We start from the raw sequence: 41053 nt of genomic DNA on the forward strand, positions 1-41053 counted from the left end.
GTCGGCTGCGTAAGATTTTTATACTAGACACACATCCCCCGCGTCGCCCTTCCCCACACCCCCCACTGTAAGTTATCTACACTTACAAAACCACACTGAGGTTTTCGGTTGCCCGCAAAGCCAAACCGAAACGCTTACACACTCCTGCCCAGGGTGCTTGCTGCCTTGTTCAGCGATGCTCGGGCTCCACCGAGAGCCACAGTTCGGCGTCGGCCTCAGTATTGTCCGGCGACAGGCGAATGCGCAGGATCTCAGGACCGGTGCGGCTGCGGTACGGGTTCGACGGGAACCACTCGGTGAAGACGTCCCGCCACAGCTCCTGGATGGCCCGCGGCGCCGGCCCGGAGGTGGTGAAGACCGCCCAGGTGCCGGCCGGGACGACCAACGTGGTCATGCCCTCGGGCGCGGCCGCGAAGGTGATCACGCCGTGGTGGTAGTCGAGTTCGGTGCCCTCGGCGCGGCTGGGGTCCAGGTCGTCGCAGACCGCGACGATGCCGTTCGGCTCCTGGTCCGACAGCTTCTCCAGGCGCTCCAGGGTCTCCCGGTCGATCCCGCGGACAAAGTCCATGATCGCCTGGTTCGGCCCCGCATGCACCAGCGGTACCCGGGTCTTGAGCCCGACGATGGTGAACTCCGCCTTGTCCACAACGCGGTATCGCATACTGCTGCTCCCTTCGATGGTGAGGCGGAAGGCCATCCGGGACTGGGAGCTGAGCTCGGCGCCGGTACGCCGGGCGTCCCTCGGTCCGATGCCGTGCATGGCACGGAACGCCCGCGCGAACGCCTCGCCGGAGCTGTATCCATAGCGCACCGCGATCTCCAGCAGCCTCTCACGCCCCGCGAGTACTTCGGCGCCTGCGAGGGTGAGCCGACGACGCCGGATGTACTCCGAGAGCGGTACGCCCGCGAGCGCGGAGAACATCCGGCGCAGGTGGTACTCCGAGGTGGCCGCGATACGTGCCAGCTCCTCCACCTCGATGTCCTGGTCGAGATGGCGCTCGATGTGCTCCATAGCCTGGTTCAGCCGCTCCAGCATGCCGGTCTCCTTCCTCTTGACGACCACCACGTTAGACAGCGTCCACCATGCCGGACCCGACATCTTGTGCCCGATCAAGTCGGGTGCACGAGGCAGCCCGGAAGGTCGAGGAGCAATGCTCATGACTTGTGGATCGGTTCCGGAAGGGCACGCGGAGGGCGTACCTTCCCGAATGATCCTTAAGGTCTCCGAGTAGGCCCGCGTTGCAGCGCGGGTCGGCTCCCTGATCGACGAGATCGTGCGGGAAGGCGCCCGCCGGATGCTGGCCGCCGCGCTGGAAGCCGAAGTCAACCAGTACATAGCCGAGTTGTCGGCCGAGACCGACGAGTACGGCCGACGTCTCGTTGTCCGCAACGGCCACCACAAGGCGAGGACCGTCGTCACTGCCGCCGGACCGGTCGAGGTCAAGGCCCCGCGGGTCAACGACCGCCCCATCGACAATGAGACCGGCGAGCGCAAGCGGTTCTCCTCGAAGATCCTCCCGCCGTGGTGCCGCAAATCCCCGAAGATCTCCGAAGTGCTGCCGCTGCTCTACCTGCACGGCCTGTCTTCCGGAGACTTCGTCCCGGCACTGGAGCAGTTCCTCGGCGGCACCGCCGGCCTGTCGGCCGCGACCGTGACACGGCTGACCAAGCAGTGGAGTGACGACCATGCCGCCTTCCAGGATCGCGACCTGTCGGATCGTGACTTCGTCTACGTGTGGGCTGACGGCGTCCACCCGAAGGTCCGGCTCGGCCAGGCCCACTCGTGCGTCCTGGTCCTGCTCGGGGTCCGGCTGGACGGCACGAAGGAGCTGATCGCCCTGGCCGAGGGCCTGCGCGAGTCCACCGAGTCGTGGGCCGACCTGCTGCGCGATTGCCGCCGCCGCGGCATGCGTGACCCCGAGTTGGTGGTCGGCTACGGTGCCATGGGCCTTTGGCGGGCGCTCGCCGAGGTGTTCCCGGCAGCCAGGCCGCAAAGGTGCTGGGTCCACAAAGCCCGCAACGTTGCGAACTGCCTGCCCAAGTCCGCGCAGCCCGGCGCGACGAAGGCGATGCAGGAGATCTACAACGCCGAGGACCGCACCCACGCCGAGAAGGCGATCGCGGAATTCGCGAAGGCCTACGGGGCAAAGTTCCCGAAGGCCGTCGCGAAGATCGCCGAGGACCGGGACGAACTGCTCGCCTTCTACGATTTCCCGGCCGAGCACTGGATTCATTTGCGGACCACCAACCCCATCGAGTCGACGTTCTCCACGGTCAAGCTCCGCACCGAGGTCACGCGAGGCGCGGGCAGCCCGGCGGCCGCGCTCGCGATGGTGTTCAAGCTGGTCGAGTCCGCTCAGGTGCGATGGCGCGCGATCACCGGAGCCCACCTGGTGCCCCTGGTCCGCGCCGGTGCACGATTCGAGAACGGCGTCCTGGTCGAGCGCGTGGAGCAGGCCGCATGAACGTCCAGGACATCCTGCAGAACCCGGACGAGCACGTCCGCTTCGCGGCCTACCTCGACAAGCTGGAGCACGTTGCCGATCCGGACGAGGTCGACCTGGTCAGCAGCGTGCTCACTGATCCGGACCAGACGATGGCCCAGTCCGCCGTTCTGCGGCACCTGGACCGTCGAGCCGCCGGCCTCTACCCCGGTCCCGCCTACGAGGAGTGGGCGCAGACCATGACCCAGGCCACGATCGACCACCCCTTCCCGGCTCAGCGCCTGCGGGAGTGGTCACTCTTCCGCGCCATCACGCTCAAGCTGCCCTGGCACCCGGACGACCTGCTCGCGTCATCCAACTGGCTCCAGCTCAAGACCGCCGACGGAACGAACACCGAGGCCATGGAGATCCTCGCCGAAGCCGGCCACACCAAGCGGATCCGCAACACCGCCAGGACCGGCCTCACCCACCGCAGCAAGGGCTAAAACCAGCTCATCCACAACTCTTGACTATTGCTCGACGACCCTCGCGGACGCCGTCGCCGGCCGTGGGCCGCGAGAGCGTACCGCACCGGGAGATGACGCTGGGGGCTGATGTGCCCTTCGGGCCGCGCCGGCGCGAGCGGCTGTTTGACATTGACAACCCGGCTGGCTGGGTTGGGTTCAATGACCCAAATGTGACAGCCTCGACTGATGACATGACGGATGATCAAGACCGCAGACTCCCGCCCGAGATCAGCATGAGTATCCCGAGCGAGCGCCACGCCAGAGCCTCCGACCTGCATGTTCGAAGATGGCGAAGACTCAATGTGTGATGTCGGTCAGCCATGTGTGATCAGGGAGCGTCCTGGTCCCAGCTGCGACTCGGTCCATGACTACACCGTCTACGTCGTGTCCAACGTCTGGGCCCCACTACCTCTGACGGGTCAGCATCCTCGGTCGTAGATCGCCCGCAACCACGGTTCCCTGACGGCGGGCATCCGCGCGAGCGTGTACCGGAACGCCTCCCTGGACGGCTGGAACGGGTACCACGGGTGCGGCGGCAGCGGGTCGTCCCGCTCCACGCCTGCCGGCAGCCCGCCGACCACCGGCAGCCGGGTCCGGTGTGGCGGAGAGGCGAGCTCGGCCCAGAGCGCGGCATCCATGGGTACCGGCACCGACCCGGCACGCGGCTGCCACATCTCTCCGGTCTGCGGATGGACCGGCACCAGCACCAGGTCAGTGGCCGGCTCGCCGAACCCCGGGCCCGCCAGGTCCAGCCGCTTCGCACCTTCCCCGGCAGGCAGCAGCGCGCCGAGTGCCCGGCCGAGGAGCTCCGCGACCGGCCCGGGAGCCACCTCGACCGCCGCGCCCCCGGCGGCCACCACCACCTGGGCGAGGGCCACGCCCGCCGGGATGTCCCGGTACTCGCTCAGCCGGTGCCGCAGGGCGCCGGTGGCGAGCAGCTCCGCCCAATCCATGATCGGCCGCTCCGGCGGGCCGGGCAGCCGCACTACCGCCTGCGGGACGAGCCGGACGACCTGCCAGCACCCGCAGTCGTCCATCCTCGTTCCAACCGGCAGATCGCAGCCCAGGCAGGCAAGGTTCGGCCCGTCCCTCCCGTCGATCCCCATGCAGTAGCCCCCGGCCCGCTCGAGGATCAGCCCGGTGCCACGCATGTCGCCGGGCGCGAGGAGGACGGTGTCCGACGGTCCGTCGGACAACGCGCCGAACGGCGCGAAGCGCCCCCGCTCCGCCGCCTCGCGCGCCCGACCTTGTCTCTGGGCCGCCGAGGGTGCGGGCGGTGGCGGACTGGGCGATCAACAGGCGGCCGACGACTCGGCGTGCACCCTCTACGTCAAGCGCCACAGGCCCACTCCTGAAGCTGGAGGAGCATCGCCCAGGTCAACCACTGTCGGACAGAGCCGGACGACCGTATTTCCGTGGTCCGCGGCACTGTTAGGGCTGTGCGGGGTGAAGGCGGATTGGTTTGGATGCGGTGCGGATCAGCGCACTGCTGCCGCCGCCGGATGTCCGGCGGCGGCAGCGGCGTTGCGCTCCGGGGAGCGTCCGGCCCGTTGTGGGCCGGGACATGCGTTGGGCGCGCGGGCGGTGTCCCGACGGGTGCGAGGCGACCGTCAGACGCGGACGAGTGCCTCGTACCGCATCCATCCCACGCCGTCGGCCGCCGCATCGGTGCTGACGCGCGCGTAAGTTATGTTGTTCCACGTGTCGATCCACCCGGCGTATTCGCAGCCGGGGCCGGGTGCGCCGACGATGTCACCGGCCTGCTTGGTCTTCACGATCACGCTGTCGGGGTTCGGATTCTCGTACACGCCGGCCGTCGGCCACACGACCTTGTAGTCGCAGCTGGACTGCGGCGCCGCGACGGCGCTCTGCGCAGTCACGAGCCCGCCGGCGGCGGAGAGTGCGGTGGCAAGAGCCGCGGCGGTGAGAAGTCTTGAGCGCATCGGTGTTTGTTCTCCCGAGTTGATGGTGAGTCAGGGTGCATAGAATGACAGGGCGCTCGGCAATCTCGCTCACCGGCCTCCCCTCCACCGGTTCGGCGAGGTGATCCCGCAGGAGCAGGAGAGGACCGCCCCTCACCCGAAGCACACCAACAGACCTGCAACCTGACGAAGCATTACCTGACCTGTGGCAGCGATGAGTTCGCGCACGCAAGCAGTGCGCGTATTTCCGGGCGGACGATGGGTGGACATTGCGGACGGCGCCCATCAAAGATCACCCGGGTGGTGAATGACCGTGCCGCGCGGAGTCGGTCCCGCGATACGCGAACCGTCAACGCATTCATGACTGTCCGTCAATTCCATACCATCACAAGGAATCCGCGGTGCGGAACGTCAACCCCTGTCTCGACGAGACCTGGTGAGAAGGTGCAGGCAACAGGTCGCGGCTCGGCCAGCGGGGTGAGGAGAGTGGTGCAGTCGGGGCCGGGCATCCCGGGCGACAGGTGGACCGTGGGACGTGCCGGATCGGCGGACCCGTTGGCCATCACGAGCCGGGAACCGCTGCTGGTCTCGGCCTACTGGGCAATGAGATGGGGTCCGCCGAGCACCAGCGGCCAGGCCGCCGAACCGCCCGCTATGTACCGCAGCACCGCGTGCAGGACTGCCTGGGCCTGGTCGCTGAGCGGCAGGGAACGCGGGTTCGCCGGCCGCGAGCAACGCCACGCTGCCGCCCAGGCCGTTACGGGCGAGGGTCAGTCCGTCTCCCCAGTGTTCCTGACGCGCACCCAGGATCCGGCTCCACACCCCCGTACCGGATGCGGCGGACAGTCGCGCGACACGGGGGCTGGTTGTTCACGGAGCCCAGAGTGCCCGGAAGCACACCGGCGGCCTCCGCCCCCGCTGTGGCCAACTGCTCAAACGCGTGCGGGGCCCCCTGTGATGGCCTCGTGCCAGGCATCTTCCTCGACGCGGCCCAGATGGCCGGAGAAGAACTCCTCGGCGACGAACAGCACGACCTCCTCGACGCCGCGCCGGCCACAGAAGCGCGCGAGCTCGGCTGATTCCTCCTGGACGTTCGGCCCGGGCAGAACCTGGAAACGCAGGGCGCAGCGAGGGCGGATGGTCACTGTGGCGTCCTCTCGTCGTGTGTGGCCAGGACGGCCCGCCCCACGCCTTGTCGACCGCGCTTCTCGCGGCGTGCTTCTCCACAACATCACGCCCCGGTCGCGAAAGACTCTCCATAGTGACACGGCGCTTGCATTCGCACGTTATATGCGTTCTTCCATCATCTTCAAGCAGAATCTTGCGGAAGTTTGATTGATTGGGCGCCCCTGCGCGCACTCCCCTCTCCCGCATGCCGGTGATGCCGTCCGAGGGGATCAGCACGCAAGTCCCGGTCACATGAAGGCGAGTTCGCCAGTCCCGGAAAATACCCGGAGGGATGCGCGGGCTGGAGCGGGTCGACCAGCACAGCCCGATGGAGGCCGAGGAAGCCGCGACGGCGACGGGCGTCTCAGGCGCGGCCATCCGCTGCGGCCTCGACGATCTCGCCAAGCAGCAGCCACCGCTCCCCCGGCCCCGTGGCGGCGCAGTCGCACACGAAGTCTTGCACAAATCGGCGCTGCGCCTCAGGACAGGACGTCGCACCCCTGGACAAGCGGGTCATCCGCCACGCCGTGTCCGAACTCGCTGCTGTGGGAAAGGCGGTGGGGCTGACTGGTGACACCACCCTCACCGAGCTCGTCCACTCGCCGGCCGCGCGTGCCGACCTTGCGGTAGACAGTGGATCCGGGTTCGGTAGCCGGCCCGCGTCGGCGGCGGCCAGTGCCCACCGGGCGCGATGGAGTGCCATGCGCCCCAACCGAGCGCACCGGCGGTGGGGTTGAGGTTCTGGCCGAGTTCTTGCGATACGCCTTTCATGCCCGTTTTCGGATCTTGCGAGGCGTTCGGTCAGCCGTCACCCGGTGTCCATAAATGCTCTTTAGATCAAAGAAACAAACAACTCTTGCCATCGAGGTGCACTCTCGTGAACTATGTGCCTGTCGCCGCCCGGAGCAGCGGCCGCACCCTGCACGTGCGGCCGCCTCCTGCATACGGGACGACCCGTCGCTCCATCAGCCCTGGAGGTGTCTGTGACGAAGGCAGATGCGCCGATCTCATCCGTGCGGTCGCCGATGCCACGGCCCGGTGACCCCGACGACGGAGACCCACCCGCCGGGCAACGTGGTCGTCCGCCGCTTCTTCCGGAGCGTTCCCGAGAAGCTGTACGAGGCGGCACGGATCGAGGGCGCGGGTGAGGTCACCATCCTCTTCCGGATCGTCCTCCCGCTCTCCAAGGCAGTACTCGCCGTGGCCGGACTCTCCCCCAAGTCGGCTGATGGAACAGCTTCTTCAACGCGGTGCTCCACCTCAACGACTCGGGCACGTTCCCCATCCAGGTGTTCCTGCGCTCGTACGTCCTCAAGGGTCGGAGCATCAACGCGCAGGCCATAGGGGTCCACGCGATCCCGCTCGCGACCTCGCTGCAGATGGCCGTACTGATCATCGCGATCGTGCCTGTCACCGACGTCCACACCGGGGCGGTCCAGGACTGTTCCGTCCTCGCGAACATCCCCCCGCACTTCAAGGAGCACCATGTCCACCAACTTGTCCAGGCGCGGTTTCATGGGCGCGGCGGGGATAGCCGGCCTCACTGTGGCAGGCCTGTCGTCCCTGACCGCGTGCGGCAGTGGCGCGACCGTCAGCAAGGGCGGCGCCAAGGCGTCCGCCAAGCTGAGGCTCCCGACGTATGTCGCCGCGCAGACCGCCCCCGCGGACCTGGCCGGCAACGCCTCGGGGCTGGACGCCACCTACCTGCGCTATCCGAAGGAACTCACCAAGTCGGTGGCGAAGGCGCCCGGTGACGGCAGCCGCATCACGGCGCTGACCGAGACCTTCACGACGCCCGCCCCGGCGCAGGGCAGGAACGCCTACTGGCAGGAGCTGAACAAGCGCCTCGGTTCGCAGCTCGACATGACGATCGTGGTCGACCAGGGCGTCGACGCCTACCTCACCAAGTTCAACGCCATGATCGCCAGTGGTGACATCCCCGACCTGGTCTGGTTCCCACCGAACCAGGGCCTCCAGCACGTTCCCGAGCTGCTGGACGCCAAGTTCCACGACCTCACCCCGCAGCTGTCCGGTGACGCGGTCAAGAAGTACCCGAACCTGGCGAACCTGCCCACGACCGCGTGGAAGACCGCCGTTGTCAACGGCAAGATCCGTGGTGTGGCCGTCGCGTACGGTTCCATGGGCCAGGTCTACGTCGTCAACCAGGACGTCTGGAAGCCGGTCGGCGGCGCCGAGTTCACCAGCGCCGAGGACTTCCTCGCCAAGGGCAAGGAACTGCTCGACGCCAAGCGCAACAAGTACGTCCTGGAACCGGCGTACGTCAACCACGTCGGCCAGTTCGCCCAGTGGTTCGGTGCGCCCAACGGCTGGCGGCTGGAGGGCGGCAAGCTCACCCACCTCTACGAGACCGACGAGTACCTGGAGGCCGTCGCCTTCGCGGTCAAGGTCCGCAAGGCCGGCCTGTTCTGGCCCGACCCGAACCTCAGCACCACCATGGAGAAGATGGCGCAGGGATCGCTCGGCGCCTACGTACAGTCCTTCCAGGGACTCCTCAGCGACAGCAAGGCATACGACTTCCCGTTCGGCGTCATCGTGCCGTTCGCCGGCAAGGCCGGTGCCACCCCCTCGTACTCGCTCGGCTACGGCTCGGTCGGCTACACCGCCATCTCCAAGAAGGCGGACAGCAAGCGCGCCGAGATGCTGCTGCGCGTCCTCGACTACCTCGCCGCCCCGTTCGGCACCGAGGAACGGCTCTTCCTCGACAACGGCATCGAGGGCACCCACTACACCCGTACCTCCAGCGGCGACATCAAACTCACCGCCAAGGGCAACGCCGAGGCCCTCACCACCGCACAGCCGTTGAGCCTGCTCGCCAACACACCCGAGTGCATCTACCTCCCCGGCAAGTCCGTTGCCTCCCGGCGCATCCACGGCTGGCAGGAAGAGCTGCTGAAGCTCGGCAAGGCCAACCCCACGACCGGCCACTTCTCGGACGCTTCCACCAACAAGGGGGCTTCGCTCACCACTGCGATGAACGACACCGTTCTGGACATCGTTGCGGGCCGCAAGCCGGTCTCCGCCTTCCAGGTCCAGCTGAAGAAGTGGCGCTCGGGTGGCGGCGACGAGATCCGCGCCGAGTTCGAGGCCTCGGTCGCCGGTAAGTAGTCTCCGCCCGCACAGACAGGTATCCGCCGTCGGCGATCGCGATCGCATGGGCCGACGGCGGCTTCGGCCACGGGCCGGCCGGCACCTGTGCCGTGACGCGGACAGCGGGTGGGAACCTTCGCGCTGACCTCAGCCCGTCTTCGGTTTGGTCGAAGGCGCGTGACCACAATCCGAACAGCCTCGCCGACCTGTAGGGGTGGGGGCCCGTGACTCCTGCCGGGCGGTTCCGCTCGGGCGCCGACTACGCTTCCGGCCATGTGGAGAGAGGCAGCCAGCCAGGTCTTCGGTGAGACCAAGTTTCAAGATCCAGTTCAAGAGGCTGAGCTGGCTGCAGCAGAAGAGCTGTTGGGGGGACGGCTACCCACGGAGCTGAGGAAGTTGCTCTTGGAGACCAACGGCGTGATCGGCCACAGCGGCGTAGACACCGTGTGGTCCATTGGCCAGATCATCGAGCAGAACCTCTTCTTCCGGACCGACGCGTCCTTCGCCGGGTTGTACATGCCCTTTGACCCCCTGCTGTTCTTCGGGGACAACGGCGGCGGCGACCACTTCAGTGGCAAACAGTCAGGGTTCAGTGGCACCAGCGTCGGCCACGCGAGCGGTGCATGACAGCTGGGTTGCCTGGAGGCCTCTTCGTCGGCCAGGGTCCAAGAAGGCGTCACGCTCCAGCACTCGAACAAACCCGGCAGACTTCGTGAAGCCCCGCCGGAGCCGCTACCAAGGAATTAGGGCCTCCTGACGCTCGGATGGGTTCGACACCCACGAGCTACTCAGGAGGCCCTACCGCTATGCCCTCACTACCGGAAGATCACCCAACCGGGAACCCCCGTTCGGCCCACAGGCCAACTTCCCGTACGTCATAACGGTTTCTGACAACCACACGGTCCTTTCTGACTCGTGACGGCGGTCTCAAGCGCAACCGTCTGCCGCCCGGCGGGTCCTCGGTCAGCGGACAGCTACGTTGAGGGTCACGGATGGGTAAGGAATGCGTCCACGATCATGTAGCTGCCGCTGTTCATGGTGCCGGTGATGGTGTGCACGCCGGGCTGAAGACCGGAGATGGAGACGACGGTCTTCTGATACACCCGCGACGGGCTGGCGAAACTAACCGTCTTGTAGGCCGCGCCGTCGATCGCCAGACCGACATCTCCCTCGTCTGTGTTGACCTCGGAGATGATGTCGAGGCCGGTGCCGTTGAAGGTGAGGCTCCAGGAGTCGCCGATATTCTGCGTGGCCCAGATGTCGTTGAGGGAGGACTGGCTTCCACCGGCGGCGCTACCGCGCCAGATCCAGCCGCTGTTGGGGGCACCGGTGTTGGTGTAGACCACGCCGGAGGTGTCGTTCAGCTGCTCGGGCTGGTTTGTCTTGGTCAGTTCGACGGTGACGTTGCTCTGCCCGCGTCGCACTGTCAGGGTGATCGGATCGCCCGACGCCAGCTTGTTGTAGGGCTGCCAGAACGTGTTGCGGTCATCGGTGACGGCGGCGCCGTTTATGGCTGTGATGTCGTCGCCGGTCAGCAGGCCGCTTTGGGCGGCGTAGGAGCCGGCGGGAATGGTTGCCAGGTACAGCCCGAAGTCGTTCGTGAGCCCGAGTGAGGACTGCACGGCGAGTGAGGGGATGTTGGTGGCTGTGGCTCCCATCAACATCTCCGGCTGCGTGATCAAGCTGGCCGGGGACGTCCCGCCGCCGGAACCAGCTCCGTACGATATGACAGCTTTGGGCGGTAGCGGTGCACCCGATGCGCCGAAGCCAGTCATCGGGATGTTCGTGTAGCCGAGGCCGAGCGCGGGCGAGTCGTCGGCCACGGTGAAGTCGTAGGTGGCCGTCGGGTCGGCGGCCTTGAACTTCGGATCGGCCACCAGGGAATGCACGTCCATGCCAGCCTGCACCCAGGACGACTGGGCGTTGATGGTCGTGCCGTCCGACGACAGCTTCTGATTGCCGCGGCCGTCCGGGTTGACGTTGATCGGGCTCTTGCCGTTCCAGAACAAGTTGTCGTCGACCGTGTACTTGGCGGTCACGGGGTTGTTCTGAACGTTGTTGTAGGGCTGGCTGCCGAGCGTGATGTTGTGCTGAATGACATCACCGTCGTCGCTGTGACTGACCTGTTCGAAGATGCTCCCGTTGACGAGCAGGTTGTTCTGCACGGTTCGGTCGTAGCCGTCGCGGAGCTTGATTCCGCCCTTGAGGATCAGGTTGTCCTGCACCTTGAAGTTCGAGGAACCGTCGTCCAGGTCGATGGCCCAGTCGCCGTCGTGCCAGAACCGGTTGTGCTCGATCGTGATCGGCTCGACGACGTCGAGTTTCATCAGGTCCTTGGCCTGGCTGTCGGTCAGTTTGGTGCCGGTGGTGCCTTCGAACTCGGTTCCTGGTGCGAGGGCGCTGTTGCCAGAACTTGCCCAGAATCGAGAACGGCCCCAGACGTTGATCGATCCGTTGTCACCGGTGTTTTGGACGCAGTTGAAGAGGTCGTTGTTCTTGATGGCATGACCGCCCCAGGTGCCGTCCTCGATGTTGAGGCAGGCGCGTGGGCTCCCGTCGATGGTGTTTCCGTCGACGGTGACGTCCTTGCTCATGGAGATGTTCACTCCGGACGACTGTTGCTCGAAGCGACCCATGTTCTCCATGAGGTTGTTCTTCACGTCGATGTCACGCGGGTAGTTCTCGGTCTTCGGCCCGGTGCCGGTGTCATCGACGGGGACCGTGTCGTAGTAGTTGCTCGAGTAGTCCCGCACCGCGTCCGGAGAGCCGACGATCTGTACGTCCGTGGACCCGTCAGATTCGAACTTGTTGTTACTGATCAGATTGGCGTTGTTGTAACCGTCCATGAACACGCCGTTGCCGCCGAGCTGGTCGAAGAACGAGTTGGTCACCGTGATGTCGGCGGCGTTCTTCATGTACACGGCGCCCTTACGCACGATCCCCCAGTCACCCTTAGCGTCCTGCTGGTAGGTGCTGTCGAACAGCGTCCGGTGCGTGTCGGTGAAGTGGAGCCCGGCGAAGGTGACGTCGTGCACCGGTTTCCTGACGGATTCGCCGGTCAGCGTGATCAACTGATCCTGTTCCGCGGTCTCTACGGTCGCCGTGGGCAGGTCCGTGCCGGCTGGCGGGTAGTACAGCAGCCGGCCGCTCTTGCCGTCGTAGTACCACTCGCCGGGCGCGTCCAGTTCCTCTTTGACGTTCTCGGCCATGACCGGGCCCACTCTGCCCGGCCCGTTGCCGACGCTCAGCCCGCAGTCCTGGCCGCGGTTGCTGTCCCCGACGTAGTGGAGATCAAGGGCGTTGTCGGTGCGTCCGCTGGCGGTGAACGAGACGCCGCCCCAGTCGCCACAGTGCATGGCGCGCACCAGCGCGGTCGACGGGTCCGCCCACTTGGCCGACTCCTGGTTGAGCTCTGCGAGCGTCGTCGACCCTCCGAGGCGGGAAGCCTTGGGGTCATAGTTCGGATAGCGCGCCAGGACCTGGCGCTGCCCGTTTACGAAGAGGCCATCGAGGCTCAGGCCGGTCGGAACAGTCGCCTCCATGACCTTGCTCCCGGTGGCGACGGGCTGCCAGTCCGGATGCAGCAGGCGGCCTCCACTGATCGCCACCTCTGCCCCGGGGGCTGCGGTCCAGGTCACGGTGTGGCCGTGCTGGCCGGAATCCTGCGGGCCGAACTGCAGGGGCGCCGCGAGCCGGTAAGTGCCGCCGGAGAGTTTGACGACGAGGTTCCTGACCCTGCCCTCGCCGGTGGCGAGCACATGACGTTCGCGTTGCTGAGCGCGGATCAGAGAGCACGGCCGAGGCTGGCTGCAAGCCGGACCCGTTCCGTTCGGGGCCGCATAAAGGATCTTCGTCGGCGGGCTCGCAGACGCAACAGTCGGCACCACGATCCCGGTGGCGAGCAACGCGACCGTGAAGAAAGTTGTCGCCCACATGGGCCTGAACATCGGGTTCTCCCTAGCGCTTGAACGAGCACCGCGATCGCGATACATCCGATGTGTATAGCGCCTCTTAGCCCCTCCGTCCATGACTCGCCCAGAAATCGCTTGATTCATCAGATGGTTCGACATCTCGGGATGACCCGTCGTACGGGAACATCCGATGTGTGCTCCCCGGGGCATCGTGAGCCCTGGGGCTTGCCGCGCAGGGATCCTCAAGTGAGACGGAGCAACGTCTTTTGTGTGGGTGGCTGAGCCGGAACCGCCTCCAGCTTCTGCAGGCATCGATCGGTTGTGGGATGCCGGGGCAGGAGCCGACCGCGCGAGTGGTCGGCGTCCGTGATCTGAGGCGATCGCAGCGCCAGGCCAGGCGGGCTGCAGCGAAGCGCTGACCTACTGCGTACCGGTCGGCGGCGTATTCGCCCGCCCGGCCGGCGAAGGTGACCGGCGGCATGGTCGTGGTCGTACCGTCCGACAACGGCACGTACTTTCCCATCGTCGGCTGCGAATTCGAGGAGCACGCCGGTTTCGAGGAGGTTCTGGTCGGCGACACCCCCTGCCGCCTGATCCCGGTGCAGCCATTGGTCTCCTTCGCGGTCCGCCGCCTCACCGAACTACTCGACGCGGAGGAACGGAACCAATAGCCGGACTCATCCGATCCACAGGTCTTGACGATTACTCAAGGTCGAGCGGCAGGCGGTCTGCTGGACTCGATCTCCCTTCGGAGAGCAGCAGCCGGTCGCCACTTCCGCTCGGGCCACCCCATCGCGCAGACAGGCCGGCTCAAGTGCTCCGAGGCCCGCTGAAGGGCTCAGTCACAGCTGGGCGCGGGGCCGCGAGGGTGTCCAGCCTGCTACAGCTCGAGGTCGAGCCGTTCCACGTCGGTTAACTCCACTCCGAGGCCGTGCGCGCGGGAGTTGTTGGCGCGGAAGTACATCTGGGCGAGGCCTACGGCGGCTATCTGCTGGAGCTGCTGCTCGTCAGCGCCTGTTCGTGGGCGGTGAACAAGCGGTCGGCCCACTGGGGCGGCAGGGCCCGGGGATGTCGCGGATTCGGGCGTCGTCGGTCGTGACTGCCGACTTCAGGAATTTGGCGTGCTTCGGGCAGAACCACCGCAGTGCGGGTTGTGACGGACGCGGGCCGGACCAGGCAGAACGACGCGTCCGGACGGCCCGATGTGCGCCATGAACTGTTTCACTCACACCGTATGCGGCCGGGCGCCAGCGATCGCCTAGCCTCGGCTCGAACCGTGCTCCTAACGATCACCCCGGGTCAGGCCCGAGGCCAATTCCACCAAGCCTTCAGCCCGGCCAATGCACCTCAGGGCGGACCGCACGGGCGGGGTACTGGGGCCACTCGGCCCTGCCGCTTACCCGCTCAGCCCCTGTGGCCCATGGAGCGCGCACCGGACACTGAAGAGGAAGCGTCCGGAAGGAGATCTTGCAATGTCCGGCATCCAGGAAGCCCCGGTGCAGGCACTGCTGGGCGACGGCACCACCGTGCGGATCCGCCAGGCGGGGTCGGCGGACCGCGAAGAAGTGCTACGGCTGTACCAGGAGATGTCGCCGGAGAATCTGCGGCTGCGGTTCTTCTCCGCCAACCCCGCCTCCGCAGGGGAGGCCGCCGACCGCGTGGCAGCGGGCGAGCGGCTTGGCTACCGGGTGCCAGCAGCTGAATACGCGGGACATGGTGGGCCTGGCGGAATACGAGGTCCTGCCACCAGCAAGCGTCGCCGAGATCTCGGTGGCCGTCGCCGATGGGTGGCACCGCCGGGGTGTGGCGACGCTGTTGCTGGAACACCTGGCGGACGCGACCCGTACTGCAGGGGTGACGGCGTTCAGCGCGGACGCCCTGGCCGAGAATCACGACGCGCTGAAGGTCTTCCACGACCTGGGGCTGCGCGTCACCAGTCACTTCGACGGTCCTGAGGTGAGCTGCACGGTGGAACTCACCGAGGACAACACCTACTTGAATGCCGTCGAGATCCGGGGCCGGGTCGCCGACGTCGTCAGCCTGCAGCCGCTGCTGCGGCCGAGGGCCGTTGTGGTGATCGATGCCGGACGCAAGCCAGGCTCCGTAGGGCGGGCGATCCTGCGGAACATCCGCACCAGCTCCTACACCGGGCTGGTCTACGCCGTGCACCCCGAAGCGGTCGCCGGAGTACACGCCTACAGTTCCGTCGCCGATCTGCCGCAGGCACCTGCCCTGGCCGTGATCGCCATACCGGCTGCGTCCGTGCCGTGGACGCCGTGCTCGTGGCACTGGTCCCCACTGCTGTCGCCGCGGCCACCGGCGAGGACCTGGTACGCGCCCTGGCATCGGCCCCAGAGCCGCTCCCCCGTCCGGTCGTCGCGGTCCTGCCCGCCCAACGGCCCGTGTCGAACTTCTACCGGCCGCCGACGAGACCACCGTCCCCGCGTACTCGGACGCCGAGGACGCCGCCCGTGCCCTCGCCCACACCGCCGCCCGTGCCGACTGGCTCTCCCGGCTACCGAGTTCAGTACCGGATCTTCCGAGCGTGGAGACCGGCCGCGCACGGGATCTCGCCGCCGCATATCTGGACGGCAACCCGAAAGGTGGCTGGCTGGATCCGCGGGCGACCGCGGCGCTCCTCGCCTGCTGCGACATCTCAGATCCTCTGGGCGTGGGCCCGGGGCGAGGCCGTCGCCGCGGCCGAGCGGCTCGCAGGGCCTGACGGGCGCGTCGTGATGAAGGCCTACTGGCCAGGGTTGCTGCACAAGAACGAGCAGCACGCCCTCCACCTGGACCTGCACAACGCCTCCCAGATCAGAGCCGCTCACCGTGATCTGGTCACCCGGTTCGGTGACCGGATGACTGGGGTGGTCATCCAGCCACTCGCCGAACGCGGCACCGAACTGTTCGCCGGGGTCGTCCAGGACGAGGTCTTCGGACCCCTCGTGGTGTTCGGGCTGGGCGGTACGGCGACCGAACTGCTCGCCGACCTTGCGGCCCGGCTGGCCTCGCTGACGGAGCTCGACGCGCACGATCTGCTGACCTCGCCACGCTGCTCCCCGCTGCTGTTCGGCCACGCCGGCCGTCCCACGGCCGACCTCGGTGCTCTGGAGCAGCTGCTGCATCGGCTGTCGCGAATGGCCTCGGACCTGCCCCAGCTGGCCGACGTCGACCTCAACCCAGTCCTCGCCGGGGCGCACGTGATCACGACGCTCGACGCCCGCATCCGGCTCGTCCCGCGCCATGCCCACGTCACCCGTATCTGCGTCGGCTGCGCTGACACGGTCCCCACAGATTGAAGGAGACCGGCCACGGACCCACGAAGATCGGCGCCGTCAAGCGCACCGTAGCGAGCGAACGGGCCTGCTCTATCGGGGTTCGGGCCAGGCGAGCGGTGTCAGTTGGGGAGTGTGAGGCGGAAGGTGGTGTGTCCGGGGCTGCTGGTGACGGTGGCGGTTCCGCCGTGGGCGGTGATGACGGCGTGGACGATGGCGAGGCCCAGACCGGTGCTTCCCGTACTGCGGGAGCGGGCGTGGTCGGCGCGTACGAAACGTCTGAAGACCTCGGGCTGGAGCTCTTCGGGGATGCCTGGCCCGTTGTCGCTCACGCTGACGGAGACGCTGGCCCGATCGGTGGTGAGGGTGATGGTCACGTCGGTGCCCGGCGGGGTGTGGGTACGGGCATTGGCGAGGAGATTACCGATGGCCTGCTGGAGCCGGTGGGCGTCTCCGGTGACGGTGACAGGTTCTTCGGGGAGGTCGAGGAGCCAGCGGTGGCCGGGGCCAGCGGCGCGTGCGTCCTCCGTCGCGTTCAGGATCAGCAGGGTCAGATCGACCGGTTCGTGTTCGAGAGGGCGTCCGGCGTCCAGGCGGGCGAGGAGCAGCAGGTCGTCGACAAGGCGGGTCATGCGCCGGGCCTCGGCATCGATGCGTTCCAGGGCGTGGCGGACTTCGGCGGGGACGGGGCCGTGGCGGCGCAGGGCGAGTTCGGCGTGGCCGCGGATGTTGGCGACGGGAGTGCGCAGCTCGTGGCTGGCGTCGGCGGCGAAGTGCCGGAGCCTCTCCTCGCTGGCCTGACGGCGGATGAGGGCGTCTTCGACGTGGCCGAGCATGTGGTTGAGGGCGGTGCCGACCTGGCCGACTTCGGTGCGCGGGTCGGTGTCGGGAAGCGGCCCGGGCATGGCGACCTCGCCGCTGGCGAGCGGCAGCCCGGCGACCTCCGCTGCCCGGGCGGTGACCCGCTGGAGGGGGTGCAGGGAGATCCGCACCCACAGGGCACCGGCGATGCCGGTGACTACAAGGGCGGCACCGAACAGTACGGCTTCGACCGCTTCGAGGCGGTGGAGGGTCTCCTCCACCGGGTGCAGGGGCAGGCCGGTGATCAGAATGTCCTGGTCGTCGCCCTGGACGGCCGTGACGCGATAGCCCCCCAGTGTGGAGAGGCGGATGCTGTGCCCGCTTCCGTCGACGGGAATTCCCGCCAGGGCGCGGCGATCACTGGGGGTGAGGTGAAGGGGTTGGTCGGTGGCTTCATCGACGACGGCCGCCTGGGTGACGGTGCCGTTCAGGAGGCGGGCGCCGAAGGTCGCCTCGGCCTGACCGCGCGTGTCGGGACGGTTGTCCGCGTCGGGTTCGGCCTCATGTTCCAAGCTGGCGGCGAACCGGCCGCCGGAGGCGGAGAGCTGTTCGTCCAGCCGCCCCATCAGGAAGCCTCTCAAAGCGAGGGCGGTGGTGAGACCGACGGCGAGGCAGGCGAGACCGAGCAGAGTGACGAGTCCGGCGGTGAGCTGACCGCGCAGGGTGCGGGGCGGCAGGCGCCTCATGGGGAGTCCGCCGGCTTGAGGACGTAGCCGACGCCGCGCACGGTGTGGATCATCGGGGTGCGTCCGGCATCGATCTTCTTGCGCAGGTAGCTGATGTAGAGCTCGACGACATGAGCGCGTCCGCCGAAGTCGTAGGCCCAGACGCGGTCGAGGATCTGGTCCTTGGACAGCACTCGGCGCGGGTTGCGCATGAGGAAGCGTAGGAGTTCGAACTCGGTGCGGGACAGGTCGACGTTGGTCCCGCCGCGTCTGACCTCCCTGGCTTCCTCGTCCATGATGAGGTCCCCGACGGTGAGCCGGTTCGTGCCCGGCTCGGCAGTCATCCCGGCCCGCCGGAGCAGCCCGCGCAGCCGGGCCAGGACTTCTTCCAGGCTGTAGGGCTTGGTGACGTAGTCGTCGCCGCCAGCGGTGATGCCGGCGATACGGTCCTCGACGGCGTCACGGGCGGTCAGAAACAGCACGCACACGCTGGGTGCCTCGCGCCGAAGGGCCCGCAGGATGTGCAGGCCGTCAAGGTCGGGCAGCATCCAGTCCAGGACCACCGCATCGGGCCGGAAATCACGGGCCGTGGTGAGCGCGGTCGCGCCGTCTGCGGCGGTGCGGACCTGCCAGCCCTCCCCGGTCATGACCCCGGCCAGCACGTCCGTGACGTCGGGCTCGTCGTCGACGACGAGGATCCGTACGGGCTCTCCGTCGGGGCGGTGCAGAAGCGAGGTCTTACGTGGCTCGTCCATGGTTCCTTCAGCATCCCCCGGCACAGGCCACAGCAGGGCGCGCCGTGTCTCTGAGTTTCCTCTGAATCGGCGCTGAGGGCGGCCGACAGGGCCGTTTCAGAAGGTACACAGAAGTTGGACTGTGAGGCTGGCCGCCCATCACCGGAGCGTGTCACTTCCGGAGGAGCGCCATGACTGCCACATCCGCCACCACGTACGCGAGCCGCGGGATGCGCCACCGGCGCCCGCGCCGCAGCGTCGTGCCGATTCTGGCGCTGCTCGTGATCTGGGCCGGCGCTGCCGGGGTGCTGGCCCTGTGGTGGAGCGACACGACCTCGGTCGTCGGTCCGGCGGGCTGGCTCACCGGTGCGGGACGCATCACCGGGCTCCTGGCCGGCTACGGCTGCGCGGTCCTCCTCGCGCTGATGGCCCGCATGCCGCTTCTGGACCACACCATCGGCACGGACCGGCTCGCCCGCTGGCACGCGTTCGGCGGCCGCTGCACCATCTCCCTGGCTCTCACCCACACCCTGCTGATCATCTGGGGCTACTCACTGACCTCGCACACGAACGTGATCAGCCAGACCTCCACGCTCGTCCTGCATTACCCCGACCTCCTCAAGGGCACCGCCGGCTTCCTGCTGTTCCTGACCACCGGAATCCTCTCAGCCCGCGCGGCCCGCCGCCGAATGAGTTACGAGACCTGGCATTACCTGCATTTCGCCACCTACCTGGCCGTCTTCCTCACCTTCGGGCACCAGCTCTCCAACGGTGCCGACTTCGTCGGCAACCGCCCCGCCCAGGCGGCCTGGTACACGCTGTTCCTCGGCGTCGCGGCGCTGGTCGCCTGGTACCGGTTCGCCGTACCCGTCCGGCGCGGACTGCGCCACCGACTGCGCGTGGCCGCGGTCCATCCCGAGGCACCGGGTGTGGTCTCCGTCCACCTCACCGGCGACCACCTTGACGAGCTGGGGGGTGAGCCGGGGCAGTTCCTGCGCTGGCGCTTCCTGACCCGCGGGCTGTGGTGGACTGCCAACCCCTACTCCCTCTCCGCCCTCGCGCAACCCGGCCACCTGCGTATCACCGTGAAGACGGCAGGCGGGCACAGCGCCGCGCTGGCCCGCCTGGCACCCGGCACCCGGGTCTGGGCCGAGGGACCTTACGGCGCCTTCACCGCGGGGCGCCGCACCGCCCCCAAGGTCCTCCTTCTGGCCGGCGGTGTCGGCATCACCCCCTTGCGCGCGCTCTTCGAGACACTGCCGGGCCAGGTCACCCTCGTCTACCGGGCCCGCCGCCCGGCCGACCTCGCCCTGCGCCGTGAACTCGACGCGATAGCCGCCCGCCGGCGCGCCGGCGTGCACTACGTCGTCGACGAACCGGCTGTCTACTCCTCACCCCTCACTGCCCGGGGCCTGACCGATCTGGTGCCGGACCTGGCCGCACACGACGTCTACCTCTGCGGCCCTCCCGGCATGACCCAGGCCGCGATCACAGCCCTGCGCGACGCCGGTGTGCCGGCACGGCGCATCCACCACGAGTCCTTCGCGTTCTGAGGAGAACCGCCATGCGCCCAGCCGTCCTCGCCACCACCGGGATCAGCGCCCTCGTCGTAACCCTGCTCGCCCTCAAACCTCACCAGCTCCCCGCCCTCGCAGGAGTGGCCCCCAGGTCCCCATCAGCCTCCGCATCGCCACACACCCCCGCCGGTGCGTCCACGGGGACCGGCACATTCACCGGAGATCCCATCGATACCCAGTACGGAGCCGTGCAGGTCGCCGCCGTCCTCTCCAGGGGAAAGATCACCTCCGTCAAGGTTCTTCAGGCACCGGACCAGAACGGCCGCGACCAGCAGATCGCCGCCTACGCCCTGCCCCGCCTCACCCAGGAGGCCATCGGGGCTCAGAGCGCGCACATCGATGCCGTCTCCGGTGCGAGCTACACCAGCCAGGGCTACATCCAGTCCCTCCAAAGCGCCCTGGACCGGGCCCATGCCTGACCCCGCGCGCGGGCTGCGCCACGTCGAGCACGTCATGGGCACCGTCTTCTCCTTCGACATCCGTGACAAGCCCACCACCGCCATCCACCGCGCCCTCGCCGAGGCTGTGCACCAACTCCGCCGGGTCGACGCCGTGTTCTCCACCTACCGGCCCGACAGCTACATCAGCCGCCTCGACCGCGGCGAAATCCGCCTTCAGGACTGTCCGCCCGAAGTCCACGAAGTCCTGTCCCTGTGTGCACAGGCCAACCACGACAGCGACGGCTGGTTCAGCATCACCCCCTCCGGCACCCTCGACCCCTCAGGTCTCGTCAAAGGCTGGGCCACCGAAACCGCGTCCCAGCTTCTTTACGACGCGGGCGCGCACCACACGTGCGTCAACGGCGGCGGTGACCTGCAGCTCCGCGGTCAGGCGGCCCCCGGCACTCCGTGGCGCATCGGCATCGCCCACCCGCTGCGCCCCGGCGAACTGGCCACCGTCATCACCGCCGGCCACGACCTGGCCGTCGCCACCTCGGGCACTGCCGAACGCGGCGTTCACATCGTCGACCCGCACAGTGGTACACCCGCCGCCGCGTTCGCCTCCCTCACCCTCGTCGGGCCCCGCCTGACGCTCACCGACACCTACGCCACCGCCGCATTCGCCAGAGGCGACGGGGCACAGGGCTGGGTGGAAACACTGGACGGCTACGAAGCACTCGCGGTCCTGCCCGACGGCCAGGAATGGCGTACCCCAGGATTCCGGCGATATGGATCATGAGACAGGGCACGGACTCATTCCTGCTCGCAGGGAACAGGCACCTCCCGATCACGGCCGCGGCTCTGCCACCGAAGGCGCCGTAGGAGCTCAACTCATCCCCTGTCCAGCGCCGAACACCAACCCCGAAGGAGCCCCCCTGTGGGACTCGACCTGATCAACGGCGTCCCCGCACACGTCCTGTTTGCACACATCGTCGTGATCCTGATACCCCTCACCGCTCTCGCTCTGATCCTGAGGGTTTCAGGGACTTGACCCCACGCTGCGCCTGCGTCTGGGCACTGAGTTGGAGCGGATCGCCGAGCAGCTCAGATAGTTGGCCCGGGCCCAGGACCAGTTGCAGGACCTGTACGAAGCCGTCCTGAGCCGCGACGTAGAGCTGCCCGTCGTGCTGGGTCTGATCGTGTCCACAGCGATCGAACTGGTCGGCGCTCGCTACGGCGCGCTGGGCGTACTTGATGAGGAAGGTGAAAATCTTGAACTGTTCGTCCCCGTGGGTCTGTCTCAGCAGGAAAGGGCAGACCTGGTCGGGGTGGAGCTTCCCCGCGGACGCGGGCTGCTCGGGCATCTGATCGCCCACCCTCAATCGTTGCGCGTCGATGACATCGCCGGCCACCCTGACTCAGCAGGCTTCCCGCCCGGCCATCCGTCCTTGCGCACCCTGTTGGGAGCGCCGATCAGCATCCGCGGGATGATCTACGGGGATCTGTATGTCTCCGAGCGGCTCGACGACCCGCCCTTTGTTGCCCACGACGAAGCCTTGATCGTCGCGCTGGCCGGCGCCGCGGCCTTGGCCATCGACGACGCCCACCTGTACGAGCAGGTCAGCCTCGACGCCGAGCGGTTCCAGCGGCTGGAAGGCCTCGCAGCCATCGCTGTCACCCCCTCGTCACACCAGGGCGGCGACGCCGGCTACGTCGAGTACCCGAGCCACCACTACAGAGCGAGGAACAGGCCTATGCCTCATCGCCCTCCTGGTCGGCGGCTTCGTTGGCGCGGCCGATCTCGGCCATGTGCTCCTCCGCCCAGGTCCGCAGCCCCGCAAGCGCGGCTTCCAGGGACAGCCCGAGTCCGGTGAGTCGGTAGAAGACCCGCGGCGGCACGGTCGGTTCGACTCGGCGCGACACCAGCCCGTCGCGGGTCAGACTTCGCAGCGTCACGGACAGCATCTTCTGCGAGACGCCGGGCATCCGGCGTCTCAGCTCCGCGAAGCGCACTTCGTCCGGTGCGGCATCGGCAAGCTTCTTGACGGCCATGGACGTCCACTTCGTACCGATGCGGTCCAGCAACTGCCGCGTCGGGCAGTGGGGATCGAACAGATCGCCACGTACCCCACGCTCGGCGGCCCGGGCTCCTCGGGTGGTCACCTATGGCTCACCACCTTCCCTGAAAGTGCCGCCTAGGAAGCGGTCAGAAAGTTACCTATCGTTCTGTGGTCACCAATGGTAACCAGCCGGAGGAGCCGTCATGCCCGTCACCACCGCACACCAACTGCGCCGCATCGCGACGAACGGCGTCCAACTCAACGTCGCAATCGCCGGGGACGGACCTGCGGTTCTCCTGCTGCACGGCTTCCCGCACACCTGGCAACTTTGGAGCGGCATCATGGGCCGACTGGCCGGGCAGTACCGGGTCATCGCCCCGGACCTGCGAGGCTTCGGTGCCAGTACACGTGCCGTCGAGGGTTACGACGCAGGCACCCTCGCCGCCGACGCCGAAGGGCTGCTCGACGCACTCGGCGAGCCCTCGGCAACGGTGGTCGGCATCGACGCGGGCACAGCCCCCGCCGTGCTGCTCGCGCTGCGCCGGCCCGGCCTCGTCCGGCGCCTGGTCGTCATGGAGGCACTGCTCGGCCGCCTGCCCGGAGCAGAACACGTCGTCGCGGACGGCGCCCCGTGGTGGTTCGGCTTCCACGCCGTCCCCGGCCTCGCCGAGACCGTCCTGGCCGGCAACGAGGCCCCGTACATCGACTGGTTCCTCGACTCGGGAACCCTCGGGCGAGGAGTACCCGACCACATCCGTGCGGCCTTCGTCCACGCGTACACCGGGAGCGAGGCCCTGCGCTGCGCGTTCTCCTATTACCGGTCCCTGCCCACCAGCGCGCGGCAGATCCAGGACGCCGTCGCGACGGCTCGGCTGACCATGCCCACCATGGCCGTCGGCTCTCACCCAGTCGGCACCGGGCTCGAAGGCCAACTCCGTCCCATCGCCGATGACCTGGTCGGACACCATCTCCAGGACTGCGGCCACATCATCCCCCTCGACCGCCCCGACGCATTGTTCGCGCTCCTTGCTCCCTTCCTCTCGGCCGATCTGTCGAAGTGACCGGAGCGGGGCCGAAGGATCACGGTCGGCGGTTCGGGCGTTCGTCCCAGCGACGAGTTGTCCGGGACCGCCGGATCAGGCTGCGCACGGTGATGATTGTGTCGGCGAGATCGAAGAGGGCATCAATGACAGTGCCGCGACGCTCGTAGCACCGGGCGAGACGGTGGAAGGTGTTCTGCCACGCGTGGGTGCGTTCGACGTGCCGACGCCGACTGGCCTGAATGGGCGCCTTCTCCCCCTTCTGCGCGATGCGTCCGTGCAGGCCGCGTTCGCCGAGCGGAGCGCGGGTGGTGTCCGATTCGACGGCTCGACGGCCTCGGCCCCGGTCACGTTGTTGCAGTTCACCGATGTATCTTCCATGATCGGGAGTTACACCGAACGTTTCAGTCCCGGCCCCCCAGCGAGTGGCGTCGAGTCCAGATATCGAATCTCATACACGCGTTCAGCGAAGCGCCAGCCCTCTGGGGTGCGCTGGTAACGATCGTGGTAGATCGCGTAATTGAGGTGCGAGGCGCCACCACGAATCCGGATGACTTCGGAGAGATAGGCGCGGCCGGTCGCGGTGTCTCCTGAGAGGGAGGTGACCCCGGGGTGGGTCGTCTGGGCGAAGACCTCGAAGCTGGTCTCACGTTGCTGCCCGAGACCTCGAATGCCCTCACGGCCGGCGGCCTCGATGCCGGCCTCCGGAATCCGGACAACGCCGTCCGGCATGAAGAGTGTGGCGAGTCGATCGTGGTCATTCATCATCGCCGCGTCCGTGAACTCCGCCCGGAGCGACTCGATTTCGACGCGGTCCCTCAGCTCGTCCGGTTCACTCGTCACCGCCTCGCTCACGAGACGGCCGCCGACGGCGGTGCGATCGTCGCGTGTGGCGACCAGGTCGACGACAATCCCGTCGCGATGTTGCTCCCCGAGTGCCATTGCGACTGCGTCTGTCACTGCTGCGACGAGCCGGGCCGCGATCTGCGGGCCGTCAGCCCGGGTGAGTTCCTCCTCTCGCATGGCGAACGTCACGGTCGGCGCTACCTCATGGCGCGCAACCCCGCCGACGGCCCAGCGGCCGACCGCAAGTCCCGCGAGCTGTACGACCACGAGGTTACGAGCCCACTCTCCGTAGACGGAGGTGACCGCGTCCGTGAGTCTGGCGATGAGGTCGTTCTCGTGCCCGGCGATCTGAGGCTCGAGGACGTGGACGGTGAGATGAGGCATGCTCGATCGTCTCCCTTCTGGGTTCAATCGGTTGGAGGCAGCTCAGGCGATGGACGCCGCGCGCACTTCGTATGGGCTCGAGTGCCGCGGTCCGGGCGCCGTCGGCGACGCCGTAGGAGACGATCGCGGCGGCTCTGTTCGCCCGCCCAGCCGGCGTAGACGAAGTCGATGGCGTTCTTGAGTGGGCCGGGGAGCTGGTTGTTGTACTCCGGCGCGACGAACACGAATCCCTCAAGCGCATCGATCGTGCGCACCCAGACCTGCGCCTCGGGGCCTCCCGGTTCCGCCCATGCCCCGAGACTTCGTGGACCCACCCGGCGACCTGCGGACCGAAGCCGTCCCGAACGCGTGCTGCCGACGACGATGCCGATCTTGGGCATGATGCGCTCTCCTGTCTCGGCTTCTGGGGCGTACACGGGCACGCGGTCGCCGGTGTGGTCGGCCGCTATGCCAACACCGACGCGGTAGCGGCCTCGATCGTCAGGAGACGGGCCGCCGTTGTCGACCGGCTGACATCGGCGGGACCTGATCCGTCGTATCTCGCGGGAGGATTCGTACGTGACGAGTGAAAGGCGCTGACCGAATGGACATCACAGGCGGAAACGGAGACGCTCCGGCGCGTCCTGAGGACGAGCCGCTCATGTCGGAGCGGCGGAACCTCGCCAATCTCGCCTACCGGCTGCTCGGCTCGCTGACCGAGGCGGAGGATGCCGTGCAGGAGGCGTACGCCCGTTGGTTCGCGCAACCTGTCGAGCGTCGGGCCGCTATCGCGAATCCCGCAGCCTGGTTGACCACCGTCGTGAGCCGGATCTGCATGGACCAGCTCCGTTCGGCGCGTATGCGCCGAGAGCGGTACGTCGGTGAGTGGATTCCAGAGCCACTGCCGGCGCGGGCCGAGTGGAGCGCGCTCTCCCACGGATCGACGGCGAGAGATCCCGCCGACCACATCACGTTGGACGAGTCCGTCGAGATGGCGTTCCTGGTGGTGCTCGACTCGATGACGCCGGCCGAACGCGTCGCCTTCATGCTGCACGATGTGTTCCGGGTGCCGTTCAACGAGGTCGCAGAGATCGTCGGCCGCACGCCGGGTGCCTGCCGCGAGCTCGCCTCGTCGGGTCGTCGACGAGTGGCTGCTGCCCGCACCCGCGGTGCAGGGGCGCGGCGGCGTTCTACCATCGTCGGTGAGTTCCGGCAGGCGTGGCAGGCCAAGGACGTGGATGCCCTGGTACGGCTCCTCGACCCGTCGGTCGTCGCCACCGCCGACGGTGGCGGTCGCGCGATGGCCTCGCCGGCGCCGGTCCGAGGCCATCTTCGGGTTGCGGAGTTCCTGGTACACCTGGCGGGTCTCGCCGGCCGACTCGACCTCCTTGAGCGGACCGTCAATGGCCAACCGGGCCTCGTTGCGCTGAACGGCAGTCAGGTGCTGACCGTGTACGCGTTCGACATCGACGAGTCCCGTATCCGACGTATCTGGGCGATTCGCAACCCGGACAAGCTCCGGTCATGGAGCAGTTGAGGTGCGCGTCGATCTCGAGCCTGACAACTCCCGCTGCATGGCCGTCGATCGGTCGGGCCGTCGGCGCCCTTCGATGCCGTGCTCGCACCGGCCCGACCCAGATCTCAGAAAGGAAGCACCGATGTCGTTCAACTCCCACACCCTGCACCTGACCACTCGCGGCACGGACGAGGCATCCGCCTGGTACCAACGGGCCTTCGGAGCCGCAGAGCTCACCAGGCTGGTGGTACCCGGCGGCCGGCTGATCCACGTCCAGGTCCGCATCGGGACGCTCACCCTGATGCTGGCCGACGAGTTTCCTGAGATGGAGTCCTTCGGGCCGCAGCACTTCGGTGGCACCTACGGTGCCATTTACCTGCATGTCGACGATGTCGATGACACCTGGCAGCGGGCCGTCGGTGCCGGGGCCACCGTGATTCGCCCGTTGAGCGACACATTCTGGGGCGAGCGAGAAGGTCAGCTGCTCGACCCCTTCGGTCATCGGTGGGGGCTCACGCAGCATCTCCGCGACGTCCCGCTCGCCGAGCTCCAGAAGCTCACGACCGAAGCGTTCTCCGGCCTCACCGCAGGCTGAACGCCGTGGTGCCGACGGCACGTTTCTGAGGGACTCCCCCGCATGGCTCGACGAGCCCGCCCCGGACGGTGGCTGACTGCCCGACAGACCGAGACGAGGTCGTGGCCCCGACGACGACCTCGAACCGGTCGGGCGACACCGTTTACCCCTTCCAGCGCCCTCGGGCCAGTTCCAGATTGTGGAGTCGCCGGCATAGCGGGGGACGCGGGAGGAGTCGACCGGCCCTCGCGGGTCGAAGGTGCGGCTCATGAGGGTCCTCAGATGGTTCTGAGTCGATGAGGTCGCGGGCGATCCGGAGCCGGGCGGACCGAAGAGCCCGTAGACCGTCGGGATGGGGATTGTTCAGTGCGGCCGTGGTGGCGGGCTCGGCCTCGATCGGGTGCGGCCGGCCAGGCGGTCGCGCCAGTTCTCGAGGATCCGCGCCTCGGTGGGCCTGGTAACGGGACTCACCGCCAGCTAGGCAAAGAGGCTGACGCTGAGGCCGTAGCAGATCGGCTCGTTGGCCGGGGTGCTCGTGGTGATCAGGAGCGCGATCGCAGTGGCACCGCCGCCGATCATCAAGGCGAGCGCGCCCTGGACGTTGCGCGGCCGGCACCAGACCGCGCACGCCGGTGGGCAGGGCGCTCTTGACGATGGTCGCGAAGACGGGTGGAGCACCTTGGTGGCCATGCCGATGACCACGCCGGCCAGCGCGTAGACCAGGCAGCAAGCGTGCGGTTCTCCGATACGTTCGGCCCGTCGGTCGTGGACAGTGCTGTGAGGTGTCGGCGACGCGAGGTGGCTCGACAGCGGGGTGGAGGCTGGGGTCCGTGACGGACCGGGCCCGACGCCCCCGTCAAGGGCTCCTTCGAAGCGGTCAGGAAAAGTTCAGGCCGGACCTGACAGCGTGCCGATCCATGACAACCAACACGTATGCGTCCGGTAGGCACTCCGGGCAGCGGCAGATGCTGAACAAGGTCCCGGAGGTGACGCTCTACTTCTGGGTGATCAAGGTGTTGTGCACCACCGTCGGGGAGACCGCGGCAGATCTGCTCAATGACAACCTGGGCATGGGGCTGACCAACACCTCGTACCTGATGAGCGCGCTGCTGGTGGTGACGCTGGTCTTCCAGTTCAGGGCGCGCGTCTACGTGCCGGGCCTGTACTGGCTGTCCGTGGTCCTGATCAGCGTGGTCGGCACACTGATCAGTGACAACCTCACCGACAATCTCGGAGTTCCGCTGGAGACCACGACGGCGGTCTTCGGCGTGGTCCTCGCCGTCACATTCATCGCGTGGTACGCGAGTGAGCGGACCCTGTCGATCCACTCCATCCGGAGCACGCGCCGGGAGGCGTTCTACTGGCTGGCGATCCTGTTCACGTTCGCGCTGGGCACGGCAGCGGGGGACCTCACCGCTGAGAAGCTGAACCTGGGCTACTGGCTCTCCGCAGTGGTGTTCGCGGCGCTGATCGCCGCCGTGGCCCTCGCGCACCGCACGCTGGACCTCAATGCTGTGTGGTCGTTCTGGATCGCGTACGTCCTGACGCGGCCGCTCGGCGCCTCGCTGGGCGACTATCTGTCTCAACCGGTGGCGGACGGCGGGCTGGGGCTGGGCACGGTGGGGACCAGTGCACTGTTCCTGGTGGTCATCCTCGGGCTCGTCGTCTTCCTCACCCGAACCCGGCGCGATGTGACGGAGGAGGTTGCAGTCAGCCCGCAGGAAGGGTGACCTCGAAGCGGGCGCCGGGCGCTGTGGTGTCCAGTGTGATGTCGCCGCCTGCGGCGCGGGCCAGGCGGCGGGCCAGGGCCAAGCCCAGGCCCGCGCCGTCGTGCCCGTCCCGGGGGTGGGCGCGGCGGCCCGGTTCGAAGAGCAAGGTGGCAAACCCCTCGGGTACGCCGGGTCCGTCATCGGCGACGTACACCGTGACTGCGCCGGCGCGCGGGGCGCAGCCGAGGGTGATCGACCGGACGGCGTAGCGGCGGGCATTGTCCAACAGCGGTATCAGGATGCGTTCGACGACCTCCTGCGAGACGCCGATATCGATGCCCGGGCCCGTACCGCCGGCAAGGGTTCGGTCCGTCACGACTGTCACCGCAGGGGCCCCGCCCGGGTCCTGTGCGGCGCTGAGCTGGGCGAGGTGGTGGCCGAGTTCCGGGAAGCGGCAGCGCCCGGGCGCCTGCGCGTTGCGGGTCCTGACCTCGGAGAGCAGTGAGTCGCAGATCTGCTGCATCCTCGCAGCGGCGTCCGCTATGGACTCCAGCGAATCAGCCGTTTCCTGCTCGCTGCGCGGCCGGACGGTGAGCCAGTCCGTCTCGGCGGTGATCCTCGACAGCGGGGTGCGCAGCTCGTGGGAGAGCTCGGCGGCCTGCTGCTGTTCGTGGCGCAGCACCGCAGCCAGTCGGTCGAGGAGTGCGTCGAGGCTGGTGGCGAATGCGGCGAGTTCGGTGGGCCTGCCCTCGGAGCCAAAGCGTTCGGGTACGCCCGCCGCGCTCCACCGTGTGGCCTGTTCGCTCATTGCGGCGACGGGTCGTAGCGCCCGCCCCACCGCGAGACGGGTGAGTAGGTAGAACGTCGCCAGCAGCAGTACGGCCAGTGCGATGGAACCGACCAGCGCGGTCTCGGCAGTGTTGCGGTACGGATCGAGGCTCAGGGCACTGACCACGGTGCCGACCTGCGTGGGTGCATGGCCTCGGACGGCCGGGGAGTCGATGGGGAAGGAGTACAGCCGCCAGGGATCGAGGCCCCGGTCGTCAGCGAACACCTCGCGGCTGTCCGCCAGTTGTCGCGCCTGCGCGTCGAGGGCAGCCGGGGCAACCGGTGGCTTCTCGATGACCCGGTCGCCCTGGAAGATCCACACCCCGGCGTCCAGGGCACTGTCCTCGGTGGGCTCACGGACGACGAGTTGGCCGTCGGAGCGTACGTCCACCGTGGCCGCCACTGCCTCGGCCCGGGTGCGGAGGACGTCGGCAGCCTGTTCGTGCAGCCGCTGGTCCAGAGCCAAGTTGAACACGGTGGTCAGGACTGCAATCCACAGTGCGCTGGTGGCGAGTGCCATCAAGGCGATGCGTCCGCGCAGGGTGTGCGGGCGTCGGGTGGCCGAGGGAGTACGGTCGGCCTTCATCCGAAGCGGTAGCCGACGCCGCGGACCGTGCTGATGGTTTGAGGGCTGTCCGCCGCACGCAGATTGCGCCGCAGCCGGGTCAGGTACTGGTCCAGGGTGTTGTCGCTGACCTGGGCGCCCTCCGGCCAGGCGGCCCGCAGCAGCGCGCGGCGCCGCACCACCTCTCCGGGGGCGGCCATCAGTCGGGCCAGCAGCCGGAACTCGGTGGGCGTGAGCGCGACGGACCGGTCCTGCACAGTCACTTTGTGGCGCTCAGGGTCCAGTCGCACCGTGTCGGCGCTGTCGGCGAGGGCGTGGGTATGGCCGGTGCGGTGCAGCACCGCGCGTACGCGGGCGGCCGGCTCGCTCAGGTGGAAGGGCTTGACGAGATAGTCGTCGCCACCGGAAGCGAAGCCCGAGAGCCGGTCGGTGAGGTTGCCGTGTGCGGTCAGGAAGATCACCGGTACGGCGATGCCCGCTCCGCGCATTGCCTGGCACACGTCGCACCCGTCCGAGTCCGGCAGTCCGATGTCGAGGACGACCGCGTGGACGCTCCTGTCGGCGGCTTTGAGGGCCGAGGCGCCGTCGTCGGCGGTCACGACATCGAAATCCTCGTCGCGCAGGCCTCGGGCCAGGACATCGCGCAGGCCGGGACCGTCCTCGACGACGAGAATGCGGGCAGTGGTCATCAGCCCAGTGTGGACCGGCTCGTGCGCCTGCCCCGGTGTGCGCGGTGCGGCGGACGGCGGTGTTCAGGTTGTGTTCAGGTGGCGGGAGCACTCGCAGTTGTCGGTCTACTGGTCGAAGTGAGTGGTGGTGTGTGGGAGTGAGTTCTGCTGGTGGGTGAGGCCGCGTACATCCAGAACCTGGCTGCCGGGATCAGGACGCTGCGACACCGCCTGTCCCTCTCGCTCGGAGAGAAGGTCACCAAGCTCGCTGCGGGCGGCTACCGGTCGAAGAACGAGTGGTTCCGCAAGTCCCGCCGTCCCGCGGCGCTGGAGGCGCGGCACGCGGCGGCTGTTGCCGACTGGCGGGCCGGGCGGGTACGGGTGGTGCGGGGTGGCAGAGGTCTCCTGAACACCCGCCACCATCTCCTACGCCCCCGGCACCTCACCAACCACGCCAGGGACCATAACGCCCCGCTTCGGTGATACCGGGGGCTGATCCGCGCCCATCACTTCGTACCCCGGTACTACGTGCCGCCGCTCCGGCGCGCACGCTGTTCAGGTCGTGTTCAGGCACGGCGTGCCAACGTGCGGATCATGACCACAGAGCACATTCTCGACGACCGGCCCCTCGTCCCCGTACGCCGGATGGCGAACAAGGTGCCAGGGGTGACCGTCTACTTCTGGATCATCAAGGTGCTGACCACCGGCATGGGCGAGACGGCGTCGGACCTCCTGGCCCGCCTGCTCGGTCCGGTTCCGGCGGTCGCTCTCGGCGGCCTCGCCCTGACGGCCGCCCTCGCCGTGCAGTTCGCTCTCCGCCGGTACGTAGCCTGGGCCTACTGGACCGCCGTCGTCATGGTCAGCGTGTTCGGCACCATGGCAGCCGACGTCCTGCACGTCGGCCTCGGCGTACCGTACGCCGTGTCGGCGCCGGCCTTCCTCGCCGTACTGGCCGCGGTCTTCGTCCTCTGGTACGCAAGCGAACGGACCCTGTCCATCCACAGCATCCGCACCCGCCGCCGCGAGACGTTCTACTGGGCGACCGTCCTCGCCACCTTCGCCCTCGGCACCGCCGCGGGCGACCTCACCGCCACCGTCGGGTTCGGCTACCTGGGCTCGGTCGCCCTTTTCGCGGCCGCCATCTGCGCGCCCGCCCTGGCCCACCGCTTCGGCGCCCTGAACGCGGTGACCGCCTTCTGGACCGCGTACGTCATCACCCGTCCCCTCGGCGCCTCCCTCGCCGACTGGATGGCACTCGGGCACGCGCGCGGCGGCCTCGGCCTCGGCCTGACACCGGTCACCCTCGCGTGGACAGCCGCGATCGTCGGATTCGTCGGCTACCTGGCCGTGTCACAACGCAACACACATGCCACCCCCGCAGCCTGAGGGTCAGAACGCGCCACGGTGCGGGCCGGCCACAGCCGGATCCGCGGGGCTCCTCGACGACGAAGCCGCAGCCGTCGTCGGTGATCTCCAGCTCGACACCGTCCGTGAGTTCGGTGAGGACGACGCCGACGGTGGAGGCGCCCGAGTGTTTGCGCACGTTGGCGAGGAACTCCTGCGTGCAACGCGGGCAGGGATGTCGCGCTCTCCGGTGCCCGACTTCGCGGTGATCAGCACGTGTTCGACGGGGCGCTGCTGCAACCCGCCCTCTGCGGCGATTGCCTCGCCGTGTCCCGCCTCTCCAATGCGGAAGTCCTCGGTGGTCGCCGCTTTGGTACCGCTGGGGATGCCGATACCGAGGCACAGGACGACGGACACGAGCCAGCCGACGGTGCCCCGCCAGGGGCGGACGGCACTCCAACGAGCCCTGCGTACCGGAAGATTCTTCATGGCCTCCATGCTCTTCGTCGGGGGGTGTGGTACCGACAGCAGCGACCGGTTGACTTGAGGCCCACCAACTGGTGGACCCCCGTCCGGCTCAGTGGAAGCAGGGAGTGTGGAAGACCATCGCGTTGTCTGACCTGAGGTCAGACAGCACGGTCGGGTCAGGGAGGCCGACCTCGAGCCCGAAGTATGCATGCAGTTGGACTGGCCTGCCCGATAAGCAATATGAACCTCGGCTGACTGGAGCCACCCTAAGAGCGACCGCCACTTAATGGTCAGCGAGGGCTTCAGGTTGCTGGCTGATCGGCGTGATTCGTGCAGCCGGGTTCAACATCGGCGCTCGCCTGGGCGACGAGTCAGGACTCGTTGGCCTGGGCGAGGATCGCCTCGATGCAGGCTGCAGCCTGTCTCCAGACGGTGAGGAACTCTGCCGTGTCTACCTGGGCTTCGCGCCAATGCGCATTCTCGTCATGCGAGCGGAAGTTGAACAGGATCGCGCGGTTGGTCATCTCGGCGTCGACCTGCATGTGGTCGAAGGTGTCACCCAGGCTCAGCTGATGCCGCTCATACGGTTCGCCGCTCTCGGCCAGGCGGGCGACATCTTGTAGGTCGCAGTAGTGCGGATAGAACGCCGTTGTACTTCCGTCGCCTATCGGCCAGCCGTTGAGCAGGATCTGGAAGAGACCGAAGCGCCGCAATGGCATGTACTCAAGTACCACGACCTGGAAGCCGCCCGGCGATCCGAATATGCCCACAGACTCTCATTTCTCCAGGATGTCGGCGAGGTACGGCTTAAGGGGATGACTCGCAGGCACGACCTCTAGCGATCATGAAGCTCTCCAGGCTCAGCGATCGCCGGAGGATTCGTGCCTACCGTCCCATCATCCCTGTTCGAACCGCTGTGGGACCAGTTCAGCGCGTTGCTTCCTGACCGGCCCGAGTTCGATCCGGCGTATCCATGAGGCTGCCACCGCCGCCGGGTCCCCGACCGGGTCGTCTTCCGCCACGTCGTAGACGCCCTGGTCCACGGCTCAGGATATGAGCGGATCGCTAGCAACGAGTGCTCGGCCACTACGATCCGGCGCCGGGTCAGGGAATGGGCTCACCTCGGACTCGCCACGCAGATTCACGCGATCGCCCTGGCCGCTTACGACACGATGATCGGCCTGAACCTCGATGATTTGTCTGCTGACGGCTGCCACACCAAGGCCCCTTGCGTCGGCGCCAAGGCCGGACCTTCACCGGTCGACCGTGCGAAGCAGGGACTCAAACGCTCCACTTTGGTCGATGCCAGTGGAATCCCGCTAGGCATTCCGTCGGCCGGCGCGAATCGGCATGACTCGAAACTGCTGGAACCGACCATCGAGGCGGCCGAACATCAGCTCGGAGCCCTGCCTGAGAACGTCGCGGTCCACCTGGATTCCGCTCACAACGGGAAGTCCTGCCGTCGCGTTCTGGACAACCACAGGCTGATCGGCGCCCGAGGGAGTCGCGCCCTCGGGCTACTCGACCGTTGCATTTGCGCTGCCCCGGTCCCGGTCTGTCGCGGGGAGGGCGTTGTCGATGAGGACGGCGGCGATGGCGGCGGCGGCGGGGAAGGATTCGGCGTTGAGGACTCGGGTGCGGACCGAGGCGCCATCGAGGAGCAAGGCCAGTTGTTCGCCGAGCTGTTCGGGGTTGGCGGCGCCGGCTTCGCGGGCCGTTTCAGCGAGCCGCGCGGCGATGGCGAGCTTGTAGTCGCGTGCGTATTGGGACGCGGGGTGTTGGGGGTCGTGGAGTTCGACGGTCGCCGCGATGTAGGGGCACAGGGGTGTGAGTCCCTCTGGACCGGACGTGGGCAACTCGAAGGCGGCAAGGAGTCGTTCGCGGGGCGTGAGGTCGGTGCGGTCGAACACCTCGGCCATGATGCCGGGATCGAATCGGCGCAGGTATTCGGCGACCAGTTCGTCCTTGCCGGTGAAGTGCTGGTAAGCCGTGCGCTTCGAGACCTGGGCAACTGCGCAGAGCTGGTCCATGCCGGTGCGGTTGATGCCCTGAGCACGGAACAGTTGCTGTGATGCGCCGAGGATGCGCTCGCGTGCGCCCCTGCCGCGACGCCGACCTTGGGGGCCTTTCTCCAGTTTCGTCATCCCTCCATCATAGCCCAGTTCGGTACTGATCAGTGTACATAGCTTGCGTTCCCGCCGGTCGCCGGAGTAGGTTTAAGTACACAGCTCGGTATACAAAGGAGCGATCGTGGGAAAGCTCGATGGCAAGGTAGCGGTGATCACGGGCGGGTCGACCGGCATGGCGCTGGCCGGCGCGAAGCTGTTCGTTGAGGAAGGGGCTCATGTCTTCATCACGGGCCGGCGGCAGGAGGCGCTGGATGACGCCGTCAAGGTGATCGGCCGGAACGTGACCGCAGTGCAGGGTGACGCGGCCGACCTGGACGACCTTGACCGTCTGTACGAGACGGTCAAGCGGGAGAAGGGCTCGATCGACGTGCTGTGGGCGAGTGCCGGGATGGGCGAGCAGGGCAAGCTCGGCGAGATCACCGAGGAGCAGTTCCATCGCGCGTTCGGGCTGAACGCGCGCGGCACGCTGTTCACGGTGCAAAAGGCGCTGCCGCTGCTCAACGACGGTGCCTCGATCTTCATGACCGGATCGAACGCTTCGCTCAGGGGCTTCCCCGGGTGGAGTGTGTATGCGGGGAGCAAGGCCGTGCAGCAGGCATGGGCCCGTGTGTGGCTGAACGAGCTGAGGGACAGGCGGATCCGGGTGAACGTGCTGACCCCCGGCCAGGTCGCCACCGCCAAGCAGGAGGAGGTGTTCGACGAGGAGACGAAGCGGCAGTTCGAGTCCCTGATCCCGCGGGGCAAGATGGGCCGCCCCGAGGAGATCGCGACGGTCGCGCTGTTCCTCGCCTCGGACGACTCAAGCTATGTGAACGGGCTGGAACTGACCACCGACGGCGGCACCACGGTGATCTGAACACACACCGGCGCATTCGGGGCCGGTCCCTTGACCCGTTGACTGCCTTCTCGCGGGTGTGCCCGGAACTGCGCACGAACGGGGAGTAACGATCATGGATGCCCCGTCCTATGTCGATGACCTGACCTCCTTGGAACAGGTCACCGAGGGACAGGTTCCCGCATCCCGGCCTACCGGCGGAGGAGCCCTGCGGCTCACCCAGTTGGGTGAATCGGCACAAACGAAACAAAGCGAAAGTTCGAGAACATGGGAGAGAGCACACCTCATGAGCAGCATCAGCATCATCGGCACTGGGAACATGGCCCGTACCATCGGCGCGCTGGCGGTAGCGGGCGGCAACACCGTCGAGGTCCTGGGCCGCGATCACTCCAAGGCCGCTGACCTGGCCAAAGCTCTCGGCGGCGGCGCCACGACGGGAGAGTGGGGCGCCGTCCCGGCCGGGGACATCGTCATCGTGGCCCTGTTGTTCGACAGTGTCGTGCCGGCCGTCGCCAAATACGGAAGCGCCCTCGCGGGCAAGGTCATCGTCGACATCAGCAACCCCTTCAATTCCACGTTCAACGGTCTGGCTCACCGCGAGGTCACCTCAATCGCGCAGGAAGTCGCCAAGGTGGCCCCGGCCAGTGCCAGCGTGGTGAAGGGATTCAACACCGTGTTCCGTCATGTCCTGGAGAACGGCCGGCCCGACGTATTCATCGCTGGCGACAACGTGCAGGCCAAGGCGGACGTGGAGGCGTTCATCAAGAGCCTCGGGATGCGCCCGATGGACGCCGGTGGCCTGGAAATGGCGCACTGGCTGGAAGGAGCGGGTGTGCTCACGATGGGCCTCGCCCGCCACGGGGTGGGGGGCTGGGACTTCGCCCTCGGCGTCACGGAACTTCCCGCCTGAGCCGCACCGGAGGAGATACTCGCGATGAGGCTTGGAGCTGCTTTTGCGACGTCACCGATCGTGCTCGGGCTGGCAGTGATATGGCGTAGCGCCCGCCAGCGGACGGTCAGCAGCGCGAACCCACACTCACCCAAACGGCGCAGGCCACGCAGCAGGGCCCTGTAGGTGCGGTTTTCGCTGTCGAGCGCCTGGTCACCCGGCGTGTCCGACCAGCGTGAACACGCCGATCGGGAAGCCATTGGGCTCAGTCAGGGCTTGGACGCTGCCGCCGGGTTCGTGGTGCTTGCCGGAGTACCGGGCGTCGATCTGCTCGCCCAGTCAGTCGGTGGAGAGCAGCCTGGCACGATACGCAATCGCGTGGAGTCCTTGGGGCGTGAAGATCACTTTGGCGAGAGCTCTTCTCCCAGGGACTCCACACCCATCTGGTTACCATCACGCCCCCGTGCGGATCAGGCGGGGACGGCAGCCGGACTGAACCTGATCTCGGTGAGGTCACCTCAGTGCGGGACAAAGCATCAACTAGTGTGATGCGCCGGATCAGGCAACGCTTACCCTCTCGACGACGGGGCGTAGGCGACGGTCCTCGGCGGGGCGGTACGCGGTTGCTCTGTTGGAACCGCTCACCACACCGCCGCGTCCATGGCTGGCATGGACGAAAGAACCTCGGTCACAGGTGTGAACCCGAAGGCCAACGGCGGCGCCGGATGCCTACTCGCCGGCTTCGGTGCGACAACCTCGCCGCTTGTCTGGGCACCGCGGGCCGCGGTCAGTATCAACGGAGGATTCGAGGGCCACGCTCGCGATCTGAGCGTACTCTTCGTCGATCTGCCGCTCAACCGGGTTGATCACCCAGGTGGCAATCGAGCCAGCGGCACCGTACGAATCTGGGTCATCGGTGAAGAAACCCACCCACACTGTCGACGGGCCGTACGTGTAGTGCTCCTTACCCCTCACTGACGGCAGCGGCTTCCACTCACATGGCTCGAGCGGAGCTCCAGAGGCCGGAACTGGCGTGTCTCACCACGGTATCGCCGGGCAGGCGGGCCCGGGACCGCTCCAAGCGAACCCTCCCCCACGACTACGCGCTGCACCACTCACAAGTGCCTGCGAGATCAGATCTTGCGTGTCACGCTCCGCCCCCGAACTCCGCTTGCAGGCCCTACGGGCTCCGGAAGCAGACATGCAGGGATGCATTCGAGGCAACGTGACCCTTTCCCCGGTGAGCGTGACGGGCGGTGTCACGCTCTCGCTCACGCTCCGTCAATGTGACACCGCTTGGGAGCGTGCGGCCCATGACCTGGGACACCGGAGTTTGATGGTTTGCCACCAAAGCGCAACCCAGGTCGTTGCGGTCGCCTGAGTACAAGTACTCATGAATCCTGCCGGGATGCGGGAGAGGATTGGCGGATGACGACGTTGAAGAAGACGGGGGCCCGGCTCGGGACGCTACCGTTGGCAGTGATGGTCCTGTTGGCGGCGGGGTGCGGGACGCAGCAGGCAGGGGATACCGTCAAAGCGTATCGACGTTCGTATCCAACGCCGAGTACACCGGCGGATTTCCTCTGCCCCGGCGAGGACCCCGAGCCGACGGCTGCCACGGCAGCAGCCACCGCCCCCAGCGCAACCGTGCCGCCGACCGACCACTACGCCGAGAACCACGGATTCAGAGTTCCCATCCCACTCCATGGCCAGAACCGCTGCGATGGGCTCACGGTCACCGAACGCGTCAAGAGCGCACTCGAACCATTGCGTAAACGCGGCGACTTCGCCCCACAGCACGTCCAAAACGTGCTCACCGACCTCGGCTACCCCGCCGGGAAGGTGTACCAGGACGGCCCGACGGGGGTCGGCTTCCTCATCGTCATCGACGCTTCTCCATGGTGCGTGGAGGGAACGATGAGCCGGGACTCCACCAAGGCGGACGCATTCGGCGGCTACCCCGACGGCACCGGCTGCGAGCCCCCGCAGGGCGGCCATTGACCACCCGAGCCCTTTGGACAGTTCGGTGTCATCGAGGTCGACTGGCTCCGGCCTCATCCTTGTCAGGTCCATCGCCGGACGTCGTCGGCATCGGCAAACCCGCTTTGCGCCTCGCAAGACGTAGGGGTCCGGCATGTACCGCGACTATTCGCCCGGGTTGGTGTCAGGCGCTGATGTCAACGACTGCGTTCTACGTGACTTCAGTTTGTAGTGACGCCATACGAGATACGTGGACAAGGCGACCGTCGCACCAGCGACGATCTCGGGCGCGAGGCTATGAGCGGATACGGCTTTCGCAATGCTCCCGAGCCCGAGTGCCATGACAGTCCACAGGGGTGGTCCCTGTGGTTGCCGCTTCTCTGCCGGCCCCATCACCGTCCCCCTGTCCCCTCAGCCATCGTGGGCGGCACTGTATCCCGAGTGGTCGGTGGAGGGGCATTGGGGGAGCCTCCCACACCTACTCCCGCACCTCCGACGACCTCGCCGGCTCCGTTCCTGACAAGCCGGCCGGGGTTCAGGCGGGATGGCACCGAACCAGGTAGTCCGGCCCTTCTGGGGAGGTAGCGACACGCCGACACACCTGGCCGCCCGCAGGACGGCCGCTCAGGAACGAGGTGTCGGGCACCCGCCGGCGCCCTGCGCCGAGGGTCGGGCAGCGCCTGCAACTCGTCGTAGCGCGTGTCGACACCCCCGCGGCCTGGATGCGTGTCAGCGGCGACCTCGCCTGCCTCGTACCGAGCATTACATGGGCAGAAGATGTTCCACTGCTCCAGGGCGTGTTTCAGATGTCCGCCAGACGGGTCTGACAGTGGGCTGCGAGGATGCAGGCATGGAGCAAATATTGAGTCGGCAGGAAGCGTCGGAGGCTGTCCACGACTACGGCTGGCGCTTCTTGCTGGGCACTTTGCGAACGGCAGTCCCGGTCGGATCGTTGGCTCAGGCGATCGGCTTGGCGGCGGACGCCATCGCGGTGTGTGGCAGCAACGCCGATCGGCACCTTCGGGTCGATGCCCGCCCCCAGCGGGTCGTGCTCACTCTGCAGTCGCTGGACCATGCAGCGGTTACCACCCGGGACGTCGAACTCGCGCGTCGGATCTCCACCGCCGTCAACGAGACCGGGTTGCTGATGACGGAGCCCGAGATCGGAACGGGGGCACCGCGGTCAGTCCAACTCCTGGAGATCGCGATTGATGCGCTGGGCATCGCCCAGATTCGGCCGTTCTGGAAGGCAGTGCTGGGCTATGCCGACGAGGCGGGCGCCAAAGGACCGGAGGATCCGCTTGTCGACCCTGTTGGGCAGGGCCCGGCAATCTGGTTCCAGCAGATGGATCGGGCGCGCCCACAGCGCAATCGCATCCACTTCGACATCTGTGTTCCCCATGACGAGGCACCCCGGCGGATCGAGGCCGCGCTGGCGGCAGGGGGCCGACTCGTATCCGCGACCCGTGCCCCCGCATTCTGGGTGCTCGCCGACGTGGAGGGGAACGAGGCCTGCGTGACCACATGGCAGGGCCGAGACGACTGAGGTGCGCTTCGAACCTAGCGGTCACAGCCACTCGTTGATGGTTGCTACCAGCACGGTGGCCTCGTAGCGAACGGCGAGCTTGTCGTACCTTGTGGCCACTGCGCGGTGGCGTTTGAGACGATTGATCCCACACTCCACCGCGTGGCGCTCCTTATAGTCGTCCTTGTCGAACGTCGGTGGCCGGCCCCCGTGGGAGCCATGCCTGAGGCGGTTGGCGATCTGGTCACGCTTCTCAGGGATCGTGCAGCCGATACCTCGTCTGCGCAGGTAGACCCGGTTCGCGCGGGAGCCGTACGCCTTATCCGCGCGAACCTTGTCCGGCCGGGTGCGTGGTCGTCCCGAGCCGGGCCGGGGCACGCGGATGCGGCCCAGCACGACCTGGAACTGCGGGGAGTCGCCGCGCTGACCGGCTGTGATCACCATCGACATCGGCTTCTGGGCCTGCTCGACCGCCAGATGGATCTTCGTCGTCAGCTCACCCCGGGAGTGTCCGAGCCCATGGTCGGCGGGCTCGTCGAAGACGCCTCCGGGCGGCTCGACCTGCGAATCCCCTTTTTGCGGGCACCTGTCGCGTGCTAGTACGCCCGGCAGACTGTGGAGTCCACCGAGATGTCCCACGTGATCAGGCCCTTCGCGTCCGCCCGGGCCTGGAGTTGCTCGAAGATGCTGTGCCAGGTGGCGTCGCGCTGCCAACGGCGGAACAGCCCGTGCACCGTCTCCCACGGCCCGTATCGTGCGGGCAGGTCCCGCCAAGGAACGCCGGTCCGCGTACGGAACCGTATCCCGTTGATCTCCACTTCTGAAACACGCTCTGGTTCGCAGTGCGCTTCTGCCCTGCTGTAGGTGTAGGTGTAGGAGACTTGCACCCTGTGGCCTTCTGGGACGAAGTCGAACTAGTGCCGGATCAAGCAACGTTTGCCCTGTCGACGACGGCGCGTAGGTGCCGGTCGTCGGCGTGGCGGTTTCGCCAGATGATGTAGCGGCGGATCATGCTGCCCTGCTCTTTGTGGGTGGCGTGGTCCGTGCCGTCGAGGGTGAAGTAGCGCAGGGCTGTGAACTGGGCCTCGATCCGGTTGAGCCACGAGGAGTTCGTCGGGGTGTAAGCAATCTCGACGTTGTTCGCCGCGGCCCAGGTGCCGACGC

At 67.5% G+C, this 41053-nt stretch carries 34 protein-coding genes and 9 pseudogenes; 23 read left to right on the plus strand and 20 right to left on the minus strand.

Annotated elements, in window-relative coordinates:
* Positions 1-169: 169 nt before the first annotated feature.
* A complete protein-coding gene (locus tag ACFVXE_RS30155; protein ID WP_389675971.1) occupies positions 170-1036 on the minus strand; it encodes a GyrI-like domain-containing protein in 867 nt (288 codons plus the stop codon).
* 223 nt (positions 1037-1259) lie between these two features.
* Here ACFVXE_RS30155 and ACFVXE_RS30160 point away from each other — a divergent pair, with 223 nt between their 5' ends.
* Positions 1260-2465 carry an IS256 family transposase gene (locus tag ACFVXE_RS30160; protein WP_389675972.1) on the plus strand — a complete coding sequence of 402 codons (1206 nt, stop codon included), beginning with the start codon at positions 1260-1262 and terminating at the stop codon, positions 2463-2465.
* Entirely contained in the window at positions 2462-2929 is a 468-nt protein-coding gene (locus tag ACFVXE_RS30165) for a hypothetical protein (RefSeq protein WP_389675918.1), read from the plus strand. Before ACFVXE_RS30160 ends, ACFVXE_RS30165 begins: the two co-directional genes overlap by 4 nt.
* Positions 2930-3369: 440 nt before the next feature.
* Here the strand turns inward: ACFVXE_RS30165 and ACFVXE_RS30170 are convergent, their stop codons facing one another.
* From ACFVXE_RS30170 to ACFVXE_RS30180, 3 genes are all read right to left on the minus strand, one after another.
* On the minus strand, positions 3370-4146 hold the full coding sequence (locus ACFVXE_RS30170; RefSeq protein ID WP_389675920.1) for a hypothetical protein: 777 nt from the start codon (positions 4144-4146) through the stop codon (positions 3370-3372).
* 414 nt (positions 4147-4560) lie between these two features.
* Positions 4561-4893: a glycosyltransferase gene (locus tag ACFVXE_RS30175; protein ID WP_389675921.1), complete on the minus strand. Its 333-nt coding sequence runs from the start codon at positions 4891-4893 to the stop codon at positions 4561-4563.
* 911 nt (positions 4894-5804) lie between these two features.
* Positions 5805-6017: a hypothetical protein gene (locus ACFVXE_RS30180; RefSeq protein ID WP_389675923.1), complete on the minus strand. Its 213-nt coding sequence runs from the start codon at positions 6015-6017 to the stop codon at positions 5805-5807.
* A 1018-nt stretch (positions 6018-7035) separates the two neighbouring features.
* Between ACFVXE_RS30180 and ACFVXE_RS30185 the strand changes: the two genes are divergently transcribed.
* From ACFVXE_RS30185 to ACFVXE_RS30195, 3 genes are all read left to right on the plus strand, one after another.
* On the plus strand, positions 7036-7383 hold the full coding sequence (locus ACFVXE_RS30185) for an ABC transporter permease subunit (RefSeq protein WP_389675925.1): 348 nt from the start codon (positions 7036-7038) through the stop codon (positions 7381-7383).
* A 141-nt stretch (positions 7384-7524) separates the two neighbouring features.
* On the plus strand, positions 7525-9165 hold the full coding sequence (locus tag ACFVXE_RS30190) for a hypothetical protein (protein WP_389675926.1): 1641 nt from the start codon (positions 7525-7527) through the stop codon (positions 9163-9165).
* Positions 9166-9420: 255 nt separating this feature from the next.
* Positions 9421-9774, plus strand: coding sequence for an SMI1/KNR4 family protein (locus ACFVXE_RS30195; RefSeq protein ID WP_389675928.1), 354 nt, complete (start codon positions 9421-9423; stop codon positions 9772-9774).
* Between the two features lie 359 nt (positions 9775-10133).
* Here the strand turns inward: ACFVXE_RS30195 and ACFVXE_RS30200 are convergent, their stop codons facing one another.
* Positions 10134-13217 carry a right-handed parallel beta-helix repeat-containing protein gene (locus tag ACFVXE_RS30200; protein ID WP_389675930.1) on the minus strand — a complete coding sequence of 1028 codons (3084 nt, stop codon included), beginning with the start codon at positions 13215-13217 and terminating at the stop codon, positions 10134-10136.
* A gap of 320 nt (positions 13218-13537) precedes the next feature.
* Here ACFVXE_RS30200 and ACFVXE_RS30205 point away from each other — a divergent pair, with 320 nt between their 5' ends.
* Positions 13538-13729, plus strand: coding sequence for a hypothetical protein (locus ACFVXE_RS30205; protein WP_389675932.1), 192 nt, complete (start codon positions 13538-13540; stop codon positions 13727-13729).
* Positions 13730-14825: 1096 nt separating this feature from the next.
* Positions 14826-16338 (plus strand): annotated as a pseudogene (locus tag ACFVXE_RS30210) (GNAT family N-acetyltransferase); the annotation flags it as partial.
* Positions 16339-16455: 117 nt separating this feature from the next.
* Here the strand turns inward: ACFVXE_RS30210 and ACFVXE_RS30215 are convergent.
* Both ACFVXE_RS30215 and ACFVXE_RS30220 read right to left on the minus strand, forming a co-directional pair.
* Positions 16456-17880: a sensor histidine kinase gene (locus ACFVXE_RS30215; RefSeq protein WP_389675934.1), complete on the minus strand. Its 1425-nt coding sequence runs from the start codon at positions 17878-17880 to the stop codon at positions 16456-16458.
* Positions 17877-18614 carry a response regulator transcription factor gene (locus ACFVXE_RS30220; protein WP_389675935.1) on the minus strand — a complete coding sequence of 246 codons (738 nt, stop codon included), beginning with the start codon at positions 18612-18614 and terminating at the stop codon, positions 17877-17879. Before ACFVXE_RS30220 ends, ACFVXE_RS30215 begins: the two co-directional genes overlap by 4 nt.
* 170 nt (positions 18615-18784) lie before the next feature.
* On the opposite strand from ACFVXE_RS30220, the gene ACFVXE_RS30225 reads away from it, so the two are divergent.
* From ACFVXE_RS30225 to ACFVXE_RS30240, 4 genes and pseudogenes are all read left to right on the plus strand, one after another.
* A complete protein-coding gene (locus ACFVXE_RS30225; protein WP_389675937.1) occupies positions 18785-20146 on the plus strand; it encodes a ferric reductase-like transmembrane domain-containing protein in 1362 nt (453 codons plus the stop codon).
* 11 nt (positions 20147-20157) lie between these two features.
* The gene (locus ACFVXE_RS30230) at positions 20158-20589 is read left to right on the plus strand and encodes an FMN-binding protein (protein ID WP_389675938.1); all 432 of its coding nucleotides are present in this window, start codon (positions 20158-20160) and stop codon (positions 20587-20589) included.
* Complete coding sequence (locus ACFVXE_RS30235) at positions 20582-21349, plus strand: FAD:protein FMN transferase (RefSeq protein WP_389675940.1); 768 nt, start codon at positions 20582-20584, stop codon at positions 21347-21349. Before ACFVXE_RS30230 ends, ACFVXE_RS30235 begins: the two co-directional genes overlap by 8 nt.
* Positions 21350-21749: 400 nt before the next feature.
* Positions 21750-22088 (plus strand): annotated as a pseudogene (locus ACFVXE_RS30240) (GAF domain-containing protein); the annotation flags it as partial.
* Positions 22089-22302: 214 nt separating this feature from the next.
* On the opposite strand, the gene ACFVXE_RS30245 reads toward ACFVXE_RS30240, so the two are convergent.
* Positions 22303-22713: a winged helix-turn-helix transcriptional regulator gene (locus tag ACFVXE_RS30245; protein WP_389675941.1), complete on the minus strand. Its 411-nt coding sequence runs from the start codon at positions 22711-22713 to the stop codon at positions 22303-22305.
* A gap of 100 nt (positions 22714-22813) precedes the next feature.
* Here ACFVXE_RS30245 and ACFVXE_RS30250 point away from each other — a divergent pair, with 100 nt between their 5' ends.
* On the plus strand, positions 22814-23671 hold the full coding sequence (locus ACFVXE_RS30250) for an alpha/beta fold hydrolase (protein ID WP_389675942.1): 858 nt from the start codon (positions 22814-22816) through the stop codon (positions 23669-23671).
* A 19-nt stretch (positions 23672-23690) separates the two neighbouring features.
* On the opposite strand, the pseudogene ACFVXE_RS30255 reads toward ACFVXE_RS30250, so the two are convergent.
* From ACFVXE_RS30255 to ACFVXE_RS30265, 3 genes and pseudogenes are all read right to left on the minus strand, one after another.
* Positions 23691-23972: pseudogene (locus ACFVXE_RS30255) on the minus strand (IS5/IS1182 family transposase); the annotation flags it as partial.
* Between the two features lie 68 nt (positions 23973-24040).
* A complete protein-coding gene (locus tag ACFVXE_RS30260; protein WP_389675943.1) occupies positions 24041-24880 on the minus strand; it encodes a nuclear transport factor 2 family protein in 840 nt (279 codons plus the stop codon).
* A 23-nt stretch (positions 24881-24903) separates the two neighbouring features.
* A complete protein-coding gene (locus ACFVXE_RS30265) occupies positions 24904-25260 on the minus strand; it encodes an NADPH-dependent FMN reductase (protein ID WP_389675944.1) in 357 nt (118 codons plus the stop codon).
* Between the two features lie 260 nt (positions 25261-25520).
* Between ACFVXE_RS30265 and sigJ the strand changes: the two genes are divergently transcribed.
* Positions 25521-26396 (plus strand): RNA polymerase sigma factor SigJ, encoded by an 876-nt coding sequence (sigJ, locus tag ACFVXE_RS30270; protein WP_389675945.1) that lies wholly within the window; start codon positions 25521-25523, stop codon positions 26394-26396.
* 121 nt (positions 26397-26517) lie between these two features.
* Positions 26518-26970: a VOC family protein gene (locus tag ACFVXE_RS30275; RefSeq protein ID WP_389675947.1), complete on the plus strand. Its 453-nt coding sequence runs from the start codon at positions 26518-26520 to the stop codon at positions 26968-26970.
* A gap of 456 nt (positions 26971-27426) precedes the next feature.
* Here ACFVXE_RS30275 and ACFVXE_RS30280 read toward each other — a convergent pair whose 3' ends face one another.
* Complete coding sequence (locus ACFVXE_RS30280) at positions 27427-27639, minus strand: hypothetical protein (RefSeq protein WP_389675948.1); 213 nt, start codon at positions 27637-27639, stop codon at positions 27427-27429.
* 227 nt (positions 27640-27866) lie between these two features.
* Here ACFVXE_RS30280 and ACFVXE_RS30285 point away from each other — a divergent pair, with 227 nt between their 5' ends.
* Positions 27867-28679 (plus strand): hypothetical protein, encoded by an 813-nt coding sequence (locus ACFVXE_RS30285; protein ID WP_389675950.1) that lies wholly within the window; start codon positions 27867-27869, stop codon positions 28677-28679.
* On the opposite strand, the gene ACFVXE_RS30290 is transcribed toward ACFVXE_RS30285, so the two are convergent.
* Complete coding sequence (locus ACFVXE_RS30290; protein ID WP_389675952.1) at positions 28660-30072, minus strand: ATP-binding protein; 1413 nt, start codon at positions 30070-30072, stop codon at positions 28660-28662. The two genes, ACFVXE_RS30285 and ACFVXE_RS30290, sit on opposite strands and share 20 nt — an antisense overlap.
* The gene (locus ACFVXE_RS30295; RefSeq protein ID WP_389675954.1) at positions 30069-30740 is read right to left on the minus strand and encodes a response regulator transcription factor; all 672 of its coding nucleotides are present in this window, start codon (positions 30738-30740) and stop codon (positions 30069-30071) included. The genes ACFVXE_RS30290 and ACFVXE_RS30295 overlap by 4 nt, the downstream gene beginning before the upstream one ends.
* Positions 30741-30899: 159 nt before the next feature.
* On the opposite strand from ACFVXE_RS30295, the pseudogene ACFVXE_RS30300 reads away from it, so the two are divergent.
* Together ACFVXE_RS30300 and ACFVXE_RS30305 are read left to right on the plus strand one after the other, a co-directional pair.
* Positions 30900-31145: pseudogene (locus ACFVXE_RS30300) on the plus strand (IS200/IS605 family accessory protein TnpB-related protein); the annotation flags it as partial.
* Between the two features lie 168 nt (positions 31146-31313).
* The gene (locus ACFVXE_RS30305; RefSeq protein WP_389675956.1) at positions 31314-32105 is read left to right on the plus strand and encodes a hypothetical protein; all 792 of its coding nucleotides are present in this window, start codon (positions 31314-31316) and stop codon (positions 32103-32105) included.
* 34 nt (positions 32106-32139) lie between these two features.
* Here ACFVXE_RS30305 and ACFVXE_RS30310 read toward each other — a convergent pair.
* Together ACFVXE_RS30310 and ACFVXE_RS30315 are read right to left on the minus strand one after the other, a co-directional pair.
* Positions 32140-32289: pseudogene (locus ACFVXE_RS30310) on the minus strand (sensor histidine kinase); the annotation flags it as partial.
* Between the two features lie 613 nt (positions 32290-32902).
* Positions 32903-33301, minus strand: a complete 399-nt coding sequence (locus tag ACFVXE_RS30315) for a hypothetical protein (RefSeq protein WP_389675958.1) — start codon at positions 33299-33301, stop codon at positions 32903-32905.
* 111 nt (positions 33302-33412) lie between these two features.
* Here ACFVXE_RS30315 and ACFVXE_RS30320 point away from each other — a divergent pair.
* A pseudogene (locus ACFVXE_RS30320) lies at positions 33413-34155 on the plus strand (IS5/IS1182 family transposase); the annotation flags it as partial.
* 334 nt (positions 34156-34489) lie between these two features.
* Here the strand turns inward: ACFVXE_RS30320 and ACFVXE_RS30325 are convergent.
* Positions 34490-34675, minus strand: a pseudogene (locus ACFVXE_RS30325) (TetR/AcrR family transcriptional regulator); the annotation flags it as partial.
* Between the two features lie 106 nt (positions 34676-34781).
* On the opposite strand from ACFVXE_RS30325, the gene ACFVXE_RS30330 reads away from it, so the two are divergent.
* The 5 genes and pseudogenes from ACFVXE_RS30330 to ACFVXE_RS30350 all read left to right on the plus strand — a co-directional run bounded on the left by ACFVXE_RS30330 (position 34782) and on the right by ACFVXE_RS30350 (position 39910).
* Positions 34782-35516 carry an SDR family NAD(P)-dependent oxidoreductase gene (locus tag ACFVXE_RS30330; protein ID WP_389675960.1) on the plus strand — a complete coding sequence of 245 codons (735 nt, stop codon included), beginning with the start codon at positions 34782-34784 and terminating at the stop codon, positions 35514-35516.
* 265 nt (positions 35517-35781) lie between these two features.
* A complete protein-coding gene (locus tag ACFVXE_RS30335) occupies positions 35782-36405 on the plus strand; it encodes an NADPH-dependent F420 reductase (protein ID WP_389675961.1) in 624 nt (207 codons plus the stop codon).
* A gap of 648 nt (positions 36406-37053) precedes the next feature.
* Positions 37054-37239, plus strand: a pseudogene (locus tag ACFVXE_RS30340) (hypothetical protein); the annotation flags it as partial.
* Between the two features lie 573 nt (positions 37240-37812).
* Positions 37813-38385: a hypothetical protein gene (locus ACFVXE_RS30345; RefSeq protein ID WP_389675962.1), complete on the plus strand. Its 573-nt coding sequence runs from the start codon at positions 37813-37815 to the stop codon at positions 38383-38385.
* An 829-nt stretch (positions 38386-39214) separates the two neighbouring features.
* Positions 39215-39910 (plus strand): VOC family protein, encoded by a 696-nt coding sequence (locus ACFVXE_RS30350; protein ID WP_389675964.1) that lies wholly within the window; start codon positions 39215-39217, stop codon positions 39908-39910.
* Positions 39911-39931: 21 nt separating this feature from the next.
* Here the strand turns inward: ACFVXE_RS30350 and ACFVXE_RS30355 are convergent, their stop codons facing one another.
* The 3 genes and pseudogenes from ACFVXE_RS30355 to ACFVXE_RS30365 all read right to left on the minus strand — a co-directional run.
* Positions 39932-40528, minus strand: coding sequence for an IS5 family transposase (locus tag ACFVXE_RS30355; protein WP_389675965.1), 597 nt, complete (start codon positions 40526-40528; stop codon positions 39932-39934).
* On the minus strand, positions 40486-40707 hold the full coding sequence (locus tag ACFVXE_RS30360) for a transposase (RefSeq protein WP_389675967.1): 222 nt from the start codon (positions 40705-40707) through the stop codon (positions 40486-40488). The genes ACFVXE_RS30355 and ACFVXE_RS30360 overlap by 43 nt, the downstream gene beginning before the upstream one ends.
* A 107-nt stretch (positions 40708-40814) precedes the next feature.
* Positions 40815-41053, minus strand: a pseudogene (locus tag ACFVXE_RS30365) (IS630 family transposase); the annotation flags it as partial.

It is taken from the genome of Streptomyces sp. NPDC058231, from assembly GCF_042882275.1.
Lineage (GTDB): Bacteria > Actinomycetota > Actinomycetes > Streptomycetales > Streptomycetaceae > Streptomyces.

What these genes read in the sequence shown, in the direction of transcription:
- ACFVXE_RS30305 (WP_389675956.1), top strand. Translation starts at nt 31,314, where the DNA reads ATGACCACAGAGCACATTCTCGACGACCGGCCCCTCGTCCCCGTACGC.
- ACFVXE_RS30335 (WP_389675961.1), top strand. Translation starts at nt 35,782, where the DNA reads ATGAGCAGCATCAGCATCATCGGCACTGGGAACATGGCCCGTACCATC.
- ACFVXE_RS30285 (WP_389675950.1), top strand. Translation starts at nt 27,867, where the DNA reads ATGACAACCAACACGTATGCGTCCGGTAGGCACTCCGGGCAGCGGCAG.
- ACFVXE_RS30235 (WP_389675940.1), top strand. Translation starts at nt 20,582, where the DNA reads ATGCCTGACCCCGCGCGCGGGCTGCGCCACGTCGAGCACGTCATGGGC.
- ACFVXE_RS30295 (WP_389675954.1), bottom strand. Translation starts at nt 30,740, where the DNA reads ATGACCACTGCCCGCATTCTCGTCGTCGAGGACGGTCCCGGCCTGCGC.
- ACFVXE_RS30350 (WP_389675964.1), top strand. Translation starts at nt 39,215, where the DNA reads ATGGAGCAAATATTGAGTCGGCAGGAAGCGTCGGAGGCTGTCCACGAC.
- ACFVXE_RS30280 (WP_389675948.1), bottom strand. Translation starts at nt 27,639, where the DNA reads ATGGCCACCAAGGTGCTCCACCCGTCTTCGCGACCATCGTCAAGAGCG.
- ACFVXE_RS30230 (WP_389675938.1), top strand. Translation starts at nt 20,158, where the DNA reads ATGCGCCCAGCCGTCCTCGCCACCACCGGGATCAGCGCCCTCGTCGTA.
- ACFVXE_RS30345 (WP_389675962.1), top strand. Translation starts at nt 37,813, where the DNA reads ATGACGACGTTGAAGAAGACGGGGGCCCGGCTCGGGACGCTACCGTTG.
- ACFVXE_RS30190 (WP_389675926.1), top strand. Translation starts at nt 7,525, where the DNA reads ATGTCCACCAACTTGTCCAGGCGCGGTTTCATGGGCGCGGCGGGGATA.
- ACFVXE_RS30215 (WP_389675934.1), bottom strand. Translation starts at nt 17,880, where the DNA reads ATGAGGCGCCTGCCGCCCCGCACCCTGCGCGGTCAGCTCACCGCCGGA.
- ACFVXE_RS30220 (WP_389675935.1), bottom strand. Translation starts at nt 18,614, where the DNA reads ATGGACGAGCCACGTAAGACCTCGCTTCTGCACCGCCCCGACGGAGAG.
- ACFVXE_RS30205 (WP_389675932.1), top strand. Translation starts at nt 13,538, where the DNA reads ATGGTCGTGGTCGTACCGTCCGACAACGGCACGTACTTTCCCATCGTC.
- ACFVXE_RS30165 (WP_389675918.1), top strand. Translation starts at nt 2,462, where the DNA reads ATGAACGTCCAGGACATCCTGCAGAACCCGGACGAGCACGTCCGCTTC.
- ACFVXE_RS30195 (WP_389675928.1), top strand. Translation starts at nt 9,421, where the DNA reads ATGTGGAGAGAGGCAGCCAGCCAGGTCTTCGGTGAGACCAAGTTTCAA.
- ACFVXE_RS30275 (WP_389675947.1), top strand. Translation starts at nt 26,518, where the DNA reads ATGTCGTTCAACTCCCACACCCTGCACCTGACCACTCGCGGCACGGAC.
- ACFVXE_RS30225 (WP_389675937.1), top strand. Translation starts at nt 18,785, where the DNA reads ATGACTGCCACATCCGCCACCACGTACGCGAGCCGCGGGATGCGCCAC.
- ACFVXE_RS30175 (WP_389675921.1), bottom strand. Translation starts at nt 4,893, where the DNA reads ATGCGCTCAAGACTTCTCACCGCCGCGGCTCTTGCCACCGCACTCTCC.
- sigJ (WP_389675945.1), top strand. Translation starts at nt 25,521, where the DNA reads ATGTCGGAGCGGCGGAACCTCGCCAATCTCGCCTACCGGCTGCTCGGC.
- ACFVXE_RS30250 (WP_389675942.1), top strand. Translation starts at nt 22,814, where the DNA reads ATGCCCGTCACCACCGCACACCAACTGCGCCGCATCGCGACGAACGGC.
- ACFVXE_RS30265 (WP_389675944.1), bottom strand. Translation starts at nt 25,260, where the DNA reads ATGCCCAAGATCGGCATCGTCGTCGGCAGCACGCGTTCGGGACGGCTT.
- ACFVXE_RS30260 (WP_389675943.1), bottom strand. Translation starts at nt 24,880, where the DNA reads ATGCCTCATCTCACCGTCCACGTCCTCGAGCCTCAGATCGCCGGGCAC.
- ACFVXE_RS30290 (WP_389675952.1), bottom strand. Translation starts at nt 30,072, where the DNA reads ATGAAGGCCGACCGTACTCCCTCGGCCACCCGACGCCCGCACACCCTG.
- ACFVXE_RS30155 (WP_389675971.1), bottom strand. Translation starts at nt 1,036, where the DNA reads ATGCTGGAGCGGCTGAACCAGGCTATGGAGCACATCGAGCGCCATCTC.
- ACFVXE_RS30200 (WP_389675930.1), bottom strand. Translation starts at nt 13,217, where the DNA reads ATGTCGAACCATCTGATGAATCAAGCGATTTCTGGGCGAGTCATGGAC.
- ACFVXE_RS30185 (WP_389675925.1), top strand. Translation starts at nt 7,036, where the DNA reads ATGCGCCGATCTCATCCGTGCGGTCGCCGATGCCACGGCCCGGTGACC.